Genomic DNA, 57,671 nt, shown 5'->3' with positions numbered 1-57,671 from the left:
GGCAATTTGTTCTACAGTCCAGTTATTCATACGCCTCCTAATAACTTGTGGATGATTTGTTTGACCTGTTCACGAATCGCTGGATCTAAAATTTCCATCGCTCTATTTTGACGTGGACGGAGATTTACCATTGATTCATAGAAAATTTCTTGAGAAATAGGATTCCAACTCGCGCCCCAAACATCCTGCTGTTGACTTCTATTCTCAAGTAAAATGGTTTCGCAGTCCGAGTGCATTTCATCTCCACCTGCCAAAATTTGATGACGGATCTCTAAGCCCTACACTGCAACAAGGTTTTTAGACGGTGCTATGGCTACTTTTGGATCGGGACTTTTCTTTTGATTGAACCAAAGAACCTGCATAAATTTGGTAATAAATTGAGTTTGCTAGCTGTAGGGCTAGTAAAGGTGGCACTGCATTACCAACTTGTGTAAATTGCCGTGCAGGAGAACCAGAGAAGACAAAATTATCAGGGAATGTTTGTAACCTAGCTGACTCCCTCACAGTTAAAGTACGAGGATAAATAGGGTGTAGATGAGATCTCCCGCCACCCTTTGTACCTCCACTTATAACTGTTTTAGATGGCAGGTCAGGATTTAATCTATCAACTCGCCCCAGTTTATCTCGCCTCCCATAATTCAATTCCATGTATCTAATTATTGATTCTGCTTTGTGTTGCCGTGTTATGTGGTTTTCTAAATTGTTTACTGGGTGTTCAAAAGCTTTGTAACAAGGAACAATATTTAAATTTGCTTCGGGAAATACGAATTGATTGGCTGTACGATGACCAAAGACAAAAAGGCGGTTCCGATTTTGTGGAATACTGTAACTTGCAGCGTTCATTACTACAGGTTCAGAAATGGTATATCCAGTCTCTTCTAAAACACTAATTGCTTCGGACAACTGCTTGCCACCGTCTATATCTCGCAAACCTGTAACATTTTCAAGAAGAAACGCTTTTGGCTTAAACTGTTGAATATACCAAACAAAGTCAAAAAGAAGGTTGCCAAATTCGGAATGAGAAAAGCCAACTCTCTTAAAGTTGTCTCCTTCTTTTGAGAATCTTTGATTAGCCGCAATACTGAAGGGTTGACAAGGTGGACCCCCTGTAAAAATCCCTTCAAATGGAGTTGGGATGCCAAGCATTACCTTCAGAATTGTAAAAATTTCGTCTCTGTTTTTAACATCTCCACTGTAATCGGGCGGACCTACTACAAACCAATTAGGTCGATTTAATCTAATTGTTTGACAGAAAATTGAATTAATTTCAATTGATGCTAGGTGTTTGAAGCCAGCATATTCAAAACCAATATCCAAACCACCAGCGCCAGAGAAAAAACTAACTATTGGAACACCATGATTATTAGAAGCAACATCGTCAGGTATTAGGAACTTAGCAGGATTAGGAGTGATAGGGGGATTATTCCGATATCTAAGGTCATCGTAGCTTAAGCCAAGGCGATTCAACTCAGCACAAAGATCTATGCTTTTTGAAATGCATTTATTTAAAATAGACAGTTGCTCATCAATAGAAATCTTTGCAGCAAAGTTCATAGCTGAATTGCCTCCTTTGCCGATTCGTAAACCCTTCTAGCTTCTTCTTGAGAAAGGAAATCATTCACAGAATTGCTTTCAAACCACCGTTTGTAATATACGTGAACGCTTCGATGACAATTAGGACACAAACCTACAACATCTTCCAAAGAAGTGCCTTCACCTGTAACAGTAATGGCGGATGAAAGTGGTAATAAGTGGTGAATTTCTAGCAGGTTATCAGTCCAGGGGTATCTATGACGTGTATTACAACTACACATATCACATACAGGAAGAGCGTTTCTTGAAAAAAATAGCCTACGCAGTTGAGGACTTCTTTCGGTTCTTAAATGAGTTACTCTTACTCTCCTACCTTCGGTGAAAATAATGTCTTCAGGTATTTCTCTTGTACTTAATGCAACAGGTTTAACAATTTCAGTAGTGACTCTTCCAAGAGCTATAATCTCTTGCTGTTGTGTAGATTTTCTGTGATTTTGCAGAGGCTCTACAATTCCTCTTAAATCTTCTATGCTTTGCAAGTCTCCTGGAACTATATCAACTTTTAACGAGCCACCATACCACTTCAACCAACTCATCTGGCTAGCAAAGATCAGCATTTCTCGAACTTGCCTTTGTTCGTCACCAATTGCTGAACGATTTGTTGGTCTTAAAGTTTGGTAATTTTCTAAAGATTCAGTTCCACTACATCCATTACCAATAATCAAAGAAAACACTTCAGATAAATTTATCTCAGCCTCTCCAAACTCTATAAAATTTGCTAATAGATACTTCAGAACCGCGCACAGTGGAAAAACACGATTATCAGAGGGTGTGTAATCTTGGAATGCGGGGGAAGGCAAATAGAAGCGAGGAATCCAGAATGACAAATACTCATCTATATCAATTTCAGGTGAATCAACACCTGCCAAGTTTCGACCAATATCTGTTACCGTTAAGCGACCATCTAGCTGTGTGGCAACTAAGGAACAAGCAAATACACGAGCATAGTTCCTCCACACTTTGTAATTAGTTGGAGCAAAGGGTAGATCCGTTTGAGAGGTTAAATATGCTCGCAGGATAGAGTCTTCTGCTCCACCGATATTAATGCCTTCAAGATCAACAATAACTTTACAAATCTTTTTAAGATTATCGAAACGGAAATATGTAAGCCTTCCTTGATCCCATCGCCATCTCTCAATCATGTCCCATATCCACAAGCACAACCTTAAAGGTAAATATTACCTCTGATCTGCCAATTATACAAGCTTTTATTCAGATATTTTTCGACAGTTTCAACTTTTCCACCTCCAACTTCAATCGTTCATTCTCCATCCGTAGCGCCAATATTTCATTCTTTTGCAACTCAATTAACGACCTTTGACTAATTACCTCACCAAAGGCTTTTTTCCGGTTTTCAATACCAAACCATCTTTGATAGGTTTTTGTATGTTCATCAACAGTATGACCTAAATTATCTGCTGCTGCTTTAATTGGTATTCCCTGAAGATGCGCTCGAATCGCGCAACCATGCCGCAAATCGTAGGGTTGAAACTCAATTCCCACTTTCCGAAACCATCTGGATATATCTCTCCGCATCCAATTAATATTTTGCACAGATGCAATTTTTGCCACCTTTTTCTCTAAAATCTTTAATGGTTTGGGATTTTGTAAATCAAATAATTCTATCCATTCAGGTACAAAAGGAATAACTTCTCGATATCCAGTTTTGGTATTTTTATTCACTTTCCAAGTATGGTCTATATTTTGGGGAGACATCCACCAATTAATATCAGGTTGTACAAATAATTCCCTTGGTCTTAAGCCAAATGTCGCCAACATTCCATATACCCAACGCCACATTTCCCAAGTGTCGATTTCATCACTAATATTTGTATTTTTGCGGTTGAGGGCAAATTTTTCAAAGAGGTCAAAAGAAGATATTATCTGATCATCTTCGGGAATTTCTCTATGGGCTGGGGTGACATTATCCCGTGTTACATCAAGTTTAAATCCTAAATTAAAGGTTTTAATCAAAACAGAACTGACCGCAATCAGTTCATTTTTTTTATTCCCCTGAAATGAATTAATAATTTCCTCAAAATTATCTTTTGTGGCTAAATGAGTGAGAGGAAAATTTCTTTTAATTACAGATATATAGTTAGCAAAAGTATTTTGACTGGTTATAGTTCTCTGACGGGTTTGATAATATTTTTCGTCAAATGTATCTAATAATTCCCCAATGGTTTTTATTTCTTGCTTCTCTCTCGATTTAATTCCTAAATATTTCTCATTCCACTGGAAAGTATGACGAGCGATTAATTTACCCAACTCGTAACTTTCTTCAATTGCAGTTTTCAGTCCCTCTAAATTTGCTGGTATCCCCAGAGACAAATCATACTGCTTTTTTTCCTTACCTACACTACTATCCCCTGGTTTTAACGGTAGGGTAGCTCGTAACTGGAGAGAATTACCAGTTTGTTTAATGCTAACTCTTATTCTCTCCCTTTTTAAATTAGTATTAGCTTCGACTAACTTCTGCTCAAAAACTGCTTGATACTGTAATTCCGTTGCTTTAATTTTCGCCATTGTTCCCCTATAGCTACCGTCTGTGGTGTTCTGCGGCTCAAAATCTGCAAAAATATCGGCGAACCAGTCCCTTGAGTCTGCGTTTGCATATTCATCTGTAGATGTGGAATATGTCCCCTCGCAATTACCCTGATTTTGATTTTGTCCGCTCATTCCCTAGATATTCCCTTATTTATAAACTGAAATGGTGAAAATAAAATGTTATCTCATAGCAGAAAAGCTTTATAAAACAAGTTCTTCAGTAACATTATGAGGATTCCACAAGTTACCATAGCAGTTATATGGTTCCTGGTGGTGTGATGTGCGCCCCTACCCTGACAGACATTACCCGCGCCTGGGCAATTCTGGAATATTTCCGCACTAATTGGTTAGAACCCGTGTGGCTGGGTTGTTCATTGGAACGTTACGAACAAATCCAGACTTATGATGATTTTATGGACTGGTTGGATGAAGACCGCAATCATCGTGAGTCAGATTTGGGTTTTTATTGGCGCATGGGTTTAGATATCGGTTTGGATAGATATGGGGCTGGTGTGGGTAAATATGTGACCTGGGGATATTTAGCCCATGAGGACAAATACCAAAAGCCGACTATGGAAGGGCGCAATGCGGCGATGATTATGAAGGGTGGGGTGTATGACAGCTTCAGTGATACTCACTCTTTGATGGATCAGTCTTTTCTGCGGGAGAATACTACACATTCCTGGTACGATGAAGGTACAGCAGATATTCATCCAAGCGATCGCACTACTAAACCCACAGCAAATAATAGCAAAGACTTTGAAAATGCCTATTCTTGGTCGAGTGCTGTCCTACACAAAGACTTCGGACGTTTAGAAGCAGGCCCCTTAGCTAGACAATTAGTCGCTGGTGGTAATCACGGTGAATCTTGGCAACACCATGACGGGTTTATACTGGATGCTTTCAAAAGTATGGGTGGTGCTAGTGTTCACCTGCGTCAACTAGCACGAGTTCACGAACTTGTCAAGTTATATCGCCAAGCTGAACACTGTTTACGCGAGTTTAAGTTAAATGACCCTTGGTATATTAAGCCTACAGAACGAGATGGTAAGGGTTGGGGTGCAACGGAAGCGGCGCGGGGTGCTTTGTCTCACTGGGTTGAGGTGGAGGGCGGTAAGATTAAAAATTACCAAGTGGTTGCTCCTGGGACTTGGAATATTGGCCCCCGTGACGGTGAGGGTAAACGTGGTCCCATTGAGGAGGCTTTGATAGGTACACCGATTTACGATTCTAGCGACCCTGTGGAGGTTGGTCACGTCGCGCGCGCTTTTGATTCTTGTTTGGTGTGTACTGTTCACGCCCATGATGCTAAGACTGGTGCGGAGTTGGCGCGTTTTCGGACTGCGTAGAGAAGGGGGGAGTTTAAACGCAAAGGTTCGCGGAGGTTAGCGCAAAGGTTCGCGGGTAAGGAAGCTGACAAACATGGTTTATCGGGTTTGGCAGTTGTAGCTGATTTTATCGCCCTTTATGTCAAGTATTTAATTCCTAAAGATGGCAACACTCCACAACAAGCAGAAATGATATTAACTGACGCATCACAAAAGCAGTGTGAAAAATTCACAGAAATTGCTAAAAAATATGATGTGAAGTTTTAGTTTTAAAAGTTTTGGGCGATTAGAAATCGCTACTACACAAACATGACGCGTAGCGGCTTCCCGGAGGGAAGTCCGCCTGCGCGGACTAAGAGAAACGAAGGATTTTAAACCCAGGTCGCTGGGTTTTGTCTGGATGGTTCCGTGACTTCTAGTCGCCAAGACTTTTTCTGATTTACCAAATCGTAATTACCTAATTAAAAAACTCTTGCTAACTATTATTGGTTGCGGTAATCTTAACCGCAGTGACGATGCTGTAGGCGTAATTATTGCCCAAGGTTTACAACAATATTTAGCCGAAAATCCTCATCCTAATGTGCGAGTATATGACTGTGGAACTGGGGGGATGGATGTCATGTTTAAAGCTAGAGGTAGTACAGCATTAATAATTGTTGATGCCAGTTCCACAAGTTCAGAACCCGGTGCTATATTTAAAGTTCCAGGAAAAGAATTAGAAGCTTTACCAGAACCTAGTTATAATTTACATGATTTTCGTTGGGATCATGCTTTAGCTGCTGGAAGGAAAATCTTTGCACATGAGTTTCCCCAAGATGTCACAGTTTACCTCATTGAAGCCGCAAATCTTGATTTAGGACTAGAATTAAGTCCCATAGTCAAACATTCTGCTGAGTTAGTTTTTGAACAATTAACCAAATTCATCAACCAGAGTAGATAGATTTAATTAACAATCCAAAATCCAAAATCCAAAATCCAAAATTGACTTATGCCCAATCACGATAAACAGCCAATTCATCTACTCTCATTTCAAAGGGTATACCTTGAATATCTGGGGGACAAACACGGATTTTAGCACTGCTGATAATGGAGTTTAATAATGTTCCCATTGGCACAATTTTTTGCAAAACCCGCCAATTAGTAACTTGATCAGGACATTCAATTACTAATGTCATTGCATTAGCGCGAGTTGTGACATACCAGCGACAATTAGAGAGCAAATTTTGAATGATGCGATCGCACCCGTCATAAAAATATCTACTAATAGAATACTCTAGTTGTTGCCGCAATATAATATCTGCCGATGTCGGCTGCATAGGATGAGAATCGTCACTATTAAAAGAAAAATTATGGTTCGCCATCTCTCTTTATGATCCTAGTTATTTGCCAATAGCCATTCCATAGAGAACATCTTTATTGGTTTCTAGTAATTCTTGGGTTTCGTCATCGTAAAAAGCACCAATTCCACTACAATCTATTCCCAAATAATTACTCACCAAATAAATTATTTGTCCGACAAAACCAGCTAATTGCATAGCCGTTTGATAGTTGATATAGTCAGATACAAAAAACAAAGTTACAGCGCCATCTCTGGCGATCTCTTGATTCACGCATAAGTAACCCGTCCGTTCCCCGAAATTACCTGCTTTTAGCAGATGCGTACCTTTATATAATCCCGGCGATATCCCTTCTACTCGATGCACAACAGAGTAAATTTCGATTTCCTCAAAATGGGCTGTTGGTATCGATTTTTCAATTTGTCGCCAGATATATAAATAGTCTTCTTGAGAAATAAACTGTTTCCGGAAACGTCTAATTGAACGTCTATTCCAAACAGTTTGATAAAATTTATCCTTGTCAAAGTTAAACTGTGGCTGTTCGAGTCGCTGTGCTGGACTTTGCTGCACAGCTGTTAGTTGATAGCTATCTTCAATGAATTTATTAGCTTCAAAATAATCTGTACCACAGACAAAAGGAACCTTCAACCTTAACCGTCTAACTGGCTTTTCTTGCACCTCACCTGAGATTACAGCAGCAGTGATAAACTCTTTATTTTCAAAGCCTAAAACTGTATTGAGAGCAAGTTTATCAAACTCAAAAATCAGTTGTATATCTTGGTTATGCAAATAGGCTGATGCTGCGATCGCACCTAAATGATGACCACTATCTAAAAAGCAATATCTCAGGCTTCTATCCTGATATTTCCAGCTAGACCTATAATAGACACAACTAATTAAAAAAATGTACCCCTTGATACTTTTCCCCGGTATAATATAACTCTCCAACCCATCATCAATTAATTCATAGATCAGAGTTAGACAATTATTCTCAACTTCCAGATGATATATACCATATTGGGATTAATCTGTACAGATAAGTAAGAATGCTTGGTTGCATCGTGGTATGCTGTTTCTAAATTCTTACTTGGCGGCATTTTTGAGTAATCCTAAAATCTCTATATTGCTAGCAAAATCTATGGCTTTATAATCGTCTAAATTTCTTAATTCTAAATTAGGTTTGTATTGTAGAAGTAATTTAGCAACACCTGTCTTTCCTGCTGATGCGGCATACATTAAAACAGTTGCACCGTTATCATTTTGGTTGTCAATGTTAATTTTTGCGGCTAGCAGCAAGCTAATTAACTCGTAATGATTTCCGAAACAAGCAAACCATAAAGCATTATTCCGGTCATGATTTTTAGCATTAATATTTGCCCCTAAATCAATTAGCTCTCTAACAACTGCATAGACTCCTTCTCTAGTAGCTTTCATCAAAGCTGTGTCGCCATTTTCACCTTGTTGATTAAAATTATTGGGGTTGTAGCCATTTGCTATCAGCCATTGCTTGGTGACTTCACTCAATTTTTGCTTTTTGATCTGATTCATCACAAATCCTTAAAATTCCTAAATTGACTCAGAAAGGTAAATAGTAGATTATCCCTACCATTCTTCAACAAAATTTATGGTATTCCAGATTATTAGACTCGTTCAAAACTCTAAATAATTGATTAATTAGTAGCTTTTACTAATTAATTACAGAATTTTGAGATTTATTTGCTACCTAAATAAATCTGGTTAAGTTTAGGAGAAGATTCACGCAGAGTTTCGTTATTTTATTCTTGCATCTATCTTAGGTTTTGCTTAATTTTTAGCTGAACCAAAATTTAGATAGAAATGTTTTAAATAACGCTGTAATCGCTTTTTGTTGAAGTTTAGGTTCACTAGCAACAATTTAGCTTATTTATATATTATCACTCTGATAACTTTAAATTATTAATCATTTATAAAGATCCCAAGACATATTGAGAATTATTGTCTAAAGAACGCTAAAATGCAGCCAAAGATCCTGTAAAAATTAAAAATATCAGGAATTAGACAACGAATGAATTTAAATATACTTTTTCTTAAACCTTTGTAGAGAGGTTTTATAAAATGTCTCTATATTCTTGGTCAAAAATAAGTTTGATGAATTGCTAAAATTTAAAATAAGTAGTCAAATATTATGCGCTATGCCATGAGGATGATACTGTATTTTAACTGACATACTGTTACAAGTATTGTTAATTTTTGACAAGTGTGTCTAAGAGGATGTCTGAGAAGTATCAGTTTTATCCAGATCCCCCCTTACCCCCCTTAATAAGGGGGGGAAAATTAATCAAAGTCCCCCTTTTTAAGGGGGATTTAGGGGGATATACAAGTGTTTTATGCAACACGAAAAAGTTTTCAGACATCCTCTAAACTTTATAAGTCACCATGTGATAAATTTGACGAAACTATGGTAGATTTTTATATATCCGGCTCTAGTAGAAATCAGCTATTAGACTTAAGGGGGAAAGTCCGGTGTAAATCCGGCGCTGTCCCGCAGCTGTAAACCGATTTGAAATTTTTAATTTGAGATTTGAAATTGTATCAGACAGTTCAAAATTTTCAAATTTAAATTTTAAATTGCGTAAGTCAGAATACCCGCCGATAGAAAAGTAACTTTAGCTAAAATCTACGAGGCATAGATGACAGCACAACATACAATATTTGTTTGTACCACTTGTGCGAGTAAGTGGGAAGGTGGTAAGCGTGTCGGTGAAAGTGGTGGAGAAAAGCTGCTCAAACACTTAGAAGCACATTATCCTCATTGGGAATTAAACACAAAGTTTACTATTCAGCCCGTGAACTGCATGAGTGCTTGCGATCGCTCTTGTGTGGTATCCTTTGCTGCATATAGTAAATCTATTTATATGTTTGGTGATATTTCTGCTGATTTGTCACCCACAGAAGTAGCTGGAGTATTCGAGTGTGCAAGTAAATACTATGCACATCCAGAAGGTTTATTACCGTGGAGTGAACGCCCAGAACCACTCAAGAAAGGAATTTTGGCACGTATTCCAGCAGTACCCACGCCCTCACCAATAAATTCCACAGAGGTAGAAGTGTGTAATTAACAATACCATATTTTTACAGTATTTAGGCGATCGCATTTAACACATCACAAAGTGCGATCGCATTCTTGATTCAACAACTCCCAAACCTGCAAAAATATTTGGCTTCATAATTTTTGATTCAGCCGTTATTAAGATTTTCAGCCAGCAAAACTTAGTGTGTCATCGGAATAATATGTTAAATATACAACTGTATCAGCAACCTCACCTTAACCCTAAATGCAGAAATCAAAGTCAATAAATATCCCCAAAGCAACACGCTATCAAAATGCAGCCATAGATTACTATATGGGACTCACCGGTTCCTCCTATCTACATTACGGCTATTGGGAAGTCATACCAACTATTGGTAAAGAATTGACTTTAACTGACCTGCGTGAAGCACAAGCAGCCTATACAGCCAAACTTTTTAGCTTCATCCCAGAAGGAATCAAAACTGTACTAGATGTAGGCTGTGGTATTGGTGGTAATGCAAAATCCCTTTGTGAACGTGGTCTTAGTGTTGAGGGACTAGCACCCGATACCATTCAACAAGAGAAATTTATTCAAAATACTAACGGTAAAGTACCTTTCTACTTAACAACATTTGAAGAGTTTCAATCTTCACATTCTTATGATTTAGTGCTATTGAGTGAAAGTAGTCAATATATGGCTGTAGAAGATTTAGCTCAAGGCGCAGCGCGTTTACTCAATAGTGGTAGTTACTTACTAATAGCAGATATGATGCGCTTTGATGCCTCATACAAAGAAGGGATTTTTTCTAACTGTCATCTTGCTAATGACCTCCAAACAGCTTTAGAGAAAGCTGGATTTAAATTAGTTAAAACCGAAGATATTTCTAAATCAATTGCACCAACCATTGATTTGTGCATTCATAACTTTCAGACTTTTGGATTAACCACATTTAAATATATTGCTGATGTTGTCAAAATAGCAGTTCCACCCATACATACAATAGGAAGTTGGGCTTTTAAACGTTGGTTGGATAAACCAATTACTGAGGGTTTAGCCGCCGGAGAAATTTTTGAAAGCCATCTTTGTTATCAAATTCAACTCTGGCAGTTATCAACATAAATAATATAACATTTGTTAGAAATAAGTCAGGAGTCAATAACTCATGAATTTCCGCAACTTCCCACATTCACAGCAAATACATCGGATTTTGTCTGCATCTATTTTTCACCTCCGCCTGGGTTTTGCAGCTAACCATAATTGCTTGACTGGGGTAGCTGTCGCTTTAGTTATTTCTGTTCCTACTTTAGCTTCAGCCGCTCCTTTGCGAGTAGGAGTAGCTGGCTCTGCGCCTTTTGTAGTTCGCAAAGATAAAGACACTTCAGGGATTAGTGTTGAAGTATGGAAACAAGTGGCTCGTTCTCAAAAGATAGAGTATGAATTAATACCCCAAGCTAGCGTTGCTAATGCTCTAGAAGTTGTAGAGCAGGGAGAATTGGATTTATTGATAGGTCCCATCACAATTACTGCTCAACGCCTACAAAAAGTTGATTTTACCCAACCTTATTTTTCTACAGAAATTGCCGTCTTAACAACAGCTGAAGACCCCAGTATTTGGAGCCGGGTTAAACCTTTTTTTGAAACTGCGGTTTTAACGTCGATGGGGATATTAGTTATTCTGATGTTCGTCGTCGGGAATTTGGTGTGGTTAGCGGAACGAAATAAAAATAGTGAACAATTCCCCAAAAATTATCTTCAGGGCGTGGGTAATGGGATGTGGTTTGCATTGGTAACATTAACTACAGTGGGATATGGCGATCGCGCACCTGTTACCCGTCTCGGTCGTCTCATCGCTGGGACTTGGATGGTATTGGCTTTAGTAACAGTCTCGTCACTAACAGCAGGACTAGCTTCCGCCATAACCATAGCCTTATCCGGTGATTCTACTGAACAATTTACCAGTCCTTCCAGCCTGCAAGATACCAGATTAGCCACTGTAAAAGGTTCATCTAGTGTTGAGGTAGTGCAGAACTATAGTAATCGAATTCAAGAAGTCGCCACCCTAGGAGATGCTGTAAAACTATTATCTACCAAATCAGCAGATGCAGTAGTCTTCGACCGTCCCGCTCTGGAATATTACCTCACGCAAAATCCCGAACTGAACGTAAAATTAACTAACTTGTCTCTGGGAAATGAGCTTTATGGGTTTGTCTTACCCATCGATAGTTCTTTAACAAAAAAACTCAACATTGAATTGCGACTGATGTCTGAAAATGGCTCTTTAAAAGACATTGCTACTCGCTGGCTCAGTTATACATCAGAAGATTCTCAAAATCCAATATAGCAATTCTAAATGAAAAAGATCCCCGACTTATCAAAGAATTCGGGGATCGAAACCTCATTCAAAGCAATACTCTACACAAGATATGGTTCTTGGTGAGTCTTAATTGTGCAATTAGAACGGGGATAAGTAACGCAAAGGAGAGCGAAACCTTTATCCATTTGCTCATCATCTAGAAAGATTTGATCAGATTGATCAACTTCACCTTCAACAATTTTTCCCACACAACTAGAACAAGAACCTGAATGACAAGAGAAAGGTAACTCAATACCATTTTCTTCTGCTGCGTCTACAATGGTAGTCTCTTCATCAACTTCAATTGTGGTGTCGAGGTCTTGCTTTTTGTTGATTAATCTAACTTGGTAGGTAGCCATTTTCCGATTCTCCTCAAAATTTATACGATTAGATTGATTTCTTGAAGTTTACCTAGTTCACTGAAAACTTCCAGAAACAGCGCGGAAGAGGACACTGCATTGATGGGGTTCCTCCGGCTGTAGGCGATCGCAAGTAGTATCGGCTTACCAACTTGCGATTTTTTCCAAACCCGTAAATTAGCAAGTGTCCATCATTTATACGGGAAACTTTGAAGGCTATTTGGTACTAACAGAACTTGAGAAAAACTCCACACAAGTGTCTTTCCAAATTCCCCAAATATTCAACTAGCTGCAAGGTACACCAGTGGGTGTACCATCATCTGTTTTGAATGATTTTCCGCAACCGCAGGTATCACTTGCATTAGGGTTAGTGAACTTAAAGCCACTTTCCATTACCCCTTCTACAAAGTCGATTACAACTCCATCTAATAACGGCGCACTTTTAGCATCAACGTAAATCAACACATTACCTTGCTGAATTACCAAATCATCTGGTTGTGGCTTGCTAGTGACATCAATTCCATATTCATAGCCACTGCAACCACCATCTTTTACAGATACACGGATGCCTTTTGAAGCGTCATTATTTTCAGGGGAAGAACCTCTGATAAATGACCGCAGACGAAACTCTGCTTTTTCTGTTAAACTAACAGCCATAACGTCTCCTGATGTGTCGCGATGAAGTTGTGGTGTCAGTTATCAGTTATCAGTTATCAGTTATCAAATAACAAATGACTAATGACTAATGACTAATAACTACTTTGTACAATTACTTGTAGGTTCCATTGATGGGGGTTGTCCGTATCTCCAGGGTGCAGTATTACCGCATACTGGACAAGCGCGATCGCGTTGAGAACGACGCTTGGCAAATTCCATCCGATTTAAGTCAATTGTTAATAACTGCGATAACAGAGGTTGACTGAATCCAGTGATCAGCTTAATCGCCTCCAACGCTGTCAGACAAGCAAGTGTCCCAGAGACAGCGCCCAGAACCGAAAAAGCACGTCTATCCCAATCAGGTTTTTCTGGAAACAGACAGGATAAACAAGGAGTCACACCAGGAATAATCGTAGTCAGATAAGCCTCCATACCGTCCATAGCAGCCTCCACCATCGGTTTACGCCAACGGACACAAGCCGCATTCAGCAAGTCGCGTTCCGTAAAATTATGGGCGCAATCCAACGCCATATCAGCCGATTGCACTAAGGAGTCTACATTTTCCGCAGTGACATAATCATGAACTACATCCACCTTGATATCAGGATTGATAGCTTCCAGAGTTTCTTTAGCTTTGAAAACCCTGGGTTTACCTACCCAATCATCCGTCATTAAAATCTGACGGTTCATGTCATCCAATCGCAAGTCACCACCCCGGACTAGGATTAGTCGCCCAACGCCCGCTACTGCTAAGTAAAGCGCCGCCGTACCGCCTAATCCCCCCACACCCGTAACTAAAACTGTCGCTGACTTCAGGCGTTTTTGAGCTAGTTCGCCAAAATTTGGGAGCATCATTTGGCGACTATAGCGTTCTAATTCGGTAGGCGTTAGGTTGATCAATTTTTACCTCCTAATCAGAAGTGATTTCTGTCAGCTTAACTACATTCTTCGGCTTGTCATTAAAGACTTTAAACAGCTTTTCTTCATAAGCTGTTGATTCCAAGAAAAGATCATGAGCTTTTTGCAAAGCTAACGAATACTCATTGAGTATTTCGGCTGAAGTTAAACCATGAGAATTATCATCAACTTCTGCCATAAATTGCGAAAATTTCTTCAATATATGCAGACGATTGACATTCACATTTTCTTTGTCGTAGGGTAAGTTGAAGAACTGAAAAAATTCTTCTGCATCTACAAGCTTTTTGAATTCATTCATAGTTCCAGTCATTGAGCCTTCTCCATTATTTTTAGCTGTTGCTTAAGCTCATCTAGCTGCTCATAGATTTTATAAGTTGCAGCCGCTACATCCATCAGGGTTTTGTAATCTGTGGGTAGACCTTCTGCTAAGTCATGCAGATCCATTTTCATTTGACCTGCTTTACTATTGAGCCGCTTAATTTTGGTTTTGATTTCTTCAATATTTGTTTCGCTCACTTGCGCCATTTATTACTCCTAATTATTAATTTTCACAAAAACACTAAGATTAGGGACTTCCTCGAAATAATTTATTCCTAATAAACTAACCACAGAGGCACAGAGGACACAGAGTCATGAGGGTCTGAGAGGTTTTTTGTTAGGTGATTTCGGATTTTTTATTTGGAAGTCCCTAATTTGAGTTTTTAGGTAGTCTTAAATGTGGGATTATTCCACTTTTTTGCACGTCATTGCGTTCGCGTAGCGTGTCCGAAGGACTTACGCAACGAAGTGGAGTGAAGCAATCGCAAAATCTCAGACTAACAACAAACCTATGCGATTGCTTCGTCGTTCCTCCTCGCAATGACAATTATTCTGTTCTTGCAAAATACAAACTGGGATGCACCCCTTAAATGTTCCCTACTTCGGAGAATTTTTTGCCTAATTCTGCACCTTTTTTGACGTAGTTTTCGCCTTCTTCTGCTAATTTTTCCATTGAGTCAAAACCAAAGCGATGAGCATCACGCAAGGCTTTTTTCGTTAGCAAAAGACGACCCGAAAAAACCAGCGCCCAGCCGAATCCTTCATGGCTCAAGTCAATCACAACCTGAGAGATTAGACCTGTTTCCTGTTCAATAGCAGCCGCTACAGCCCGGAAAAATGCCATAATCCGTGCTTGAGTAATCGGATCAACTTCACCCTCAAGAGAAATTTCGCGTTTCTTTTGTTTGGTGACAACAAAGGGTTTGAGGATTAATTCATCAGACCAATTACGATAAACTCCGTAAGTATCCTGTCCGCGAATTTGTTGTACTAATGTCTTGAGAAAAGGAGAGTTCAAGACTGCTGTATCGGTGCTTCCGTTCACACTATTATTTGTACTCATACTGTTGCTTCAACTTGAAATTAATCTGCAAAGTTGGGAGTAGTTTGTCTTAAAGCTTTACGCAACCAAGGTGGAGGATTACCTTTGAGAGTTTTCACAAGTTTATTGAGAACTTCGCTAATTTCCTCTTCCTCTGATTTGGCTTTGACTGGGGTAACGCCTTTCTTAATTAAACGGGCTGCGGCGCTACCACCAATTGCTGTCACATAAACGATGGTACAATCAACCAAAGCATCAAGTTTAGGATTGATTTTATCTTCGTTACCATCTTCTTTTAAGTCACCTTCAAATTTCAGCGTTTCGAGAAATTCATATCCCTCATCGGATATTTCATAAACATCAATTTCTCTCGCCCATCCGAAGTGAGCATTAATGTGAATTCGGTCACTTGTCGTAAAGGCTATTTTCATTCTCTTGTCCTGAATTAAGGATCGGGTTTTGGATTTTGGGTATTGAGGATTAGGTATCAGGTATTGAGTATTGAGAATAAATTTATTCTTAGTCCCTACTCCCTACTCCCTACTCCCCACTCCCTATTTCCCATAATTGTTTAACTCTCTCTTCTTCGGCTTCTAAAAATAGATTACCGATACCAAATAAAAGCTCCATTGTGCCTCGATATCCAACTTTCGTGAAGTATCCATTTCCTAAACGGTCGTAAATGGGAATACCTAGACGATAAAAAGGCATCGAGAGACGTTTAGCGATCGCACCTACGTTAGAATTACCAATGAGTAAATCAGAACCAGCTGCTAGTTGCTCAAAGTCATCTAAGTCGCCGATGGTGACACTTTTAACAGGGAGTTTTTCCAACAGAGGCGATCGCGTCGTCGTCACCACTGCATGAATTTGAGTCCCCATCGATTGCAAAAAGTTCACCGTTGACCATAATAAATCAGGTTCCAACGCCAGGGACACTCGTTTTGCACCAAAGTAAAAATGACTATCAAGCATCGCATCTTGCAACTGGCGACGTTGGCGGCGGTATTTTTCTGGAACGCTATTACTACTCAGAATCGCCAATGCTTGCAGAAACTCATCCACAGCATCCAATCCAGTCAGTTCACCAAACACCTCGTAAGGGATGTTAAAGCGCTCCTCCAGGATTTTGGCGGCATTTCGCATACTTTCGCCTAAAGCGATGGTAAAGGCGGAGCTACCTATGTCTCGTAGCTGTTTTATGGTTGTACCACTAGCTGTAACCGCACTATAACCATCTTCTAAATGACCATCTAGGGAAGCGCCAATATCAGGAACAATAATTGGCACTAATCCGAAAGCAGTCACCATTTCCTTGATTTCCTGCAAATCCCCTGGTGTTAGAGAAGAACCCGCCAAAATCGTGACTTGCTCAGTTCTAATCCCACCAGCCTTGGGGATTTCCCTAACTATACTTTCCACAGCCGCCGCAAAACCATCTTGCAGCGCCCCCTTGAAATCTGGGGTAGGAGCAAATACAATCGGTAAATAGTCTAATTCCGGATGGCGATCGCGGATATCCTTAAGAAAACGTTCCAGTTCATCTCCTCTAGTTTCCGTTAGCCCCGTACTACATAGACCAATAATTTCTGGCTGCACCTTCTCCACTAAGGTAAGAATAGCCTGTTCCACATTTTCTTCGCCACCCAAAATAGTAGAAACCTCAGTCATGGCTGTAGTGGCTAGGGGAATAGCTTCCCGAAAATGCCGTACAAGCACAACCTTAGCAAAAGCAGTACAACCTTGGGAACCGTGGAACAGAGGGATCATCCCCTTCAACCCCAAAAAGGCTAAAGATGCACCCAAAGCTTGGCTTTGCTTCAGAGGATTAACAGTCAGTGGTTTATTGGGAAGATTAACAATCGCCATTATATTAATACCAAATTACGTGATTGGGGACTGGTTACTAGAGATTAGGCATTAGGCATTAGGAAGTTAAAATCTTCTCCCCCCTCTCCCCACACTCCCCACACTCCCCCTGCTCCCTGCTCCCCTGCCTCTTATCCTTCCAACTCTTCCCAAGGAGCGGGCTTACGTATTTGTTCCCAAATAGGACTATAAAGAGCCTCATACAATTCTCGTGCCATCTCAACCATCCCCGAATAACCAGCATAAGGATGGTGACGTTCTTGGTTAATATCCAGAAAAGGAATCCGAGCCTTCAGAGCAGTATATTGGTTACGACCACCAGCAATCAACATATCAGCGCCAGTATCCTTCACCAGTTTTAACAATTCCTTAGCGTTGCCCTTCTCCATCATGATCCCATCATTACCAATCAACTTCTTGATTCGGGCTTTATCTTCCTCAGTGCTTTTTCTCGTACTGGTAGCAACAACTTCAATGCCCAAATCCTTAGCCGCCGAGATAATCGACCAACTCTTAACACCGCCAGTATACAAGACAACTCGCTTACCTTTGAGTCGAGCGCGATAGGGAGCCAAAGCCAAATCAAGAGCCGCAGTTTCTTCAGCAATCAGCTTTTCTGTGCGTTCCTGCAAATCCGCATCACCCAACTTAGCAGCAATATTTCGTAGACAACGATTCATATCATCGATGCCATAGAAAGACTCTTCAATGTAAGGAATGTTGTAGCGTTCCTCCATTTTTCTCGCCATATTGAGCAAAGCTCGTGAGCAGATCATCACATTCAGCTTGGCACGATGGGCATAACGAATATCATTGTAACGAGCATCACCCGTAATTTTAGATAAAACCCGAATGCCTAATTTTTCTAAAAGTGGAGTAACTCCCCACATTTCACCGGCGATGTTGTATTCACCTATCAAGTTAATATCATAAGGCGTAGTTGTTTCTGGTTCTGCTGTACCAACTACATATTCCAGCAAAGCTTCACCACCAAAGCGGTTTCCCAAGTTTTTACTACCAATAAAGCCCGGAGCAATCACCGGAATCACAGGAATGCCAGTTTTCTCAGTTGCAGCCTTGCACACAGCATCCATATCATCGCCAATTAGAGCCGTGACACAGGTAGCATAGACGAAAATAGCTGGTGGCTTGTAGCGATCGCTAAGTTGTAAAATTGCCTGATAGAGCTTTTTCTCACCCCCGAAAATCACATCATTCTCACTCAAATCGGTAGTAAAGCCCGTCTTGTAAAGTAAAGGCCCAGAGGAGAGACTACCACGACTACCCCAAGAATTACCAGCACAGGCGATCGGCCCGTGGACTAAATGAGCTGCATCAGTAATAGGTACAAGAGCAATCATTGCACCATCAAAAGCACAACCACCTTGAGCCGCACCTGGTTGAGCTTGTTGCGTGCAAGATTTGTTTTTCTTTTCTCCTTGTTTGTGCTGATTGTGTTCACATCCTGATTCACTGAGCAGCTCGTTAATTTTGCCTTGGGTACTTTTCATGTCTCTTCTCTCTTCTCTTCTCTTGCTGGATCGACAGTGTTAATATCAGTTATTAGTCTATTCACTGAGTAATAGACCACCTGCAAAAATCCTCTTTAGTCCACATTTACACCAGATAATTAATTAGTGTAAATCTGTGGTATAGTTCTCATAAAATTGACTTTTGCAAGATGCTTAATGAGTCATAATTGGAGATAAGTTTCTAACAAATATATTTTGTGATGTCTTCTCCACACTCATCAGCAAGATAAGATAAAGCCCGAAAACGCATTCCCACAAACTCGTCATACAAGGGATTAAGTTTACACAGAGGTGGAATATGCAAAGTTCGCCCAAATAAACTAATATTGCGCTCAAAAGGACAACAACAAGGAATTACTTGACAAATTACATGAGCAATCCGGTAATTTTTAACCGGCATTCCATCCAACCAATTACGCACAGGATTAAGAAGATTGTGGAACCAGCCTGATTTTTTATTGTTAGGTGGATGGTAGTTAGGATGAGAGTGAGTGTGATTGATACTTTCCATAATAGATATCTCAGGTAAATGCGAGAAAAAAAGGAAGGTAAGTTGGGGATGGGAGATTAAGTACCGGGTATCGGGTATTGGAAAAACTCTGTCTTTCCCACTCCCTACTCCCCACTCCCTACTCCCTATTCCCCTTCCTTACCTAATTAGCACGCTGCGTAACCAATCCTTAACGAATCAAGTCGTAAGAAATATCAGTCTTAGAAGGAATATTGGTGTTGCGGTCAATTTCCTCGAAGATTGTATTAACAATCCAGTTGAGCAAGTTGATCACACCTTGGTAGCCAATGGTGCTGTAGCGGTGTAAGTGGTGGCGATCCATGATAGGATAACCAATTCTGACGAAGGGAACCTTACAATCGCGCCATAGGTACTTACCGTAGGAGTTACCAATCAGCAAGTCTACTGGTTCGGTGAACAACAAGGAACGCATATGCCATAGGTCTTTACCACCCCAGATGGTTGCGCCTTGACCAAAAGGACTAGAATCTAGTAACTCTTGGAGTTCTTTTTCAAATACTTCGTTGGAGTTGTTAACTAGAATGTGGACAGGTTCAGCACCCATTTCCAACATAAAGCCAACTACGCTGATGACTAAATCTGGCTCACCAAAGATAGCAAAGCGCTTACCGTGAACCCATGAATGAGAGTCAGTCATGGCATCAACTGCACGACCCCGTTCAAGTTCTAGTTGTTCGGGAATGGGTGTACCACTTAGTTCGCTGAGTTTCATCAAGAACTCATCAGTACCCTTAATACCCCAAGGACGGGAAACTACAGTGGGTTGCTTCCATTCTTTTTCAATGTATTCACGGGTTTTGGTGGTAGAATATGCTTGCAGAGCAACTGTAACTTTACCGTTAATTGAATCTGCTGCATCTTCTAACTTTGTACCACCTGGATACATATCAAACTCACCTGTGTTGGGTGAATCTAAGTAGTCGCTGTTGTCAGCGAGAATGGTGTAGTCAAAGCCGAACAAGGAAGAAATGCGTTTGATTTCCCGGTTGTTGCCTACATAAGTATCAAAACCTGGGATGAAGTTGATTTTGCCATTGCTGGTAGCTGTCTTCTTACCTGCGGTCAGGTTAGAAAGAATCCCCTTCATCATGTTGTCGTAACCAGTGATGTGGGAACCAACAAAGCTAGGAGTGTGAGCGTAAGGTACTGGGAAATCTTTAGGAACTGAACCAGCATCTTTAGCGTTGTTGATGAATGACTGTAAGTCATCACCAATTACTTCTGCCATACAGGTGGTGCAGACAGCAATCATTTTAGGCTTGTACAGTTGGTAGGAGTTAGCCAAACCGTCAATCATGTTTTGCAAACCACCGAACACCGCAGCGTCTTCAGTCATTGAAGAAGACACACCAGAGAATGGTTCTTTGTAGTGACGGGTTAAGTGGGTACGGAAGTAAGCAACGCAACCTTGAGAACCTTGGACGAAAGGCATTGTGCCTTCAAAACCAACAGCCGCAAAGATTGCACCTAGAGGTTGACAGCCTTTAGCTGGGTTAACTGTTAAAGCTTCACGAGCGAAGTTCTTTTCACGATATTCCCAACCCTTTGTCCACTCTGCAACGCGTGTAACTTCGTCAGCGCTGTGACCGTTTTCAAATTCCTTTTTGTTTTGGAATAGTTGTTGGTATTCTGGTTGGTGGAATAACTCAACGTGGTCTTGAATATTTTCTGGATTTTGAGGCATTTCTACATCTCCAAACTTACTGAAGTCTTTCGTTACTGATTGAGGAATTTTGTAGTGGGAGTGGGAACATGACTCAAAACTCAGAATGCAAAAATCAAAAGAAACTTTTAATTTTTGAATTTTGAACCTTGAATTCCCGACTCCCCCCTGGGGCTAAAACCCCAGGCTATCCCTACTTATCCCTTCGCCATTTCCCTAAGCTGTAGCTTTAGCTTTAGCCTTAGCTTGAGCTTTTTCGTTCCAGGGAGCGCCAATTAAACCCCAAGTTGGGCTGTTGAGTGCCAAATCCATATCACGAGCGAAGATAGCGAAGCCATCATAACCGTGATAAGGACCGGAGTATTCCTGGTGATGCTTCGATAGCTTTGAATATCTGAATGTTTGCAGTAAGCAGTGTCACGGATAAACATTGTTCGCTGATCACAAATTTATTTTTAGGCTAAATATAGGCTAAATCATAGCGATGCATAATCAGGGTGAAGACAAGTTCGGTTAATTAGTTACGATTACCACAATCATTAAACCCCACCCCCAACCCCTCCCCGCTTGCGGAGAGGGGAGATAGAGCTTCAATTTCGCGGGTTTCCAAGTTTAATTTCATCTACCGACGGCAGTTTTCTTGGTTGAAGTCTGCAAGCACACCAGCAAAGAGAACAGATGAGAACAAAAATACTATTAGAGTTAGAGCAAGTAAATCTGCGTTTGAAATCTGCAAAGGCAAAGGTAACGGTGAGAGCATCAAATGGAAGTCTGCAATTACGGGCGACGTTACCAATTAAACCGGGAGACAAGGACATAAGAGGAACGGGGAAAAAGCAATACAATCTCAGTTTAAATATTCCTGCTAATTTGGATGGACTCAAGACGGCTGAGGAAGAAGCTTATGAATTAGGCAAGTTAATCGCTCGTAAATCTTTTGAATGGAATGATAAATATTTAGGTAATGAAGCGATTAAAAAACAATTTAAAACTATAGGTGAGTTACTCGCTCAATTTGAAGAGGAGTATTTTAAAACTCATCAGCGTACCACTAAAAGCGAACATACTTTTTTTTATTATTTTTCCCGCACCAAACGATTTACTAATGCTCAAGATTTAGCAAGTCCTGAAAATTTAATCAGTTCAATTGAAAAGATTGAGAAAGAATGGGCAAAATATAACGCTGCCAGAGCTATATCAGCTTTTTGTCAAACCTTCAAAATTGAAATTGATTTATCTAATTATTCAAAAATGCCGGATAATAATCCCCGGAATATACCGAGTGATGCAGAAATAATTACAGGAACTACTAAATTTGAAGATTACTTAAATAATAGAGGTAATCAAGTTAATCAAAATGTTAAAGATAGCTGGCAGCTTTGGCGCTGGACTTATGGAATGTTAGCAGTTTTCGGTTTACGTCCACGGGAATTATTTATTAATCCTAATATTGATTGGTGGTTAAGTCAAGAGAATACAGATTTAACATGGAAAGTCCATAAAGATTGTAAAACGGGTGAAAGGGAAGCCTTACCTTTATATAAACAATGGATTTTGGAGTTTGATTTAAGAAATCATAAATATTTAGAGATGTTGGCAACTGCAATTAGTAAGAAAGATCATACTAATCATGCTGAAATGACGGCTTTAACTCAACGAGTTAGTTGGTGGTTTCGTAAAATTGGTTTAAATTTTAAGCCTTATGATTTACGTCATGCTTGGGCGATTAGGGCGCATATTTTAGGTATACCAATTAAGGCTGCGGCGGATAATTTGGGGCATAGTGTGGAAGTGCATACGGAAACTTATCAGCGTTGGTTCTCTTTGGATATGCGGAAGTTGGCGATTAATCAGGCTTTGAGTAAGAGGAATGAATTTGAGGTGATTCGGGAGGAGAATGGGCAATTGAGGATGGAGAATGAAAGGTTGAAAATGGAGGTTGATAAGTTGAGGATGGAGTTGGTTTATAAGCGTAGTTGATTTTTGTTAATAAAATTGTTGCGGTGCGTTGCGCTGCTGATAAATCAATATTATATTATTTGTCATAAAATCAAATAATTGTTTGATCATGAGTACTTTGTACCGGATTATTACGTAAAAATCAATTTAAATTGTATCATCATAAACTATTCAACAATGCGAACGCATTGATCGTGTTAAGTGCGTGATGCTAGCGACAATGCATGCTATAGGACTCCTATTTGATTTCTGTTGGCGTAGCCTGCGCTTTGCGCTTACAACTCAAAAAGCTGTTTCCCACGGACCACTCCCTACGGACCACTCCCCACCTACGCAAGTAAGTATGGCTACGCCACGCAAGCTATCAAAAATCAAAGCGGATTACTATATATGATTAATAATGCCAAAAAGAACTAACAGTTACCAAAAACTGTGTGATAATAATTTGGCTAGAGTTAGTAGTCTAAGTTGTGGCAACCTAAAAGTGAAACAAATGGGCTTGATCTTTTGCATGAGGCTGAACTCAGCACATCCCAAAACAACCAATATCAGCTGACTATAATTAATCTTAGTTAGAATTTCATGGCCATTTTACTAACCACACTTTACACGTCCTGTAAACCTGAGCGTGCTGAAGAATTTTTAACTTGTTTGCACAGAAACCTGGCACATCCCTACATAGAGGCTGTTAAAGTTTTTTTGGAAATAAAAGACCAAGATACAGACTATAGCTACTTGAATGGATTTTCTCACGAAAAGTTAGAAATCATTCCTGTGCATCACCGTTCTACCTATGCTGAATTGATCGCAGTGGCAAATAACTGGGGAACAGATCAAGTCGCTATTATTGTCAATGCTGATATATACTTCGACGAAAATAGTGCCTTAGAACGTTCCGCAGAAATTACCACGGGAGAATTTTGGACACTATCCCGATATGAACCAACTCAAGATGGTGGCTGGAAACTGTTTCATATAGCTGTAGCTGGCGCACACGACTGTTGGATTTTTAGAACCCCACTACCTGCGTTTAAGAATAATTACCAACTGGGGATTCAAGGCTGCGATTTATTCATGGCTCAACGAGCAATTGAGGCGGGTTTTAAAGTCTTAAATCCCTGTTTTACCATCCTTCCCCGACACTTACATCAAGTTGCGGGAGTCCGGAATCATAAACTTGATCCTATTCGCAAAATCAATTATTGGCACGATCCAGAATATGCGCCCTTGGGTACGCAAACCTATAGTCCACAACCCTCTTCCCTAGAACGCCGGGCTACTCTCTCACGCCGTTCACCAATGTATATAGGTATGAGTTTAATAGGACGTTGGTTATTGCCAATTTATCGCTTTGAGCCGCTCAAAAATCGACTCGATGCCTTGAGAGGACATGGACGCACCCATAAAGTAAAATCAAAATAGCACAATTACGGATTACAGGCGTAGCGATCGCATAACTCCATTAACAACTCACTTTCATCTCAAATCACGCAAATATAGCACTTTGCAACTAAATCAAGTCCACAGATTAATATGATAAAGGCGTTGCTGAATCAAAGTATGAAATGCCAAAATTGCCATTCTTTTTCTTCGTACCTTTGCGCCTACCCTGCGCGTTCCGCCTTAGCGGTATGCGTGAAACCAAATATGAATTTAAATGTAGAGACGTTCCATGGAACGTCTCTACAGGGGTTTTGAGATCATCACAAATCGTGTTCATACTTCAAATCAGCAACGCCATTATAAATCTTCTGGGGGACAGCAAAGATGCCCGCCCTTGTTTACCTCACTCAGATGAAATATACTGTAATTGTTTTATCTAGTCCCCGTTAACAATAAGGAGGATAAAGTTAGTGAATCAAAGTCATATATTCTGGCTGAGAATTCTTGCCGTTTTTGAAGTAATTACAGCACTTGTTAACTTTGCCCCTGACAATCCGTTCGATGTGTTATTCAGAATACTATTACTTGCTAGCGGGTTACTTATATTTTACAAGAGGAGGGCTGGTGTCATTTTGTCAATCATTGCACAAGCACTTTCCATTCCTGAGATCAAGTTTAACTTTTTTTACTGGCCTCCCATAGTAGGAAAATTCATGGGCTTTCGCTTTAATGCTTTTTGTTTAGAGTCTCCTTCACAATCCATCTGTATAGGTGTAGATATCTTGTCTATTTTTTTGCTATTATTTTTGATACATAGTCTCAAAAATCTTGTAAGCGCTGAACAGATGAGAAAATCTTTTGAAGAAACATACAAAAAATTATAAGCTTTTAGGACTAGCTTTATACAAAGTATAGCAACCGCCAAGGTTGTTAGGACATGGTAAAAGCCTAAAAACCAGTCACAGCGAGTCTTTCACTTTTGACTTTTGACTTTTGACTTTTGACTTTTGCTATATATCATAGCCCCCTCCTTGCACCCCCCGAAATCCCCCCGCAACGGGGTGAAGAAAAGGATAAACCTTTGATATGAGAGTGGGTTGGGGGTGGGGTTCTTTTACCTTTTAATCTAAAAAAATAGCAATTCAAATAGTCTTACTTTTTACAAAATTAACTTAAATAAAATTTAATCAAAACCTCAAAACCATACCCCATAAGAATTATATTATTTAAAGCAGCAAACATATATTATTTCTAGCTCACCCTAAAACTTGCATTTAGACTAAACATAAATTATTTTTTATTTGGCTGTCTAAAAATCCTATTATCATTGACTTTGAGGCACTATGGCTAGGTTCGGAGTAATCCCAAGAGTGCATTTGACGGAAAGGTAGACCCATCTTTTGGAAGACGTACTTCTCTTTCACACCAGAAGCTACAAGGTCAGGCTTGAGGGCTTTGATAAACTCCTCAAATTCATAAGCAGTCACGTCATCGTAAACGATAGTACCATTTTCGATGTAGTGAGTGGTACGTTTGTAGTCGTCATTATGAGCGAACTCATAACCAGTACCAATCATCTTCATGCCCAAGTCTTGGAAAGCTGGGACAACGTGACGAGGACGTAGACCACCAACCATCATAGCGACAGTCTTACCATCTAAACGGGGGCGATACTTGTTAACGATCGCATCCATTGTAGGCTGATACTTAGCAATAACCTTCTCAGCGTTTGCTTGGATTTTTTCGTCAAACTTAGAAGCAATTTCCCGTAAAGATTCAGCAATCTTGGTAGGTCCGAAGAAGTTGTATTCCAACCAGGGAATACCATATTTTTCTTCCATGTGACGGCTGATGTAGTTCATCGAGCGGTAACAGTGGATGAGGTTCATCTTCACGTTGGGGGTCATCAACATTTCGTTGATAGTACCATCACCAGACCACTGAGCAACTACACGCAAACCGATTTCTTCTAATAAGATACGGCTCGCCCAAGCATCACCACCGATGTTGTAGTCACCAATGATTGCTACGTCATAAGGAGTAGAATCAAACTTCAGTGAACCATCAGCTTTAGCTTTATCGGATCTGGGGAATACCCAGTCACGAATCATGTCGTTAGCGATGTGGTGTCCCAAGGACTGAGAAACACCCCGGAAACCTTCGCAACGAACTGGAACAACTGGCTTGTCGATTTCTTTTGCAGCCTTACGAGCTACAGCTTCGATGTCATCCCCAATTAGACCGATGGGACATTCAGATTGAATGGAAACACCACGGTTAAGAGGGAAGAGGATTTCCAATTCTTGGATCAATTTCAGTAGTTTTTTGTCACCACCAAAAACGATGTCTCTTTCTTGGAAATCAGAGGTGAAGTGCATAGTACCAAAGGTGTCAACACCTGTAGTACCAATGTAGTAGTTACGACGACCAGACCAAGACCAGTAACCGCAACCAACTGGCCCGTGACTGATGTGGATCATGTCCTTAATAGGACCCCAAACCACACCCTTGGAACCTGCATAAGCACAACCACGAGCGGTCATTACACCAGGAAGAGATTTGACGTTAGATTTAACGCCGCAATCGCTCTTACCTTCTTCAAATACATTTAAGTGCTTTTCGCGTCTTTTCTTAGCTTTATCTGGGTAAGCACTAAGAACTTCTTTAATAAGTTCTTTTCTTTCTTCAACGATTTTGTTGTTTTCTGGAGGTGTCATTTTATCCTCTCCGATTCTTAGGGTTCTGGGAATAGGGGACTGAGAGTCCCCTCTAGGTTTAGTAGGGGGAGATGCAAGGGTGAAGGTCAAAGGTAAAATATAAAATTCTTCCTTTTTCCTTGTGGTACAGTATTACTACTTACCAGCAGTTTTACCAACTAACATTGCAGCGTTTTCTTCGCTTTCGAGAATACCGAATTCAATCAACAATTCTTCTAGTTCTTCCATTTCGATAGGTGTAGGAATAGCTAGGTTTTTGTTGTTGATGATCTTGGTAGCCAATGTGCGGTATTCGTTAGCTTGGTTGCTTTCGGGTGCGTATTCGTTAACAGTCATCCGACGCAATTCAGCGTGTTGAACGATGTTGTCACGGGGTACGAAGTGAATCATTTGGGTGTTCAACCGTTTTGCCAAGGTTTCGATTAATTCGATTTCTCGGTCAGTGTTACGGCTGTTACAGATCAAACCACCCAAACGCACGCCACCGGTGTGAGCATACTTAAGAACACCACGAGCGATGTTGTTAGCAGCGTACATCGCCATCATTTCACCTGATGTCACGATGTAAATTTCCTGTGCTTTACCTTCACGGTAAAGAGTGATGATATTATCCTAACAGCCTAAAATTGCTTATTTTTAACAATGTTTGCCGTAAGCATTGTCAAGGCTGAACAGTTTTTTTATTAGGGTAAATCTAGGGTATGAACAGAACACAGGAAGCATTTGCCGATTTTCAACAAACAGCCAGCAGCGATGGGGGATATATAGGCAGAATGCAAGCAGTGACAAATCAAGAAAATCACCTGACGGCAAAACTGGAAACAGAATTAAAGGCAGTAAATGCTAGAATCAAAGCTGCTAGGGTGAATGTTTCGGTCAGAAAATCTGGTAATTCACTGCAACTGAGAAGCACCCTACCCATTAAACCAGGAGATATTGATAAAAACGGTATAGGAACAAAGCAATATGATCTTTCTTTGGGTATCCCGTTTAATTTTGATGGTTTAAATACTGCGGAAGAAGAAGCTTATGAGTTAGGAAAATTGTTAGCGAGAAAACAATTTCAATGGACTGAGAAATATTTAGGTAAAACTCGCAATAAAGTTAACGCCAAAATAATTGGTGATTTGATTGCAAATTTTGAAAAAAATTATTTCCAAACTAGAAAACGTAACCTTAAAAGTGAGAACACATTTAATAGTTATTTTTATATTGCTCAAAAACACTTACCAAAGGATAAACCAGCGATAAATGCCAACTTTATTGCATCTGTGCAGTGTTGTCCATCGTCTGATAGTGTCAAAAATGAGTTAATTAAAGTTATTCGAGTATTGTGTAAATGTTCCGGTTTGGAAGTTCCAGAGCTAAGTAACTTAAAAATTAAACCTACTGCTCAACGCAAGCGTGATATCCCCACTGATGCAGACATAGAGCGGGAATATCTCAAATTTGAGGCTTACTCACTCAACCGTCCCAGTAAATTACTCACTAGGGAAGACAGAAATAACTGGAAACTGTGGCGTTGGGTATATGGGATGTTAGCTACTTATGGTATAAGACCGAGAGAGATTTTTGTTAATCCTGATCTAAATTGGTGGTTGTCTTCAGACAATACCATTAATACATGGCGGGTGAATGAAGAATGTAAAACAGGTGAGAGGGAAGCTTTACCATTATATCCGCGCTGGGTAGAGACATTTAATTTAAAAACTGATACGGAAGCCATTGAATTATTAAAAGCGAAAATTCAGGGCAAAATTACCAGTAAACAGATTAATTCGGCTCGACATGGTACAGACAGATGGTTTAGATTTGTCGGTATTCCTTTTCAACCTTATGATTTACGCCATGCTTGGGCAATTAGAGCGCATTTAATGGGAATTCCGATTAAAGCTGCTGCTGATAATTTGGGTCATTCGGTAAATATGCACACATCGATTTATCAAAGATGGTTTAGTTTAGAAAATCGCAAGGTTGCTATTGAAGAAGCTATTAAGAAAAAGTCTAAGGTGGAAGACTTGCAAGATATAGTGATTCGATTGGAGCAGGAAAATGAAAGGTTGAGAATAGAAAATGAAAGATTGCGCTTACAGATGGAAAATCCAAATTTAATACGCATAATTAATTAAATAGTAGGGTGGGTTAGCGCAGCGTAACCCACTATAACCCACCATAAACTTAAATATAATGGTGGGTTACGGACTACCGTCCTAACCCACCCTACAATAATTTAGGGATTTATGAAACGCCAAATTTATCATAAAAAATCCTGTGTGTTGAGTAGAACTAATGTTAGTGTAATAAAAATCTGTAGCCTTAACTAAATCTATGACTATACAAATTAGTATCGAACTACCAAATGATGTATTTTCCGCGCTCCGTAGTAATCCCGAAAATTTTGTTCAGGAAATGCGTTTAGCGGCGGCTGTCAAATGGTATGAAGTTGGTATGCTTTCTCAATCTAAAGCTGCTGAAATTGCTGGCGTGAGTCGTCACCAGTTTCTAGAAGCACTGCATCGTTATAATGTTTCACCTTTTCAAGTGACTTCCGAAGAATTAGCTGAGGAATTAGAGCGTGAGTAGACAATGGGTTGTAAATTCTGCGCCATTACTTAGTAAGCAATGGCTTTGCTTTTTGAATAGATAATTTTAATCTTCTTCTAACTCACCATCAAAATCAGTGAGTGATGCCTCTTCTACTTCTAATTCATCAATCTCTTCATCAATCATTCCTAGTTCTTTCTTCGCAAATACACGCCGCGCCCGTTTATCTAAAATTTTGATAATGTTTGTTTTATCTTCCTTGATAGATTCAATATCTTCTTTTTGAATCAGCACCATATAGTAACGAGAAACTTCCATCATGCGATAGGCATATTGAAAAGCGTCTCTAGTAAATTCTCCAGTAGTCACAATCATAACCACATCAGCCCCAGTTACAAAAGTCATCCCGACTTCTTTAGCAAGCACTTCAACATCTACTCGCTTGGTATTTTTGCATTGAATTTGCCAACGATGATAAACAAAGCGATCTGAGGCTGCTAAGACATCTACCTCACCTTGGCCTGTTTCATAATCTCGTTTACGCCACTTAGTAAACCGTAGGCTAGTTAAACGAATCATCCAGATAGCAAGTAATTCTAGTGCTTTACCCTTAATATGCTTATCAGCATGATCTAAGTCTTGAACAACATCTTCAAAGCTACGATTTAGTTCAGTTTGCGATATTTCTGTCATGTCTGCAATAGATTCCAGCAGTTTAGACAGCAATTCTTTCTGTGCTTTCTCAGTAAGTTTCACAAGATTGGGTTTAGCACCCCGTCCACCTGTGGTTTTCTCAGTTTCAATTAGCTCTGCATCTGTTAGAGGTTGAATAATATCTTTAACAAACGACTTGGAAGGAAATCTTACTTTATAAACACTTGTTGCGTAATTAACAATGTCATTCCATTTAGTAAAATCTGTGATGCTCATCTGGAGCATTGCCAGCAAGAAATACTTTTGCCCTGATGTGAGTGTGTAAAGTTCATCAATGTAATCCTTATCAAGTTCTAGAATGTCGTATACTTGATCCCAGTTAATTTGATCTGTTTTCTCAAAAATTCCAGCCTCTTGTAACCATTGTCGCATCGTACTGGCATATATGGCATTGGGAGATAGAGAATAGCCCATTTCTTGTAATTCGTAACCAATTAAATCAAGCTTTGGTTTATCACCTCTACTATTGATTGCCTCAATTGCTTTTAAAAGCGACATTCCAGTTAGGTTAGTGAGTATATGACGGGCAAAAATTTTCTTTACCTCTTTGGGATTATCCTGATTTTCTAAAAGTTCATTACTAAGGTTGGATACCTGATACTGCCACATATCATCTCCAATTGATTCAACTAACTTATAAGCACGAAGAGATAGAAACGTATTCATAGAAAGTTTACTACGATTATCTTCTTGCTGAGAGTTATTTTGTGTTGAGTGATTGGAGTAATACTTTCTTGAAATTGCATCCTCTAGGGCGCGGCGATCTGGCTGATAAGATATACACAGTTCAACTAAATCAGGTAATTTCATCTTTTTCGGTGTGAACTGATGCCCATAGGTAAATTTGAGTTTTTGATCTGCCATTTTGCTATTGTGTAATTGAAATAGGTCTAACTGATATGGAGTATCCTGAGCATGAATTTCTGGTGAAATCTTAATTGCGTCAGGTGCTAATTGTAAAGCTTTAGTCTTGAGTGCTTTTTTATCTACCAGTGGAGTAACAACCAATGGTGCATCATTTTCAAATCGGAACTGTGATGTTTGAATGTAATTCTCATCCAGTTCAAATGCTAACCAGCGTCGATCTAGTGTTTCAGCGACACGCCCCGTAGTATTTGAGCCAGCAAATGGATCTAAAACTAAATCACCTGGTTCTGTACAAAGTCCAATTACAAATTCAGGTAAGGCTTGAGGAAAGCGGGCGGGGTGAGGTTTAACGCCTTCTTCTTTACACCGCCTTTGGTAGTAATCATTAGAAGCAGTGTTAGAAGCTGAAATGACATTTACCGGCTGCACCATGTCATTTTCTAAAATCCAATTAAACTCACCTAGCACTGGTTTACCAATCAATGTAGATGAACCAAATTCTGAATCAATTATAATATTTGGGGGAATCGCACCGCCCCGATCATTTTTAAATTTAGTGGAAATATCATGACCAGATGGGCGCAATTTTGCTTCATACCCATTTTTCAATAGGTTTTTCATAGCATCGCTATAGGGGCGTAACACGCGTTTGTTATTTGCTTTAGGATGTGGATCTTTCGATAGCCACCACACAGTGTTTACAGCATCTTTCACCCTTTCTCTACGGACTGTTACCCACTCAGCAGGGGTAGGAAGTTTTGCTGGGTTGTACCAAAAAAGTTCCTGTGCAAGATAAAAACCTAGTCCCCCCTTTGATTTTGGTTTGCATAGTTCAACTACTAGCTCAAAATGGTAAAGTGATCTTACGGGTACTCCTTTATGCCAAGTACCTCCAATATCTACTACTAACGAGCCTTGAGGTTTTAGAATGCGGTAAAACTGAATTGCAAATTTTTTAAACCATTCAATGTATTCACAGGCATCTACATTACCGTACTCTTTTTTACGTACTAAAGCAAAGGGCGGGGAAGTACAAATTAGGTCAACACTCTCATTAGGTAACTCTGCCATCAATGCTAGGCTGTTCCCTAAGTAAGCAGCACCTAAATTAGTTAAATAGTAGGGATTACAACTAATGTTTTTGAAATTTTCGAGGGTTGACATTTTTTGCACGATTGTATTTTTCTATAACAGTCTAAGTAAGATATCTACGGTAACAAATTTTAATAAAAGTTTGCACAAGTAATACTAAGGTTAAATGGTTATATAGGAATCCGGTTTGATATCTGAAATTATTTACGTAGTCAGGTAAAAGGCAAAAGGCACGACGCAAAAGGATTTGAGGGAATTTAGGTGTACGGAGTTTTTTTCAAAAATCAAATAGGAGTCCTATATTAAATTTATTTATTTTCTTAATTTAACCATGAACCAATTATACATCACCAACCAGTAACAAATTTATCAAAATTAATGTATGGATATTGACACCAGGGACAAAATAGGGTAAATAAAAGAATACAAATCAAACAAACTGCCCATTTGTGCAAACTTTCCCAGGGAAAAAATAGGGCAAGAAAAAATAAAAAATTCAAATCAATTGAATATCAAAAACCCTAGAAATCACAGCTTAATCTTCACGGATAGGCATAGCAAAACCACCACATACAACGTCACCTAATACGTCGTAAGATACGAAATCTAGGTCTTGGTAAGCACCATTTTCTTCTAAGAAGTTGATGGCGGTGATAATACCACGACCAGCGCAACCTACACCGGGTTCTGGACCACCAGATTCTACGCAACGAACGTTACGGAAACCAGTCAGCATTACTTCTTCGATTTCGATATCTTCTACTGCACCACGTTCAGCAGCCAAGTGAAGAACGGTTGTTTGAGCTTTACTGTGTAGCATCAAACGGGTGGAGTCAGCTTTAGGGTCACAACCAACGATCAGGATGCGTTGACCCATTTCTGCCATAGCTGCTAAGGTATTTTGGGAAGTGGTAGATTTACCAATACCGCCTTTACCGTAGAAAGCTATCTGTCTAATGTTTTCGTCAGTCATGATTTATCTCCTGCAATTGGTTGGTTAGTGGGTCTGTTGGTTGACGTTCACGCCTGTTGAGCTTCAGCAGTGAGCGGTTGTAGAACGTCGCCGGGGGCGATTGTGCTTAAGCACAGGCCGGGGGCGATCGCTCCACAGCAAAATCGAGGGGTATTGGTGTCATAATGATTCAGGTTAATTTTTTGTTTATTTGGTTTCCTTTGCCACTTGTCAAGCAAATGACAAAGGAGTTACACACTGTACAAATATGTGGAGATAACAAGCAGGATTTGACGTAATTATTCGTCCAATCAATGCCCAAATCCTATTTGTTCAAAATAGAAGCCTTTAAACCGGAGACTTTAGCCATTGCAGCGCTGCTGTTTTCTGCGGATACTCCGGCTGCGGCCATTGCTGCACCCAAATGCTTGGAAACTGCATCAAAGTGTTGGTCGTTGAGTTTCATGCCTGTGTGGGTTTTTTCCATTGGACGACCAGCATATTGGTTTGGTCCTTCAAATATCTGAGAGAAGAAAGCAATTTGATGAGCGCGTTGTTTCGCCATATCGGTTTTAGCGAAGTAGCCTTTGAGGCTACCGTCTGCCATAACGCTCTTGTGAAAGGCATCAACTACTTTTTCAATTGTGGGTTGTCCACCAATGTTTTCGTACAAACTCATATCCTGATTCCTTTGAAGCGAGTGGGATAATGCAATTGGCAATTAGGTGTTGAATACTTTCACCTATGTACTATTGCTGTGTGTTCTCAGTAGGAATGAAGCATTGATGGGGCGAAAATTATCTTTCAAATCCTACTTGGTGTCCTGTTTAATAAATAACAGGCTCTATTTGTGCGGTGTGTAAATCTTAAAGTTATGGTGCGACTGCTTCGACTACTAGGTTTTTGCTGACACGATCTTGTAACCTAGCTTCGATCGCAATCTTCAGAGTGGCTGTACTGCTAGAACAAGAACCACAAGCGCCTTGAAGTACGACTTTGACTTTATCGCCTTCGACATCGTAAAGTTCCACATCTCCCCCGTCTGCAATCAGTACGGGTCTGACTTCTTCATCGAGAACTTTTTGAATGAGTGCAATTCTTTGTACGTTGGTTAGAGGTTTTGATTGCTGTGAGTTAGCAACTGCGACGCTGTGGGTGTTGAGAGCAGGTACGGCGGCTTTCTCCTTTACATCTCTTATAATATCATCAATATTTGCTAAACAGGAACCGCATCCGCCACCAGCTTTTACATAATTTGTTACCTGTTCCGCATCAGTAAGATGATTTTCTAGAATCACACGGCGAATTTTGGCTTCGCTGATACCAAAGCAACTACAAATTAATGCGCCTTCATCATCGTCGTCATGGGTAGCAAGGGGAATGCCACGATAGTTATAAATAGCGGCTTCTAGCGCTTCCTGTCCCATGACAGAGCAGTGCATTTTCGCTTCTGGCAATCCGCCGAGGTAATCTGCAATCTGTTTATTAGAAACTTTCAAAGCTTCGTCTAGGGTTAAACCTTTGACCATTTCGGTTAAAGCACTGGAAGAGGCGATCGCACTTGTGCAGCCAAAGGTTTGAAAGCGTGCATCTAATATTTTATCAGATTCTACTTCAACTTTCAAGTGTAATCTCAGGGCATCACCACAGGCAATGCTACCAATTTCTCCCATTGCAACCTTAACACCAGCTTCGCCAGTTTCTTCAATGGCTCCCTGATTTTGGGGATTGTAAAACAATTCTAATACTTTATCTGTGTAGTCCCACATGGTCAATTTTAGATTTTGGATTTTGGATTTTAGATTAGGCACTAGGGCGGGATGAGGGATGAGGAAAAATTTCCGCTCTCCCCAGTACCCATTACCCAAGACCTAGCGATGAATTAATGCTTGTTCTTGTTCTTGCAGCCAACCCGCATCATCGTTTTTGAAGGGGGACATGGCGCGTAAACGTTCGATAATACTGGGCATGACTTCGATAACTTGATCAATTTCGGCTTCTGTGCTGTAGCGACACAAGCTGAAACGAATCGAACCATGTAAGGTGGTGTAGGGTAAACCCATCGCCCGCAGAACGTGAGAAGGTTCCAAGGAACCGGAAGTACAAGCAGAACCAGATGAGGCACAGATACCGTATTTGTTTAAGGAGAGCAGAATTGCTTCACCTTCAATGTACTTGAAACCAATATTTGTGGTGTTCGGCAATCTCTGCGTTGGGTCGCCATTCACTTCACAGTCGGGAATTTTGGCGAGTAAAGTTTGTTCCAGGCGATCGCGCAATTTTCTTTCTCTTGTGGTAGCCTCTTCTAAATGCAAGAGTTCCAACTCTGCCGCTTTACCTAGAGCAATAATCCCTGGAACGTTTTCTGTTCCCGCCCGACGACCACGTTCTTGGTGTCCCCCAATTAGCAAGGGACGAAACCGCACACCACGCCGCACATACAAAGCCCCAATTCCTTTAGGAGCATGGATTTTGTGACCGGACAGAGTTAACATATCTATCGTGCTGGTCTTCATGTTGAGGGGAATTTTTCCCACTGCTTGCACTGCATCGACATGAAAGATTGCGCCGTATTCTTTAACTCTTAACCCAATTTGCTCAATGGGGAAAACCGTACCGGTTTCGTTATTGGCATACATAATTGTTACCAAGGCGGTATTTCCAGTCAGAGAAGCTTCTAATTCATTTAAATCTAGCTGTCCCTGACGATTTACCGAAAGATAGGTAACAGTATAACCTTGGGTTTCCAGTTGTTTGCAGACATTCAAAACGGCTGGGTGTTCAACCTGTGTAGTAATGATATGTCGTCTTTCTGGTTGTGCTAACAGTGCGGCGCGAATAGCAGCATTATCTCCCTCTGTACCGCAACTGGTGTAAACAATCTCTGATTCTTCAGCACCAATGAGTGCGGCTAGTTGTTGGCGGGCTGTTTTTACAGCTTTACCAAGTTGTCCACCAAAGGTGTGCATACTAGAAGGATTACCGTAGTAGTCCCGCAGATAAGGCAACATCGCCTCTAAAACTTCCGGGTCTACCTTCGTTGTGGCATTATTGTCTAGATAAATGATGCTCATCCTGATACACCTATGACTTCGCTCTGATGGCGAGATAATTTTTCGGAGAATGTTTTGGAATAATAGTTAAACCAACGTTCCCAGTAATCTTGTTTCTTAGTTAATTTTGCTAAAGAGCGGTTGTAATTAGCAAACCAGCCTTCCCAATAATCGTTGGGTTGTTTCACACAACCAGTGCAGGTGGGACAACCAGCTTTACACTGAGGAACGGAATAAACACTACCAAAGCAGTTAGTGCAGAGTTCGGGATCAATCCAATGATTACCGTCAATTACCTTCACTGCATTAGTGGGACATACAGACAGACAAAGATCACAGGAAATACATTGGCTGGTGATTTGGTAAGCCATGATTATTCTCCTTTTGAAGATAGGGGAGTGGGGAGTGGTGAGTGGGGAGTGGGGAGTAGTAAGGGATTTACTCAAGATAAGTTATCCAAATAAACGAACCACTCCAGGCACAGAGGACACCGAGTTATGAGAGTTTGAGTGGTCACTGAGCTTGTCGAAGTGTGGTTTTTTAGGTTGGGTGATTGAGTGTTTTTTTTATTTGGAAGTCCCTAAGTGGTAAATATTCCCTACTCCCTACTCCCTACTCCCTAATTCCCTAATTCCTTTACATATTGCTCGTAAAATTCCAAAGCAACTTTTTCGATTACGTCGTAAGCTTCTACGGTCTGTATTCCGGCTTCTTGCAGTTTCTCTTGAGGACAGTTACCAATTTTGGAAACTAATACTGCTTTGCAATCGGCGATCGCTGCCATGATATGCTCAAAAGTGGCTTCTTCACTAAATCCACCTTGACAATACTGGTCAATCTTGCGATGACTGACAAAGGTAACTTGATTACCATCCACTTCATAAATCTGGAATTCCTTCGCATGACCGAAGTGTTGGTTAACTAATCCACCGCCTTTGGTGGCGACTGCAACTAATATTTTGGGATTATTGGCAGATTTCTTGCCAGTACGCGCCTTGTCTTTGGCTATTTTCAGTTCTTCCTTAAACTTCTCAATTCCTTCGTGAACAAGGGTGCGTTGTTCCAAGTCATATTCTGGAGTCATTTCCAAGAATTTATCTTTGGTAAATTCCTGACTGCGGTCTTCTCCTAATAATCCTACCGCATCGGCTCGACATTGGCGACAATGGCGCATCATTTTCATGTTGCCGGCACAATTGTCTTGAACTGACTTGACCTCTTTGGGTGTGGGACCACGTTGACCTGTTAAGCCGAAATGTGTGCCGTGTTCTGGTGCAGAAATCAAAGGCATGATGTTGTGCAGGAAAGCACCGTTTTCACGAATCATTTTATTGACTTCGATCAAGTGCTGATCATTAATTCCTGGAATCATCACAGAGTTAACTTTGCACAGAATATCAGCTTCTCTGAGAGCTTGCAAGCCTTCCATCTGCTTTTCTAGCAGAATCTTAGCCCCTTCAACACCTCTATAACGTTTCCGTTTGTAATGAACCCAAGAATAAATCTGAGCGCCGATTTCTGGGTCAATGGTATTTAGGGTAATCGTAACGTGATCGATATTTAATTGTTTAATGCGGTCAATGTATTCTGGTAACATTAAACCGTTAGTTGAAAGGCAAAGTTTGATATCTGGTGCTTTGTCTGCAATCAACTCAAATGTGCGAAAAGTCTTTTCAGGATTCGCCAATGGATCACCAGGTCCCGCAATTCCGACCACTGTCATTTGGGGAATTTTGCCTGCAATCACCAAAGCTTTGTGTGCAGCTTCTTCTGGTGTTAGCAATTCGCTAACTACTCCAGGACGACTTTCGTTAGCGCAGTCGTATTTGCGGTTGCAATAGTTGCATTGAATGTTACAAGCTGGTGCAACTGCAACGTGCATCCTGGCGTAGTGGTGATGGGCATCTTCACTATAACAGGGATGTTGGGCGATGCGTTCTTGGAGCTTTTGATCCATTTCGACGGTGGTGCTGCTGTCGCATCCGCAACCACCTGATTTTGCTTGGGTTGATGCTGGTTCCTGATGGTCGGAGGTGATGAGTCCGTTAGACGGTAGTATCATTGAATTTCGCAAGGGTCAGTGGTGGGCTAAATGCCACAGTGGGAGATGCCGTTGCTACTGTCTTTACCTAAGAACTGAAGTCGCGTCTTTTAATCAGTGAACAGTTATCAGTTAACAGTTATCAATTTGTTTACTGTTGACTGAGATTCTGGTTCGGCTGGTGTGTGTCAAGTTTGAGGTCTATCTGGGGTATTTGTGTGTGAGTACAGCCGCGACTTCGATTCATTTAAGGCATGGTGCTATCTCATCCCTCCACTCACTTGGCGCTTTTGCTTTGGGCTTGGCGTTGAGTGATTGGCGATATAAGATTTATAGCAGTCGTTCTCAAATGGTCGGCGCGTTTATGGAGTATAGAATTTATTGGATTTATTACGTTTGTACTCAAATTTTCAAACCCTATCTGTGTGGGCTTTACAATCATTAAAAATTTATTTTTTGGGTAGGGGTGCTAGTATTTTTCAGTTGGGGTACGAGTATTTAAGAATAGGGGTTCAGGATTTCTTGGTACTCATGTGTAACCCAGTGGTAGAAAGGGTCTTAATCTATTTTCTCTTATTTTTTCGATACATAAATCTGTACTCAAATCAGCCTGAAATCCCATTTGAAACGACAAATACTAGGGAATTAAGGGGTAAAAAACTGGAACAGATTGATGTCCTACTACTCCAGAGTCGTGAAAAGTTCCATTCTGTATCTAACATATCATTTTTTTTGAGCTAAAAATGCAATTCATTTTTTTTTAACTTTTGCTGAGAATTAAGCGTTAAGAAATTGCATGAACGGCGTTAAACAAGGCTCTCTATTAATATCCATCATACACTTATTGATAATTTATGTCTACAAGGGCATAATGTGAATAATTACTTACTGAATTTGCTTGTTAACGGCGAATGGATTAAGGATTTCGCAAAGTTAAAATTGAGATGTCGAGGATATCCAATTATGTATCTAACCTAGCATTTTTTTTGGGAAAAAAATGCGTTTTATATTTATTTTATTTTTGAGAGATAAAAATACCTACCCATTCAAGAAACCTCACCCCAACCCTCTCCTTAGTAAGGAGAGGGAGCAGGAGTAAGGAGTGGGAATCTTATTTGCGGGGTTTACAAGGGTTTTGGAAAAGTCTAATAATTCTGCCCAAAGATACTTTCGCCCTGTCCTGTAAACTGGGTTAATGGTTCACAAGAAGCTTTTTAGTTCAACAGGGTGGCAGGAGGAAAGCATGAAAGCGGTAGTTATCCGGCGGTATGGGTCTGCTGAGGTTTTGCAGTACGAAGAGGTGGCGCAACCGCAAATCAAGCCGAATCAGCTGCTTGTGAAGGTTCATGCAAGTAGTGTTAATCCTATTGACTGGAAAATTCGCCAGGGTATGCTGAGTTTACTCTCAGGTAATAACTTTCCCTTGATTTTGGGGTTTGATTTGGCTGGGGAGGTGGTCGCTGTTGGTTCCCAGGTGACAAGTTTTCAGCCAGGAGATGCTGTTTATGGTGGTACTAGCTTTTCTGGAGGTGCTTATGCGGAATTTGCAGCTGTACCAGAAAATTTAATTGCTCCCAAGCCGAAGAATTTAACTTTTGAGGAAGCGGCTACTGTGCCTTTAGCGGCGCTGACGGCTCTCCAAGCACTGCGCGACCAAGGAAATATCAAATCAGGTCAAAGGGTGCTAATTAATGGCGCTTCGGGTGGGGTAGGTATGTTTGCGGTGCAGATTGCTAAGGCTTTGGGGACAGAAGTAACTGCTGTTTGTAGTACGAAAAATTTGGAGTTTGTGAAATCTTTGGGGGCGGATAGAGTAATTGATTATACCCAAGAAGATTTTACGGAAGAGGGTGGGCAGTATGATATTATATTTGATGCTGTGGGTAAGCGATCGCTCTCTAATTGCAAACGAGTCCTTACACCTAACGGGATTTACATTTCGACTCTACCCACACCGGAAGTTTTCATTCAGAGTCTGCTAACAGCTTTCTTTCCCGGACAAAAAGCCAAGTTTGTAATTGAAAGGCCTAATACTCAGGACTTGGTTTATCTCAAAGAATTGATTGAAGCTGGTAAAATGCGAACCGTAATTGACCGCAGTTTTCCGTTAGCTGAACTAGCTGCGGCTCATAATTATAGTGAGAGTGAACGAACTGTGGGTAAAATTGCCATAGTCATGCTTCAAGAGTGATTCAACCAAGTCTGAATTTCATGAACTAACCAACCACATTCTTCTTCATTCAACCGCCAATTTAAGCGAATGCGATGACGCTCTGTACGGATAACTACTTGCCAGTTGTTAGCTCCTGTGGAGTACAATTGATTAGAGGAATTTTCTTTTTGTTGACATACATAAATAGAGCGAATATTTGTAATCAAGTCAGAGCTTGACTCAAATTTGCCAAACCAGGAGTTCTGAAATATAAAACGTTTCTCCCTAGCATCAAAATGGATATAACCACCATAATTATCTTTTTTAATTGCATTAACATTTTTACTGAAAATTTTCTTGATTAATACATCAATTTCTTCGTTGGTTGAATCATCTAGTATCTTCCATCTAAGTGTTACCCAGACTAAAATAGTGAAACCAATAATCCCCAACAATTCAATTCCCCCAATTATAAACAAAAATACTGGAATGGGAATCAGCATTTTTTTATATGCTATTGGTTCTTTGTATCTATAAATTTCTAATTCTTCTGGAGACTTTTTAGTTACCACAAGAAAAGGTCTAATTAGGTGTATAACTGGATTGGTTTTTTTAGAAAAAGTTTGACTATAACTAGATGGTAATTTCTGATAAAGTAACTCAAGAGCTTCCTGGGCGGTAGCAAATCTTTGTTCTAAAGCTGGTTCAATTAGTTTTTCAATCCAACTAACAAAATTAGCGCTGATATTGCTATAATCTGCAAATTGAATTCGCAAATTATTCTGAGGTAATTCAGCAGGAGCTACACCTGTGAGTAAATGAATTAAAGTAGCTCCCAAACCATATAAATCAGAAGCTGGTACAGCTCGTCCCCAAAACTGTTCCATTGGAGTATAGCCAACAGTACCGACGACAGTAAAAGTTAATCTGGTGACAGCCATTCTATCTTGTACTGCACCAAAATCCACCAGATATATCTGTTTATCTTCGCCCTGAATCAAGTTACTGGGTTTAATATCCCGATGGAGAACAGCAGGGTTTAATTGGTGGAGATAAATCAAAATTTGCAAAATTTCTTTGGCAATTTTTTTGAGTTCTGGCTCAGTAAATTTTTTACCTTTTGCCAACAAATCTTGTAAAGTGGAACCAGGAATATAATCTTGTACTAAGCACCACCAACTAAGAGCATATCCTGGCTGCTGGTCAACTAAAAAGTAATCACGGTAGCGGGGTATTCTCTCATGATTGAGATTTTGTAATACTTGGGCTTCTCGCTCAAATAGTTTTAAATCTTCCCATTGAAAGTCATTACTAAAAACCAGAAGTTTCAGAATTACTAACTCATGATTTGCATTATTTAAATCTTTTGCTAGCCAGGTTTGACGACCAGCTATTGTATGCCCTAACTGTTCTTGAAGTTGATATCTTTCTTGTAATATTTGCCCTGAGTTAAACACAATATCACTCCTGTTGTTATATAAGGCTATGACTGCGCGAGGTACTTTGATTTATGATAAATTTAGCTTACTTATTAAGTAAAAATACATTATAGCGTATGGAAGTGATGCTAAGGCTTACCAGGAAAAAAACGTTAATAATGCACTTCAAAGGTTAGCAGAAATTAAAAATGCTCAAGAGGATAAACTAAAATGAATTATCACTACACAATAATTATTCAATGGTCTAATGAAGATGAGTGTTTTGTAGTCAGTCTTCCTGAATGGGGAGAGTTTTGTCATACTCACGGAGATACCTATGAAGAAGCTTGTAAAAATGCTCAAGAAGTTTTAGAAATGTTAATTGAGACAGCTTTGGAAAATGGTGAATCTCTACCAGAACCGAAAACCCTAGAACAGTCATCACAAGTAGCATGAATTTAGATCCCCGACTTCTTGAAGAAGTCGGGGATCTTTGGGTTCGTAACTTCTTGAGAATTGCTATATAACTATTTGCTTTTAGGAATAACTTTTCTAATGCCACTTTTACTAACAGTATCACCTTTGTAACGTGGGATGATATGAATACTGGTGTGCATGACATTTTGCCCGCCTGCTCGATTAATGTTCATTCCGACATTAAACCCATCAGGAGCAAATTCTGTTTTGAGAATTTCTTGAACTTTATTCACCATAAACCAACAAGCCGATTGTTCTTTAAATGGTAAATCAAAATAATTGCTCACATGACGTTTAGGAATAACTAAAGTATGTCCTTTACTTATAGGGTAGCCATCTAACATAGCATAAGCTGTGGCTGATTCCGTTAATATTGTGAGATGTTTATGAGGATTACAAAATATACAAAAATTAGTTGAATTTCGCTGTTGATTATAATGAACATATTCATAGATTTCCCGCATCTCATCTGAGTATAATGAACGAAAGGGAAGTTTAGCTAGACATTGATATGTAGGCTTTTTATGGACATAATGTTCTCTAAATCCTTCCTTTTTAATATCTCTTCTCACAGCATAATAAGCCTTACCTCCTGGTTTTAATAAATGCGATACTTCCATGAGAATATTAGCTTGTTCTTCAGGAAATAAAACATTTAAAACGTAAAAGCAAATTATTGTATCGAATTTATCTTGAGGATATTTAGGAAAATAATGAGGGTCATAGCCTGTAATATCAAGCCCTTTTTCGCTGAGGATTTTAACATCATTCCCAAAGCCACAACCAAAGTCTAGTATTTTACCTTGAAGCAGGTTTTGATTTAATAAATATTGTGCTGGAAATGATAAGTAAGTTCTTTCTATGGCGGTGAGATGGCTAAATGTATTTTTTTGCTGTTTCATGGAATTTTGAGATGCACGCTATCCTGTCTTAGCATAGCTTATACTTAAATTGCCTTAAGTGATTTCACTTAATTGCTAAGGACGGGCAAGATGCCCATCCCACAAGATGGGATAATTTATTTGGCGTTGCTGATTTGAAGTATGAACAGGATTTGTGATGAGATCAAAACCCCTGTAGAGGCGTTCCATGTCTCTACATTTAAACAGGACTTACGCAACAATTGCCAAAAATCTTGATTTATCTAACCGCCTTCGCGCAGCGTATGCCCCCAGGGCTTTAGTCGCCCGCGCGCAGCGATGCCCGCAAGGGCTGTAGAACGCCAAGAAAACGTAAATTATGCGTAAGTCCTATTAAATTCATACTTTTTTTCAGCAACGCTATTTATTTTATGGTGTTCTCTAAAGCAATTGGTGTAAGATATGTGTTTAGAAAAGTCATTATATATATTTACAAAACGTATATATACACACAGACAAGAAAACCTAAAATAAAATAAAGAAGCTTGTTTTTTACTCAGCTAAATAATAGAATAAGAATCGTAGCTGAGTATACAGATATATCATTTGTTATCCGGTCTACCTCATCTTGGCGCGCAAGTGAGTACAACTTAATATATTGCAAAATAACTTGCCTAATTCGCTGCAAACTCTTACAGGTAAAGTTTTTTGTAGTGAGTACAAAAATTCTGCCACCCCTACCCAAAAAACACCAGAACCCCCATTATTAAATACTAGCACCCCTACCCCAAGGGAAATTTTAAGTTTATCTTAAGTCAGGGTTTGAGTGGCTTGAGTACAACTGTAATTAATCCAATAAATCCAATCGCTATTGATTGTACTGTCCAGTTGGGAGTCACCTGATATAAGCATAAAAATAGCACATGGCTCTTTTAACCAGACACTACCGATGCAACAGTCATTAAACAGTATCAAAAACCGTCAGGCTGCAATCAAACCACGTTCTCCTAATACAATTTTGCTGAAAAATCTGTTCTCTGGTGCTTTTTTGCAACCGTTATTGAGTGACTTTCAAATCATCTTTGAACGGGACCCAGCAGCACGGAATTGGCTAGAGGTGGTGTTTTGCTACCCTGGGTTACACGCTCTGTGTTTGCATCGTCTCGCCCACTGGTTACACTGTCGGGGTGTGGGTTTTATCCCTCGTCTAATTTCTCACTTGGCGCGATTTTTGACAGGAATTGAAATTCACCCAGGTGCAGAGATAGGTAAAGGTGTATTTATCGACCACGGTATGGGTGTGGTGATTGGTGAAACTGCTATTGTGGGAAATTATACGCTCATTTATCAGGGCGTTACTCTGGGCGGTACTGGGAAAGAAAGTGGTAAGCGTCACCCCACTGTGGGGAAAAATGTTGTGGTGGGTGCGGGTGCGAAAGTTTTGGGAAATATTCAAATTAGCGATCGCGTCCGCATTGGTGCGGGTTCTATTGTATTGCGAGATGTTCCCCCAGATGCAACCGTCGTCGGGATTCCTGGTAGAATTGTCTCCCCCAAACCAAACGCCAAGGTTCATCCCCTAGAACATGGAAAACTCCCCGACGAGCAAGCGACTGTGATTAGTTCTTTACTCTCCCGCATCGAGAAACTAGAACAACAATTGCAAACCCAGGACAAAGAACTGTTGACAAAAAATCATTAATCATGTTTTCATCTCATAGTTCTGACCCCCTAGGCTATCAAGTTTTGCAGATTCCGTTGTGCGATCGCTGGCGAATTTGCCAACGTTTACAAGAATTAAAGATTCCCTGCTGCTGTCACAGCGATGGTTCCCTACGAGTCAAAGTAAATAACCTCCTAGAAGCCATCCTCATCCGCAGTACCGTGATGCAATTTCTCGCCTCGCGCCACGAATTAGTAGATTGGCTAGAACGCTGCTGGAACACAAAAACCTCCTAAACTCCACCTCCGCGCCTCTGCGACTCTGCGTGACACAAAACACAATCAATACCTAGCAAACGCGACTATGACCACTTGTAACAGCGAGAGAAAACTTTTAAATTTCTTACATCAAGAACTCGAACTAACAAATGCAGATATTGCTGTAGCCCAACGACATCGTAAATTTGATAATGGACCCTTACCCATGCTCCTCTGGCAATATGGATTAGTGAATTTAGCGCAACTAGAGCAGATTTTAAATTGGCTAGATGACCATCACTAACAGATTTTTTGTTTAACTTGCAGTGCGTTAGCTTGCCCACATGACACCAAATAAATGACGTGTAATTATCCGAGCAAACCACTATATTCGTTAACTTTCTTGCCAGATTTGCTATTTTGCTGTATTGAGGATTTGCTAATAGTTACCTGAATGACTCACTATTATAAAATACCTGATTTAGCCATAGTGAAAATAATTCTAAAATATACCTATATTTGGTTCTCTGCCATACAGATATGATGTTTGAATTTAGCTATGATTTAATAATCATGAAGATGAACTATTAAATCTGAGAGTTTATAGCATTTACCATTCATCATTCAGCATTTGTATTAGGCATTTACCATAACAGAATTTCCAGGTAAATCAGCTCCAAAACAGAAAGCATATTAAGAATAATTCCTAAGAGGGATGTGTGAGATGAATGAAATCTTAATTAATGACACTACATTACGTGATGGTGAACAAGCGGCGGGTGTTGCTTTTACCTTTGAAGAAAAAGTAGCGATCGCCCAATTTCTTGATGCGATTGGTGTTCCCGAACTAGAAGTGGGAATTCCCGCAATGGGCGAAGCCGAAACCCACGCCATTCTAGCAATATCTGACTTAGGTTTGCAAGCCAGTCTTCTCGGTTGGAACCGGGCGGTGCTTTCAGATATCAAAGCTTCCATCACCTGCGGTTTAAAGCGAGTACATATCGCCATTCCCGTTTCGGGAATCCAAATCGCGGCTAAATTTCATGGTCAATGGCGGGTAAGTTTGCAAAGACTCAAAGATTGTATCAGCTTTGCAGTTGATCAAGGTCTTTGGGTAGCAGTCGGCGGCGAAGATTCTTCCAGAGCTGACCCCAATTTTCTCTTAGATGTCGCCCTGAATGCTCAAGAATGGGGCGCATCCAGGTTTCGCTTCTGCGATACTGTGGGAGTTCTCGACCCCTTCAGCACCTACGCCAAAGTTAAACAGCTGGTTTCGGCTTTGTCGATTCCCCTGGAAATTCACACTCACAATGATTTTGGCTTGGCGACTGCTAACGCCTTGGCTGGTATCAAAGCCGGAGCTACATCAGTAAATACCACCGTTAACGGCGTAGGCGAAAGGGCGGGAAATGCAGCTTTAGAAGAAGTTGTCATGTCCATCAAACGCATCTATGGAATCAATTTGGGAATTGATACTCGCCGTTTGTTGGAACTTTCCCAACTGGTAGCTTCAGCATCCAATTGTCATGTTCCACCCTGGAAAGCGATTGTGGGTGAAAATACCTTCGCTCATGAATCAGGAATCCATGCTCATGGTGTACTGCAAAACCCCCTGACTTACGAACCATTTGCACCGGAAGAAGTAGGTTGGGAACGGCGTTTAGTGGTGGGTAAGCATTCTGGAAGACATTTGGTAACGAGTTTGTTACAGCAAAATGATATTTTTCTTAACCCAGAGGAAACCCAGTCTGTCTTGGATGCGGTTCGCCAGCAGTCGGTAAAGCAAAAACGCAACTTAACCGTTGAAGAACTTTTGAATTTGGTAAGAGAACAGAGGTACTCTCATGCAACCTGATGAATTAGAGCTAAATTTACCACCTGTTTTTGAAATTGGTCAAAAAGTCAGACTTCGCAAACTGATCAAAAATGATGGGACGTTTGCTGGTAAAGAAGTCGGTGAGGTGTTAGGGAACAAAGGAGATATTGGCTACATAGCAAGTATAGGCACTTATCTACAAAATTCCTATATTTATGCGGTGCATTTTTTAGAGAAAGGGTTTGTTGTCGGTTGTCGGAAAAGAGAACTAGAAGCGGTTGAGGAGAATTCATGAAAGTAATGTTGCGGATGAATGATGCGGGGACTTTAGTTGCTTACGTTGCTAAAAAAGACCTGGAAGAAGAAGTTGTTAAACAAGCAGATAGTAACGATGGGGTAGTTCTGACTTTAGCAAATGGCTGGGAATTAGAATTTAGTGAATTACCAGATAAAGCAAGTTTACCGTTAACTGTGGAAGCTAAACGGTTGTGTTAAAAGTGCTGAGTGCATGGTCGGGAATTTAAACCCTCCACCACAATGTGCGGATTTAATAAAATACACTAACCTCACCCCCAACCCCTCTCCTTACTAAGGAGAGGGGAGAGTTTGATGCAACAATTACGGTGAATATTGATCTACAAATGCGGTGGTAATTCTAGGGGTATATTACCTAGTAAGCCTTTGCGAAAATCTGTTAACAGATGTCTGGCTGTGCGTTCTACGTCGCCTTTGTAACGATGTTCGGCTAAGGCGTGTAAATAACTTTCTCCGGTGTAGGGTACGGGGTCAAGTTGGTAGCGGGTATATAAGGGTGATGGTGGTAATAAATTTCCGGCTGTCTCTTGGAGTTCGTTGAGTAAATCGATGAAGGCGGATGCTACTAATTGATTATCATAAGACGCTTGACCAATGTCATCACAAATTGCTAATTTAATCGCAGCTTCTTGATTTCCCATTCTTAAGGGGATGACTCCAGGCGCATCTAGTAATTCTAATTCTTCGGAAATTCTCACCCAACGTAACGAGCGTGTGACTCCTGGACGGGCGGCGCTTTCCACGACTCGTTTTCCTAGGAGACGGTTAATTAAGGCTGATTTTCCGACGTTGGGAAATCCAATCACTACTGCTCGCACTGGACGAGGTAACATTCCCCGATCGCGTCTTCTTTGATTGAGTTTTACCCCTGCTGCTTGGGCTGCTTTGGCGATCGCTGTTATACCTTGACCTTGTTTCGCATTGGTAGAATAGGCGATTTCTCCGTGACGCTTAAACCAATCTACCCACAGCGATCGCACTTGGGGCGAAATCATATCTAATCGGTTTAATACCAATACCCGCGCCTTATCTCCCACCCATTCGTCTATTTGGGGGTGATGTGTCGCTAAAGGTATCCGCCCGTCTCTTACTTCTAGGACTACATCTACCCGCGTTAGCTGTTCTTTTAGCTTTTTTTCCGCTTTGGCAATATGACCTGGATACCATTGGATCAGGTTTAATTTATAGTTTTGAGTTAATGACATACTTAATTACTAATAACTCCCTATTATAACATTTTTTTTAGAAGTAAATGAACCACAGAGGCACAGAGGACACAGAGGAATGAGGAACAGAGAGGTTTATTGAGTGTTTGTTTATTTGCAAGTTATCTATTTTTGATGTAAAATTAAACGATTGCCTTCGGGGTCATAAGCGTATGTTTCTCTTCCGTGGGAAGCTGTGGCGATTTCTCCGGGGGGTGGATAGCCTAATTTTTCTAAGTGTGCGATCGCTTGTTCTAAATTACTCACTTCTAAACACAAGCTTATCTGACTATTTGCTGAGTTAGCAAATTCTAATGTATGGTTTTTTTGAGGTTGAAAAATCCCCAATCTTACACCAGGAAGTTGAAATTCTGCATAAACATTGGGGATGAAAGATGTCGGTTTTTTATTAAGTAATTGGGTATAGAAATCTACTAAGTTTGCAAAATTAACAGATGCTATGGTGACGAGTGCTTCGGTATATTGGAAAACCATATTTAACAGTTATCAGTTATCAGTTATCAGTTAATTAGGCACAGTTACCATTGTGAAAAGGGATTTGTGACTAAATAGCTATTGAAATATCTGGGGTCTTGGGTTACTTCTTCCCCAACCCAAGGCGGTAATGAAATCTGTTGATTTGGATCACTGAGTTCGACTTCTGCTAAAATTAATCCTTTATTCAAACCATCAAATTCGTCTATTTCCCAAATTAAACCACCCCATTCTACTTTGTAGCGAATTTTTTCGATAAAAGGTTTTTGACACAATGTATTTAGCATTTCTTGAGCATCTTCTACAGGAATGGGATACTCAAACTCTAATCTGGAACATTCAACGCTCGGTCCTTTAATGGTTAAGTAACCTTGTTTTCCTACTATCCGCACCCGGACAGTAACTTTATCTTTTGTGGCGATGTATCCTTGACAATATACACTTCCTTGAGCTATTTTGCGCCAACTATCTTCTTTGAGTAAATATTTACGCTCGATTTCTTGCGCCATTTTGGGAAATTATGCTTTTTTTTAGTAAATCTGAAGAATATTTAAAATATTCAATTTGACTTTTGACTTTAGTGTCTATTATTATAGTATAATACAAAACAACAGGCCATCAACTTGTAAATGACCTGGAATTAAGGGAAATTTGGTGCGATCGCTCGGCAAAATTCTGGTAGTCTGATTTCCAGAACAAAGTATTGGCGACCGCACTGCTTAAGTTCTCTCATGAATATTACAGTAATTACTCAAATGAGAGAATATTCAAGTTAATTAAGGCGGATTTAGCAACCGCTCCCGATGCGTCCCGATCCACGGTCAAAGTTAAGTCCACCGTCATAGATATAGTTAGAAAGAGGTAGGTTTTCAGCAATATCCGTTCTCTGAGAAATAGCCAGAGATGACATAGACGCTTGCAAACCTACAAACAAGCCAGAGGTGAAGCGATTCATAATGTTAGTTTGGTAAGTTGATGGTAATTTCTACAAGCACAGGAAGTTTACGAAGAGAAGATTCCAAAAGGCTTTGAATATATTCTAGCAAAATTATCAGCTATGGAACATTATTTTCCGTCACATTAACGTTACATGACAACAGTAAAATAATGAAAAATAGATAATTATATACAGTTATTTTTAAGACATCAAGTGCAAAACAATGTAAAGATTTGCATATAACTTTTCTACAAGATTATAAATGCTCAAGCTGTGCGATCGCCTCAAGAATTTGTTGATAATACTCTATATTTCCGTCTCGATTATAGATATCAGCAGATTTTTGGAAATCGGCTATAGCACCTTGATAGTCTTCTAACTGACGGCGGATATCAGCGCGCAGCATATAGGCTGAAGCCCAATAAGGCTGACATTGTAAAGCTTGGTTCAAATCAGCCAATGCGGCAGTTAAGTCTCCCAGCATAGAAAGGCTACGACCTCTATTGTACCAGTCTTCAGCCCTACTAGAATCAATAGCCAAAGCTTGATGATAATCGGCTATTGCTCCGTGATAGTCTTGCAGAGCATAGCGAGCATTGGCGCGATCGCTATAAAATGTAGCAGACTGAGGATTTCTTTGTAATGCTTCGGTATAGTCTGCAACTGCACTTTGATAATCTTTGAGTGTATAGCGCAAACAAGCCCGATTGTAATAAGCTTCTACAAGGTCGGGATTTATAGCTAATGCTTGATTATAATCTGCCATTGCCTGCTTTTCATTTCTCAAAAAACGATGAGCATTACCCCGATTACAGTAGGCTGGAGAAAAGTCAGGAAACATCTGTATTGCTTGAGTATTATCAGCGACTGCTGCGGCGAAATCTTGCAAAAATTCGTAGGCAATAGCTCGGCCATAATAAGCCTCAGCTAAGTTACAATTAATCTGCAATGCCATAGTATAATCTTGAACTGCCCCTTGATAATCTCCCTGAATACGGCGAGTTGTAGCGCGATCGCAGTATCCTTGAGCTAGATGAGGATGAAGTTTGAGAGATTGATTACTATCATCAATTGCGCCTTGATAATCTCCTAACAGGCGACGAACATTAGCCCGCAAGCCGTATACTAAAGCTAAGGTGGGATTTTTTTGTAATGCTTGGCTATAATCCTCAAGAGCTTGGTAATACTCTCCTAAAGTTTCTCGAATCAAACCCCGTTCAGAGTATGCTTGGACATCATCAGGGTTGAGGATCAGCGCTTGGTTAAAGTCAGCAATTGCTTGGGGAAAATCTTTAAGACGAGAATAAACAAGACCTCGATTGTAGTAAGCTTCCGCAAAGTGGGGCTTAATTTTCAAAGCATAATTGTAATCTTTGATAGCACCCTGATTGTCTCCTAGAGCATAGCGGGCATTACCTCGATTATGGTAAACTTCCGCTAAATTGGGATCTAGTTGTAAAGCGCGATCATGTTCTGCGATCGCTTGCTGATATTCTCCTAAAATCTGGTAAATGTTACCCCGACTGCTGTAAGCTGGAGCAAAATAAGGATGCCATTGTAAAGCTTGTTGAAAATCAGCGATCGCTCCTTGATAGTCGCCGTAATTACAACGCGCCACACCCCGATTATGTAAAGCTTTCGCAATATCGCAGTTAATTTGGGTAGCTAACTCAGGACTATTTTCAATTGCTTGTTGATAATTTGCGATGGCTTGGTCGTATTTTTCTAAAGCCAAGTAGGCATTACCCCGACTGTGGTAAGATTGGGTAAAATTGGGCTTAATTTCTATAGCTTGATCAAAGTCAGCGATCGCACCCTCATAATCGCCTAAAAAGTAACGCGCATTTGCGCGGTTGCAATATGCTTCAGCGAATTGGGGATTAATTTCTAGAGCTTGATCAAAATTGGCGATCGCCCCATGATAATCTTGAAGTTCAGCGCTGAGAATGATACCCAGGTTGTAGTAAGCTTCCGCGTAGTCTGGATATAGCTGAATCGCCTGAGTATAATTTGCTATGGCTTCTTGATAGTCCCCTTGCAAATGTTTATTAAATCCCTGTTGGAAAAATTCGTCAGCATTCATCTAAGTTTGTCCGAGTTATGACACTCCCGACACTCATTGTAAGCCGATCTTAGAGGATGTTTGAAAAGTTTATGGCTAACGCCACGCTACGCTATGGGCGAATATAATATGGCTACGCTTCGCGTTAGCGATACGCTACTACACAGGCAAAGTCCAGCGACCTGGACTAATTAAAAAATGGGATTTTTAACCCGCGCAGGCGGGTTTTGTCTGTGTAGCCGCGACTTCTAGTCGCCAGGGCTAGTAATAATCGATACTTTACAAACATCCTCTTACTTTGGTATCAATTTATTTGAGCTTATTTGTGCTGCCTAGTCCCTGGAGCATCACACAACTAATCATCTATCCTGTAAGCATACCCTTAGTCTAAAAGACTCATGACCAGCAAAGAAGTATTAAGAAATGTTGCGTCAGAAATCCAACTCTTCAATGACATTGACCAGAAGGAAACGTTTTTGTTTGTTCTGGGTGCGTTATTTTCACGAGTCATTAGCTTGAGAAAAGCAGCAGAAATTATGGAAATTGAGCTTGATACATTTGTTGAGTTATTAGATTTGATGGGTTTGGAGTTTTCATATCTCATATCTCAGGATGTCACAATTGAGAGGAATTGGTAAAGCCTGTGCAGGTTGTTTTTAACTCCTCTCCATTAATTTTCCTAGCCCGGCTAGGATTTTTGGATATCTTTCTGAATTATCCTGATGAATTTTACTTACCATCTTTTGTTGCTCAGGAAATTAGTGCTAAACCTGATGAAGCTTTTCAGGAAGTGATAGGGTTAATTAATTCCGGTAATATTGTAGTCAGAGAAATTCAATTAAGTTTCTTAGCTGATAGTTTGAATATGCGCCTGGGAAAAGGAGAGTCAGAAGCTATTGCTTTAGCAATCGAGTTACAAACTGACTATATCATTTTGGATGATTTTGCAGCCAGAAAGGAAGCCATTCGACTAGGACTAAACGTTAAGGGAACTTTAGCAGTGATCAGAAAGCTTCAAATAGATGGCAAAATCACCATTAGTAGCTTAGAGCAACTGTATCAGAATATGGTGGCAATTAATTTCAGAGTTAAGCGATCGCTCTTTGATGCCATTTTTGCAGATTAGATAAATGCGATCGGCAAAGCCTCGCCAGAGGTGATCGCGTCTTAATATCATTAAGCTTCACTAGCGGACATTAATTTCAATAGTGCTTATGTACTACTAAATTTATTGGTTGATATATATCGATAACCGCTATGCTTAAACTAGATATTTGTGAAAATCTCACGAGTATGCCCTTTAGGAATAGAACTTAACTATGCTCATAGAGTTTAGTATTGGTAATTACAGATCATTTAAAGATAAAGTCACCTTTAGCATGGTTGCAGCTAATATTGTAGCCAAAGACCCAAAAATTGATGAAAACAATACTTTTGCAGTAGACGATAAACTGACATTACTCAAAAGTGCTGCAATTTATGGTGCTAATGCTAGTGGTAAGAGTAATCTGGCAAAAGCTATCAGCTTTATGAAGTGGTTTATGATTAACTCCTCTAAAGAAACTCAAAGTACAGAAGAAATAGGAGTTGAACCATTTAGACTTAGTACAGAAACTGAAACAGAACCATCTTTATTTGAAATTGTTTTTTTATTAGATGGTAAAAAGTATAGATATGGTTTTGAAGCTACTCAACAAAGGGTTATTTCAGAGTGGCTATTTTATGTTCCCAATAAAAGAGAAACTCGTATATTTGAACGTAACTTTGAAGAATCTACTGAAATCTTCAATATATCTAAAATTTTTAAAGGTGGAGGAATTGATTCAAAAACTAGGCATAATGCACTTTTTCTATCAGTAGCTGCTCAATTTAATGTTGAAATAGCTGAAAAAATACTAGATTGGCTCACAAGAAAATTAAAAATAATTTCTGGCTTAGATGACATTTCTGATTATACAGTTAGCTATTTAGCAGAAGGTAATGATAATAGATCAGACATTATTCAATTAATAAAAAAATTAGATTTAGGCATCAGAGAAATAACAGTAAAAGAAACAGAAATCAGGCTTAATTCTTTGCCTTTGCCTGAAGATACATCGGAAGAATTAAAAAAAATGATTGTGAAGAGCGGAATTGTAAAAGCAACATTAATCAAAACTGTACATCAAAAATTTGATAGTCAAGGTAATCATATATCTCTGGAATTATTTGATTTATATGAGCATGAGTCCGAAGGAACTCAAAAAATAGTTTCTATCGCCGGGATTTTGGTAGATACTTTTAAAAATGGTGATGTTTTGATATTTGATGAATTTGACGCTAGACTTCATCCTCTAATTACTAAAGCAATCGTAGAAATATTTAACTCTCAAGAAACAAATTATAATAATGCACAATTGATATTTATAACTCATGATACTAACCTGCTAAGTAACAAACTATTTCGGAGAGATCAGATTTGGTTTACAGAGAAAAATAAATATGGTGCTACAGATTTATATTCCCTAGTCGAATATCCAATCAGGAATGATGCTTCATTTGAAAATGATTATATTCAAGGCAAATATGGCGCTATTCCCTTTATTGGTAACTTAAGTCAAATTTTGGGTAATCCTGATGCCTAAAAACACAAGAAAAGCGCAAAATCGTGGTTATTCTGAGAGAAAAGTTGCAACTAGGAAATTAAGAGAAAGATTTTTAATTATTTGTGAAGGTGAAAAAACTGAACCAAATTATTTTAAATCTTTTCGTGTCCCCAAAGATGTAATAGATGTCAGAGGATTCGGATATAATCCCAGTAAGCTAGTAGAAACAGCAAAAGAGTTGAATGATAAAGGAGATTATAACCAAGTTTGGTGCGTATTTGATCGAGATGATTGCCCGAAGCAAGATTTTAAAAATGCAATCGCAAATGCTAAGAAAGCAGGATTTCAAGTTGCTTACTCGAATGAAGCATTTGAATTATGGTATTTATTGCATTTTGAATTTCTCAACACTGCACTTCCTCGCCAAGATTACACTCCTAAGTTAAATAAATTCCTAAAAAATAAATATCAAAAAAATAGCGATTTAATTTATGAAGAGTTAGAACATTTACAAGCTACTGCTATCAAAAACGCTAGAAATCTTCTCAAGCAATATGATCCGCATAATCCAGAAAGTGATAATCCTTCCACAACTGTACATCTTTTAGTCGAAGCATTAAACGAATTTATTCCATAAGCTACAAAATTTTAACCCAAACTTGATTTAACTATTTCCCGAAATGCTAGTATAGCCTCTAAAGGATCTGGTGCGATCGCATATTCCGCTAATATTACTAAATCCAGATTTGCTAATAACTCACTGTTGACAAATTGTTGATAATTTGCACCCTGCAAAATATAAACTTCAAATTGATTATTTCTAAAAAACCAAACTTCCTTGACACCTAAAATTTTATAAATTTCTAATTTATCAACCCCCCCGCTAGTTACTATTATTTCAATCGCTAAATCTGGAAATTCTTTTTCTGTCTCTATGCAGTATGATTCATCTGGTTCTGTACCGCTTCTGCTTGCTGGTTTGCGGAAAGTGGTAGAACCTAGAGGAAAATAACGAATACGTTTTTCTTGAAAATAAGCTTCTAGCAAAGAACCAATGTTTGTTTTATTCCGTTCATGGCGGCGACTTGGTGACACCAGTTCTATCACTCCATCTAAATATGTAACTCTATATTGCCGACTATCACCTAAATCATTGAGTAAAATTTCATAACTTTCCCAACTGACACCAGTAATTGTTTGTCGTTCTTCGGGATCTTCTGCTTGTAAAAGTTCAGATAATTCTTGAAGTAAAACCATATAAGTTTTTAATACCGAATTACTGCTAAATTCATTATATTTTATTTTTATATGAGGAACGAACCGCATAAAGCCTTCGGCATAGCTAGAGCCTCCGGCACGCTACCGCGAACGCTTATGGCGCTAGCCTCTCACTTTGGGCTACGGTGTGGGCTAAATTCGATCACTTGTGTGTACACCGTAGCCTTACCTTCGCGTAGCGTCTCCCTTTGGGAGAAGGAGAGGGGTTGGGGGTGAGGTTCTGTATTTGATTAAAACCCCGCATCCAGGAATATAAATTAAACAACATCCAAATCACTTTTTTGACCTCACCCCGCCTCAGAAGTCGCGTAAAACTCTCCCCTCTCCTTACTAAGGAGAGGGGTTGGGGGTGAGGTTCTATATTTGATTAAATCCGCATTCGCACCCCAACGCCGCCAACAAATCTGTTACTAAAACTGCAACCACACATGAGTTAACTAGCTGTCCCCATAAAATCAACATAAAGTTTCAGCAATATTACTGGCGATTATTAAATAATTGACTAATCATCAGAATTGATAGCGACAGGATAGGGCTGTAAATAATCACTGGTTTGAGGGTGTAAGGCTAAACAATGAATAATAATGCCAACTTTGACCGAGTTCGCTGGTACTTGCTACCGAAAATCACCCGCCAAGGTTTAATTTTGTTGCTGAGTGCGGTTTTGCTGTCTGATGCTGTGGGGGCGACACAGAGAAACCAAGGGTTGCAGATAGCACAGCAGCCAGAAACCACTCAACAAAATGCCAGTCGCGCTGCTGCGGAACGGGTTTATCAAGAGGGAGTGCAGCTTTATCAACAAGGGACAGCAGAATCACTGCGACAGGCGATTGGGAAATGGCAAGAAGCGCTGAAGCTTTGGCAACAAATTGATAATAAACGCTGGGAAGCCAACACCCTCAATAATATTGGCTTTGTCTACGACTCATTAGGAGAAAAGCAAGAAGCGCTCAAATACTACAACCAAGCTTTACCCATATACCGTGCAGTGGGTGACAAGGGAGGGGAAGCCACCACCCTCAATAATATTGGCGCTGTCTACTCTTCATTAGGAGAAAAGCAAGAAGCGCTCAAATTCTACAACCAAGCTTTACCCATATACCGTGCAGTGGAAGACAAGGGAGGGGAAGCCACCACCCTCAATAATATTGGCGCTGTCTACTCTTCATTAGGAGAAAAGCAAGAAGCGCTCAAATACTACAACCAAGCTTTACCCATACGCCGTGCAGTGGAAGACAAGGGAGGGGAAGCCACCACCCTCAATAATATTGGCTTTGTCTACGACTCATTAGGAGAAAAGCAAGAAGCGCTCAAATTCTACAACCAAGCTTTACCCATATACCGTGCAGTGGGTGACAAGGGAGGGGAAGCCACCACCCTCAATAATATTGGCGCTGTCTACTCTTCATTAGGAGAAAAGCAAGAAGCGCTCAAATTCTACAACCAAGCTTTACCCATATACCGTGCAGTGGAAGACAAGGGAGGGGAAGCCACCACCCTCAATAATATTGGCAGTGTCTACGACTCATTAGGAGAAAAGCAAGAAGCGCTCAAATTCTACAACCAAGCTTTACCCATATACCGTGCAGTGGAAGACAAGGGAGGGGAAGCCACCACCCTCAATAATATTGGCAGTGTCTACGACTCATTAGGAGAAAAGCAAGAAGCGCTCAAATACTACAACCAAGCTTTACCCATACGCCGTGCAGTGGGTGACAAGGGAGGGGAAGC

At 40.0% G+C, this 57,671-nt stretch carries 53 protein-coding genes, 8 pseudogenes and 1 riboswitch (1 of these 62 running past the window's edge); of the genes and pseudogenes, 24 read left to right on the top strand and 37 right to left on the bottom strand.

The window, feature by feature from the left end; genetic code table 11:
• From NSP_RS18105 to NSP_RS18085, 5 genes are all read right to left on the bottom strand, one after another.
• On the bottom strand, positions 1 to 30 hold the 5' end (the start) of the coding sequence (locus NSP_RS18105; RefSeq protein WP_006194526.1) for a hypothetical protein. 339 nt of this gene lie to the left of the window's left edge; the window shows 30 of its 369 coding nt (coding positions 1–30); its start codon is at positions 28 to 30; its stop codon lies beyond the left edge, outside the window.
• Complete coding sequence (locus NSP_RS18100; protein ID WP_042201620.1) at positions 27 to 269, bottom strand: DUF5674 family protein; 243 nt, start codon at positions 267 to 269, stop codon at positions 27 to 29. The genes NSP_RS18105 and NSP_RS18100 overlap by 4 nt, the downstream gene beginning before the upstream one ends.
• Before the next feature lie 28 nt (positions 270 to 297).
• Positions 298 to 1,554 carry a DNA cytosine methyltransferase gene (locus tag NSP_RS18095; RefSeq protein WP_006194528.1) on the bottom strand — a complete coding sequence of 419 codons (1,257 nt, stop codon included), beginning with the start codon at positions 1,552 to 1,554 and terminating at the stop codon, positions 298 to 300.
• Positions 1,551 to 2,735, bottom strand: coding sequence for an HNH endonuclease (locus tag NSP_RS18090; RefSeq protein WP_006194529.1), 1,185 nt, complete (start codon positions 2,733 to 2,735; stop codon positions 1,551 to 1,553). Before NSP_RS18090 ends, NSP_RS18095 begins: the two co-directional genes overlap by 4 nt.
• Before the next feature lie 70 nt (positions 2,736 to 2,805).
• Positions 2,806 to 4,272 carry a site-specific integrase gene (locus NSP_RS18085; RefSeq protein ID WP_006194530.1) on the bottom strand — a complete coding sequence of 489 codons (1,467 nt, stop codon included), beginning with the start codon at positions 4,270 to 4,272 and terminating at the stop codon, positions 2,806 to 2,808.
• A gap of 116 nt (positions 4,273 to 4,388) precedes the next feature.
• On the opposite strand from NSP_RS18085, the pseudogene NSP_RS18080 reads away from it, so the two are divergent.
• The 3 genes and pseudogenes from NSP_RS18080 to NSP_RS18075 all read left to right on the top strand — a co-directional run.
• Positions 4,389 to 5,489, top strand: a pseudogene (locus NSP_RS18080) (nickel-dependent hydrogenase large subunit); the annotation flags it as partial.
• An 87-nt stretch (positions 5,490 to 5,576) separates the two neighbouring features.
• The gene (locus NSP_RS26380; protein WP_006194532.1) at positions 5,577 to 5,735 is read left to right on the top strand and encodes a hypothetical protein; all 159 of its coding nucleotides are present in this window, start codon (positions 5,577 to 5,579) and stop codon (positions 5,733 to 5,735) included.
• Between the two features lie 205 nt (positions 5,736 to 5,940).
• Positions 5,941 to 6,408, top strand: coding sequence for a hydrogenase maturation protease (locus NSP_RS18075; protein WP_006194533.1), 468 nt, complete (start codon positions 5,941 to 5,943; stop codon positions 6,406 to 6,408).
• A 46-nt stretch (positions 6,409 to 6,454) separates the two neighbouring features.
• On the opposite strand, the gene NSP_RS18070 is transcribed toward NSP_RS18075, so the two are convergent.
• From NSP_RS18070 to NSP_RS18060, 3 genes and pseudogenes are all read right to left on the bottom strand, one after another.
• A complete protein-coding gene (locus NSP_RS18070) occupies positions 6,455 to 6,829 on the bottom strand; it encodes a hypothetical protein (RefSeq protein WP_006194534.1) in 375 nt (124 codons plus the stop codon).
• Positions 6,830 to 6,847: 18 nt separating this feature from the next.
• Positions 6,848 to 7,819 (bottom strand): annotated as a pseudogene (locus tag NSP_RS18065) (nitroreductase family protein); the annotation flags it as partial.
• Positions 7,820 to 7,888: 69 nt separating this feature from the next.
• On the bottom strand, positions 7,889 to 8,353 hold the full coding sequence (locus NSP_RS18060) for an ankyrin repeat domain-containing protein (RefSeq protein ID WP_017804304.1): 465 nt from the start codon (positions 8,351 to 8,353) through the stop codon (positions 7,889 to 7,891).
• Positions 8,354 to 9,245: 892 nt separating this feature from the next.
• Positions 9,246 to 9,451: riboswitch (cobalamin riboswitch) on the top strand.
• Between the two features lie 23 nt (positions 9,452 to 9,474).
• Here NSP_RS18060 and NSP_RS18055 point away from each other — a divergent pair.
• The 3 genes from NSP_RS18055 (at position 9,475) to NSP_RS18045 (ending at position 12,196) form a co-directional block, all read left to right on the top strand.
• Positions 9,475 to 9,903, top strand: coding sequence for a DUF1636 family protein (locus tag NSP_RS18055; RefSeq protein WP_006194537.1), 429 nt, complete (start codon positions 9,475 to 9,477; stop codon positions 9,901 to 9,903).
• A 216-nt stretch (positions 9,904 to 10,119) separates the two neighbouring features.
• Entirely contained in the window at positions 10,120 to 10,974 is an 855-nt protein-coding gene (locus NSP_RS18050) for a class I SAM-dependent methyltransferase (RefSeq protein ID WP_006194538.1), read from the top strand.
• Between the two features lie 43 nt (positions 10,975 to 11,017).
• Entirely contained in the window at positions 11,018 to 12,196 is a 1,179-nt protein-coding gene (locus NSP_RS18045) for a transporter substrate-binding domain-containing protein (RefSeq protein WP_006194539.1), read from the top strand.
• Positions 12,197 to 12,267: 71 nt separating this feature from the next.
• Here the strand turns inward: NSP_RS18045 and NSP_RS18040 are convergent, their stop codons facing one another.
• The 12 genes and pseudogenes from NSP_RS18040 to NSP_RS27555 form a co-directional block, all read right to left on the bottom strand.
• Positions 12,268 to 12,567: a 2Fe-2S iron-sulfur cluster-binding protein gene (locus tag NSP_RS18040; protein ID WP_006194540.1), complete on the bottom strand. Its 300-nt coding sequence runs from the start codon at positions 12,565 to 12,567 to the stop codon at positions 12,268 to 12,270.
• Between the two features lie 285 nt (positions 12,568 to 12,852).
• Entirely contained in the window at positions 12,853 to 13,224 is a 372-nt protein-coding gene (locus NSP_RS18035) for a HesB/IscA family protein (protein WP_006194541.1), read from the bottom strand.
• A 99-nt stretch (positions 13,225 to 13,323) separates the two neighbouring features.
• Positions 13,324 to 14,124, bottom strand: coding sequence for a HesA/MoeB/ThiF family protein (locus tag NSP_RS18030; protein ID WP_006194542.1), 801 nt, complete (start codon positions 14,122 to 14,124; stop codon positions 13,324 to 13,326).
• A 10-nt stretch (positions 14,125 to 14,134) separates the two neighbouring features.
• Entirely contained in the window at positions 14,135 to 14,452 is a 318-nt protein-coding gene (gene nifW, locus NSP_RS18025) for a nitrogenase-stabilizing/protective protein NifW (RefSeq protein ID WP_006194543.1), read from the bottom strand.
• Entirely contained in the window at positions 14,449 to 14,667 is a 219-nt protein-coding gene (locus NSP_RS18020; RefSeq protein ID WP_006194544.1) for a CCE_0567 family metalloprotein, read from the bottom strand. Before NSP_RS18020 ends, nifW begins: the two co-directional genes overlap by 4 nt.
• Positions 14,668 to 15,046: 379 nt before the next feature.
• Positions 15,047 to 15,523 (bottom strand): NifX-associated nitrogen fixation protein, encoded by a 477-nt coding sequence (locus NSP_RS18015; protein ID WP_006194545.1) that lies wholly within the window; start codon positions 15,521 to 15,523, stop codon positions 15,047 to 15,049.
• A 20-nt stretch (positions 15,524 to 15,543) separates the two neighbouring features.
• Positions 15,544 to 15,933 (bottom strand): nitrogen fixation protein NifX, encoded by a 390-nt coding sequence (gene nifX / locus NSP_RS18010; protein ID WP_006194546.1) that lies wholly within the window; start codon positions 15,931 to 15,933, stop codon positions 15,544 to 15,546.
• A gap of 109 nt (positions 15,934 to 16,042) precedes the next feature.
• Entirely contained in the window at positions 16,043 to 17,371 is a 1,329-nt protein-coding gene (nifN, locus tag NSP_RS18005; protein WP_006194547.1) for a nitrogenase iron-molybdenum cofactor biosynthesis protein NifN, read from the bottom strand.
• 131 nt (positions 17,372 to 17,502) lie between these two features.
• A complete protein-coding gene (gene nifE, locus NSP_RS18000; RefSeq protein ID WP_006194548.1) occupies positions 17,503 to 18,882 on the bottom strand; it encodes a nitrogenase iron-molybdenum cofactor biosynthesis protein NifE in 1,380 nt (459 codons plus the stop codon).
• Positions 18,883 to 19,084: 202 nt separating this feature from the next.
• Entirely contained in the window at positions 19,085 to 19,414 is a 330-nt protein-coding gene (locus tag NSP_RS17995) for a Mo-dependent nitrogenase C-terminal domain-containing protein (RefSeq protein ID WP_006194549.1), read from the bottom strand.
• A gap of 169 nt (positions 19,415 to 19,583) precedes the next feature.
• Complete coding sequence (gene nifK / locus NSP_RS17990; protein WP_006194550.1) at positions 19,584 to 21,119, bottom strand: nitrogenase molybdenum-iron protein subunit beta; 1,536 nt, start codon at positions 21,117 to 21,119, stop codon at positions 19,584 to 19,586.
• Positions 21,120 to 21,314: 195 nt separating this feature from the next.
• Positions 21,315 to 21,473, bottom strand: a pseudogene (locus NSP_RS27555) (nitrogenase molybdenum-iron protein alpha chain); the annotation flags it as partial.
• A 192-nt stretch (positions 21,474 to 21,665) separates the two neighbouring features.
• Here NSP_RS27555 and NSP_RS17985 point away from each other — a divergent pair.
• The 3 genes and pseudogenes from NSP_RS17985 to NSP_RS17975 all read left to right on the top strand — a co-directional run bounded on the left by NSP_RS17985 (position 21,666) and on the right by NSP_RS17975 (position 25,324).
• A pseudogene (locus tag NSP_RS17985) lies at positions 21,666 to 23,078 on the top strand (site-specific integrase).
• A gap of 561 nt (positions 23,079 to 23,639) precedes the next feature.
• Positions 23,640 to 24,479, top strand: coding sequence for a hypothetical protein (locus tag NSP_RS17980; RefSeq protein WP_006194553.1), 840 nt, complete (start codon positions 23,640 to 23,642; stop codon positions 24,477 to 24,479).
• A gap of 431 nt (positions 24,480 to 24,910) precedes the next feature.
• Positions 24,911 to 25,324: a hypothetical protein gene (locus tag NSP_RS17975; RefSeq protein ID WP_006194554.1), complete on the top strand. Its 414-nt coding sequence runs from the start codon at positions 24,911 to 24,913 to the stop codon at positions 25,322 to 25,324.
• 390 nt (positions 25,325 to 25,714) lie between these two features.
• Here the strand turns inward: NSP_RS17975 and nifD are convergent, their stop codons facing one another.
• Positions 25,715 to 27,157 carry a nitrogenase molybdenum-iron protein alpha chain gene (gene nifD, locus NSP_RS17970; protein ID WP_006194555.1) on the bottom strand — a complete coding sequence of 481 codons (1,443 nt, stop codon included), beginning with the start codon at positions 27,155 to 27,157 and terminating at the stop codon, positions 25,715 to 25,717.
• 135 nt (positions 27,158 to 27,292) lie between these two features.
• A pseudogene (gene nifH, locus NSP_RS17965) lies at positions 27,293 to 27,748 on the bottom strand (nitrogenase reductase); the annotation flags it as partial.
• A 110-nt stretch (positions 27,749 to 27,858) separates the two neighbouring features.
• Here nifH and NSP_RS17960 point away from each other — a divergent pair.
• Positions 27,859 to 29,286, top strand: coding sequence for a site-specific integrase (locus tag NSP_RS17960; RefSeq protein ID WP_006194557.1), 1,428 nt, complete (start codon positions 27,859 to 27,861; stop codon positions 29,284 to 29,286).
• A 199-nt stretch (positions 29,287 to 29,485) separates the two neighbouring features.
• Positions 29,486 to 29,740 (top strand): UPF0175 family protein, encoded by a 255-nt coding sequence (locus tag NSP_RS17955; RefSeq protein WP_006194558.1) that lies wholly within the window; start codon positions 29,486 to 29,488, stop codon positions 29,738 to 29,740.
• A 66-nt stretch (positions 29,741 to 29,806) separates the two neighbouring features.
• Here the strand turns inward: NSP_RS17955 and NSP_RS26610 are convergent, their stop codons facing one another.
• The 8 genes and pseudogenes from NSP_RS26610 to nifB all read right to left on the bottom strand — a co-directional run bounded on the left by NSP_RS26610 (position 29,807) and on the right by nifB (position 38,441).
• Positions 29,807 to 30,280 (bottom strand): restriction endonuclease, encoded by a 474-nt coding sequence (locus NSP_RS26610; protein ID WP_231859605.1) that lies wholly within the window; start codon positions 30,278 to 30,280, stop codon positions 29,807 to 29,809.
• A 1,158-nt stretch (positions 30,281 to 31,438) separates the two neighbouring features.
• Positions 31,439 to 32,446 (bottom strand): annotated as a pseudogene (locus NSP_RS26605) (DNA-methyltransferase); the annotation flags it as partial.
• Positions 32,447 to 32,915: 469 nt separating this feature from the next.
• Positions 32,916 to 33,347, bottom strand: a pseudogene (locus NSP_RS17945) (AAA family ATPase); the annotation flags it as partial.
• A gap of 304 nt (positions 33,348 to 33,651) precedes the next feature.
• Entirely contained in the window at positions 33,652 to 34,005 is a 354-nt protein-coding gene (locus NSP_RS17940) for a group I truncated hemoglobin (RefSeq protein WP_006194561.1), read from the bottom strand.
• A gap of 193 nt (positions 34,006 to 34,198) precedes the next feature.
• Positions 34,199 to 35,095, bottom strand: coding sequence for a Fe-S cluster assembly protein NifU (gene nifU, locus NSP_RS17935; RefSeq protein ID WP_042201636.1), 897 nt, complete (start codon positions 35,093 to 35,095; stop codon positions 34,199 to 34,201).
• Between the two features lie 102 nt (positions 35,096 to 35,197).
• Positions 35,198 to 36,400, bottom strand: a complete 1,203-nt coding sequence (nifS, locus tag NSP_RS17930) for a cysteine desulfurase NifS (RefSeq protein WP_006194563.1) — start codon at positions 36,398 to 36,400, stop codon at positions 35,198 to 35,200.
• Positions 36,397 to 36,750, bottom strand: a complete 354-nt coding sequence (locus NSP_RS17925; protein WP_006194564.1) for a DUF362 domain-containing protein — start codon at positions 36,748 to 36,750, stop codon at positions 36,397 to 36,399. The genes nifS and NSP_RS17925 overlap by 4 nt, the downstream gene beginning before the upstream one ends.
• Before the next feature lie 248 nt (positions 36,751 to 36,998).
• Entirely contained in the window at positions 36,999 to 38,441 is a 1,443-nt protein-coding gene (gene nifB / locus NSP_RS17920; RefSeq protein WP_173403303.1) for a nitrogenase cofactor biosynthesis protein NifB, read from the bottom strand.
• A gap of 1,222 nt (positions 38,442 to 39,663) precedes the next feature.
• On the opposite strand from nifB, the gene NSP_RS17915 reads away from it, so the two are divergent.
• Entirely contained in the window at positions 39,664 to 40,611 is a 948-nt protein-coding gene (locus NSP_RS17915; RefSeq protein WP_006194567.1) for an NAD(P)-dependent alcohol dehydrogenase, read from the top strand.
• Here the strand turns inward: NSP_RS17915 and NSP_RS17910 are convergent.
• Complete coding sequence (locus NSP_RS17910) at positions 40,602 to 42,029, bottom strand: serine/threonine protein kinase (RefSeq protein ID WP_006194568.1); 1,428 nt, start codon at positions 42,027 to 42,029, stop codon at positions 40,602 to 40,604. The genes NSP_RS17915 and NSP_RS17910 overlap by 10 nt on opposite strands.
• Before the next feature lie 192 nt (positions 42,030 to 42,221).
• Between NSP_RS17910 and NSP_RS17905 the strand changes: the two genes are divergently transcribed.
• Positions 42,222 to 42,446, top strand: coding sequence for a type II toxin-antitoxin system HicB family antitoxin (locus tag NSP_RS17905; protein ID WP_006194569.1), 225 nt, complete (start codon positions 42,222 to 42,224; stop codon positions 42,444 to 42,446).
• 71 nt (positions 42,447 to 42,517) lie between these two features.
• Here the strand turns inward: NSP_RS17905 and NSP_RS17900 are convergent, their stop codons facing one another.
• A complete protein-coding gene (locus tag NSP_RS17900) occupies positions 42,518 to 43,369 on the bottom strand; it encodes an HIT domain-containing protein (protein ID WP_006194570.1) in 852 nt (283 codons plus the stop codon).
• A 907-nt stretch (positions 43,370 to 44,276) separates the two neighbouring features.
• Here NSP_RS17900 and cysE point away from each other — a divergent pair.
• The 6 genes and pseudogenes from cysE to nifT all read left to right on the top strand — a co-directional run bounded on the left by cysE (position 44,277) and on the right by nifT (position 47,558).
• Entirely contained in the window at positions 44,277 to 45,029 is a 753-nt protein-coding gene (gene cysE, locus NSP_RS17895) for a serine O-acetyltransferase (RefSeq protein ID WP_006194571.1), read from the top strand.
• Between the two features lie 2 nt (positions 45,030 to 45,031).
• Positions 45,032 to 45,286: an Asr1405/Asl0597 family protein gene (locus NSP_RS17890; protein ID WP_006194572.1), complete on the top strand. Its 255-nt coding sequence runs from the start codon at positions 45,032 to 45,034 to the stop codon at positions 45,284 to 45,286.
• 67 nt (positions 45,287 to 45,353) lie between these two features.
• A complete protein-coding gene (locus NSP_RS17885; protein ID WP_006194573.1) occupies positions 45,354 to 45,551 on the top strand; it encodes a DUF2949 domain-containing protein in 198 nt (65 codons plus the stop codon).
• A gap of 420 nt (positions 45,552 to 45,971) precedes the next feature.
• Positions 45,972 to 47,102 (top strand): homocitrate synthase, encoded by a 1,131-nt coding sequence (gene nifV, locus NSP_RS17880; protein ID WP_017804298.1) that lies wholly within the window; start codon positions 45,972 to 45,974, stop codon positions 47,100 to 47,102.
• Positions 47,092 to 47,380, top strand: a pseudogene (locus NSP_RS17875) (nitrogen fixation protein NifZ). Before nifV ends, NSP_RS17875 begins: the two are co-directional and overlap by 11 nt.
• A complete protein-coding gene (nifT, locus tag NSP_RS17870; RefSeq protein WP_006194576.1) occupies positions 47,355 to 47,558 on the top strand; it encodes a putative nitrogen fixation protein NifT in 204 nt (67 codons plus the stop codon). Before NSP_RS17875 ends, nifT begins: the two are co-directional and overlap by 26 nt.
• Before the next feature lie 140 nt (positions 47,559 to 47,698).
• Here the strand turns inward: nifT and ylqF are convergent, their stop codons facing one another.
• From ylqF to NSP_RS17850, 4 genes are all read right to left on the bottom strand, one after another.
• On the bottom strand, positions 47,699 to 48,583 hold the full coding sequence (gene ylqF, locus NSP_RS17865) for a ribosome biogenesis GTPase YlqF (RefSeq protein ID WP_006194577.1): 885 nt from the start codon (positions 48,581 to 48,583) through the stop codon (positions 47,699 to 47,701).
• Between the two features lie 126 nt (positions 48,584 to 48,709).
• Positions 48,710 to 49,078, bottom strand: coding sequence for a VOC family protein (locus tag NSP_RS17860; RefSeq protein ID WP_006194578.1), 369 nt, complete (start codon positions 49,076 to 49,078; stop codon positions 48,710 to 48,712).
• Positions 49,079 to 49,122: 44 nt separating this feature from the next.
• Positions 49,123 to 49,587: a CYTH domain-containing protein gene (locus tag NSP_RS17855; RefSeq protein WP_006194579.1), complete on the bottom strand. Its 465-nt coding sequence runs from the start codon at positions 49,585 to 49,587 to the stop codon at positions 49,123 to 49,125.
• A gap of 684 nt (positions 49,588 to 50,271) precedes the next feature.
• The gene (locus NSP_RS17850; RefSeq protein WP_006194580.1) at positions 50,272 to 52,098 is read right to left on the bottom strand and encodes a tetratricopeptide repeat protein; all 1,827 of its coding nucleotides are present in this window, start codon (positions 52,096 to 52,098) and stop codon (positions 50,272 to 50,274) included.
• Between the two features lie 377 nt (positions 52,099 to 52,475).
• Between NSP_RS17850 and NSP_RS17845 the strand changes: the two genes are divergently transcribed.
• The 4 genes from NSP_RS17845 (at position 52,476) to NSP_RS17830 (ending at position 55,299) form a co-directional block, all read left to right on the top strand.
• A complete protein-coding gene (locus NSP_RS17845; RefSeq protein WP_006194581.1) occupies positions 52,476 to 52,715 on the top strand; it encodes a hypothetical protein in 240 nt (79 codons plus the stop codon).
• A gap of 5 nt (positions 52,716 to 52,720) precedes the next feature.
• The gene (locus NSP_RS17840; RefSeq protein WP_006194582.1) at positions 52,721 to 53,203 is read left to right on the top strand and encodes a PIN domain-containing protein; all 483 of its coding nucleotides are present in this window, start codon (positions 52,721 to 52,723) and stop codon (positions 53,201 to 53,203) included.
• Between the two features lie 193 nt (positions 53,204 to 53,396).
• On the top strand, positions 53,397 to 54,701 hold the full coding sequence (locus NSP_RS17835; RefSeq protein ID WP_006194583.1) for an AAA family ATPase: 1,305 nt from the start codon (positions 53,397 to 53,399) through the stop codon (positions 54,699 to 54,701).
• Positions 54,694 to 55,299, top strand: a complete 606-nt coding sequence (locus tag NSP_RS17830; protein WP_006194584.1) for an RloB family protein — start codon at positions 54,694 to 54,696, stop codon at positions 55,297 to 55,299. The genes NSP_RS17835 and NSP_RS17830 overlap by 8 nt, the downstream gene beginning before the upstream one ends.
• A gap of 11 nt (positions 55,300 to 55,310) precedes the next feature.
• Here the strand turns inward: NSP_RS17830 and NSP_RS17825 are convergent, their stop codons facing one another.
• On the bottom strand, positions 55,311 to 55,919 hold the full coding sequence (locus tag NSP_RS17825; RefSeq protein WP_006194585.1) for a Uma2 family endonuclease: 609 nt from the start codon (positions 55,917 to 55,919) through the stop codon (positions 55,311 to 55,313).
• A 595-nt stretch (positions 55,920 to 56,514) separates the two neighbouring features.
• Here NSP_RS17825 and NSP_RS17820 point away from each other — a divergent pair.
• A partial coding sequence (locus NSP_RS17820) for a tetratricopeptide repeat protein (protein ID WP_017804296.1) occupies positions 56,515 to 57,671 on the top strand: 1,157 nt, incomplete at its 3' end.

The organism is Nodularia spumigena CCY9414, from assembly GCF_000340565.2.
Classification (GTDB): Bacteria; Cyanobacteriota; Cyanobacteriia; order Cyanobacteriales; family Nostocaceae; genus Nodularia; species Nodularia spumigena.
The sequence above is the reverse complement of the archived record's forward strand: the minus strand, read 5'-3'. Positions and strand labels throughout refer to the sequence as shown.

Coding starts and splice junctions, on each gene's coding strand:
- NSP_RS18095 (WP_006194528.1), bottom strand. CDS start 1,554: ATGAACTTTGCTGCAAAGATTTCTATTGATGAGCAACTGTCTATTTTA.
- NSP_RS18090 (WP_006194529.1), bottom strand. CDS start 2,735: ATGATTGAGAGATGGCGATGGGATCAAGGAAGGCTTACATATTTCCGT.
- NSP_RS18085 (WP_006194530.1), bottom strand. CDS start 4,272: ATGAGCGGACAAAATCAAAATCAGGGTAATTGCGAGGGGACATATTCC.
- NSP_RS18070 (WP_006194534.1), bottom strand. CDS start 6,829: ATGGCGAACCATAATTTTTCTTTTAATAGTGACGATTCTCATCCTATG.
- NSP_RS18060 (WP_017804304.1), bottom strand. CDS start 8,353: ATGAATCAGATCAAAAAGCAAAAATTGAGTGAAGTCACCAAGCAATGG.
- NSP_RS18055 (WP_006194537.1), top strand. CDS start 9,475: ATGACAGCACAACATACAATATTTGTTTGTACCACTTGTGCGAGTAAG.
- NSP_RS18050 (WP_006194538.1), top strand. CDS start 10,120: ATGCAGAAATCAAAGTCAATAAATATCCCCAAAGCAACACGCTATCAA.
- NSP_RS18045 (WP_006194539.1), top strand. CDS start 11,018: ATGAATTTCCGCAACTTCCCACATTCACAGCAAATACATCGGATTTTG.
- NSP_RS18040 (WP_006194540.1), bottom strand. CDS start 12,567: ATGGCTACCTACCAAGTTAGATTAATCAACAAAAAGCAAGACCTCGAC.
- NSP_RS18035 (WP_006194541.1), bottom strand. CDS start 13,224: ATGGCTGTTAGTTTAACAGAAAAAGCAGAGTTTCGTCTGCGGTCATTT.
- nifW (WP_006194543.1), bottom strand. CDS start 14,452: ATGACTGGAACTATGAATGAATTCAAAAAGCTTGTAGATGCAGAAGAA.
- NSP_RS18020 (WP_006194544.1), bottom strand. CDS start 14,667: ATGGCGCAAGTGAGCGAAACAAATATTGAAGAAATCAAAACCAAAATT.
- NSP_RS18015 (WP_006194545.1), bottom strand. CDS start 15,523: ATGAGTACAAATAATAGTGTGAACGGAAGCACCGATACAGCAGTCTTG.
- nifX (WP_006194546.1), bottom strand. CDS start 15,933: ATGAAAATAGCCTTTACGACAAGTGACCGAATTCACATTAATGCTCAC.
- nifN (WP_006194547.1), bottom strand. CDS start 17,371: ATGGCGATTGTTAATCTTCCCAATAAACCACTGACTGTTAATCCTCTG.
- nifE (WP_006194548.1), bottom strand. CDS start 18,882: ATGAAAAGTACCCAAGGCAAAATTAACGAGCTGCTCAGTGAATCAGGA.
- NSP_RS17995 (WP_006194549.1), bottom strand. CDS start 19,414: ATGGAAAGTATCAATCACACTCACTCTCATCCTAACTACCATCCACCT.
- nifK (WP_006194550.1), bottom strand. CDS start 21,119: ATGCCTCAAAATCCAGAAAATATTCAAGACCACGTTGAGTTATTCCAC.
- NSP_RS17980 (WP_006194553.1), top strand. CDS start 23,640: ATGGCCATTTTACTAACCACACTTTACACGTCCTGTAAACCTGAGCGT.
- nifD (WP_006194555.1), bottom strand. CDS start 27,157: ATGACACCTCCAGAAAACAACAAAATCGTTGAAGAAAGAAAAGAACTT.
- NSP_RS17960 (WP_006194557.1), top strand. CDS start 27,859: ATGAACAGAACACAGGAAGCATTTGCCGATTTTCAACAAACAGCCAGC.
- NSP_RS17955 (WP_006194558.1), top strand. CDS start 29,486: ATGACTATACAAATTAGTATCGAACTACCAAATGATGTATTTTCCGCG.
- NSP_RS26610 (WP_231859605.1), bottom strand. CDS start 30,280: ATGATTCGTTTAACTAGCCTACGGTTTACTAAGTGGCGTAAACGAGAT.
- NSP_RS17940 (WP_006194561.1), bottom strand. CDS start 34,005: ATGAGTTTGTACGAAAACATTGGTGGACAACCCACAATTGAAAAAGTA.
- nifU (WP_042201636.1), bottom strand. CDS start 35,095: ATGTGGGACTACACAGATAAAGTATTAGAATTGTTTTACAATCCCCAA.
- nifS (WP_006194563.1), bottom strand. CDS start 36,400: ATGAGCATCATTTATCTAGACAATAATGCCACAACGAAGGTAGACCCG.
- NSP_RS17925 (WP_006194564.1), bottom strand. CDS start 36,750: ATGGCTTACCAAATCACCAGCCAATGTATTTCCTGTGATCTTTGTCTG.
- nifB (WP_173403303.1), bottom strand. CDS start 38,441: ATGATACTACCGTCTAACGGACTCATCACCTCCGACCATCAGGAACCA.
- NSP_RS17915 (WP_006194567.1), top strand. CDS start 39,664: ATGAAAGCGGTAGTTATCCGGCGGTATGGGTCTGCTGAGGTTTTGCAG.
- NSP_RS17905 (WP_006194569.1), top strand. CDS start 42,222: ATGAATTATCACTACACAATAATTATTCAATGGTCTAATGAAGATGAG.
- NSP_RS17900 (WP_006194570.1), bottom strand. CDS start 43,369: ATGAAACAGCAAAAAAATACATTTAGCCATCTCACCGCCATAGAAAGA.
- cysE (WP_006194571.1), top strand. CDS start 44,277: ATGCAACAGTCATTAAACAGTATCAAAAACCGTCAGGCTGCAATCAAA.
- NSP_RS17890 (WP_006194572.1), top strand. CDS start 45,032: ATGTTTTCATCTCATAGTTCTGACCCCCTAGGCTATCAAGTTTTGCAG.
- NSP_RS17885 (WP_006194573.1), top strand. CDS start 45,354: ATGACCACTTGTAACAGCGAGAGAAAACTTTTAAATTTCTTACATCAA.
- nifV (WP_017804298.1), top strand. CDS start 45,972: ATGAATGAAATCTTAATTAATGACACTACATTACGTGATGGTGAACAA.
- nifT (WP_006194576.1), top strand. CDS start 47,355: ATGAAAGTAATGTTGCGGATGAATGATGCGGGGACTTTAGTTGCTTAC.
- ylqF (WP_006194577.1), bottom strand. CDS start 48,583: ATGTCATTAACTCAAAACTATAAATTAAACCTGATCCAATGGTATCCA.
- NSP_RS17860 (WP_006194578.1), bottom strand. CDS start 49,078: ATGGTTTTCCAATATACCGAAGCACTCGTCACCATAGCATCTGTTAAT.
- NSP_RS17855 (WP_006194579.1), bottom strand. CDS start 49,587: ATGGCGCAAGAAATCGAGCGTAAATATTTACTCAAAGAAGATAGTTGG.
- NSP_RS17850 (WP_006194580.1), bottom strand. CDS start 52,098: ATGAATGCTGACGAATTTTTCCAACAGGGATTTAATAAACATTTGCAA.
- NSP_RS17845 (WP_006194581.1), top strand. CDS start 52,476: ATGACCAGCAAAGAAGTATTAAGAAATGTTGCGTCAGAAATCCAACTC.
- NSP_RS17835 (WP_006194583.1), top strand. CDS start 53,397: ATGCTCATAGAGTTTAGTATTGGTAATTACAGATCATTTAAAGATAAA.
- NSP_RS17830 (WP_006194584.1), top strand. CDS start 54,694: ATGCCTAAAAACACAAGAAAAGCGCAAAATCGTGGTTATTCTGAGAGA.
- NSP_RS17825 (WP_006194585.1), bottom strand. CDS start 55,919: ATGGTTTTACTTCAAGAATTATCTGAACTTTTACAAGCAGAAGATCCC.